Origin of the sequence: Pseudomonas sp. FH1 (assembly GCF_000510895.2) — a bacterium.
Classification (GTDB): Bacteria; Pseudomonadota; Gammaproteobacteria; order Pseudomonadales; family Pseudomonadaceae; genus Aquipseudomonas; species Aquipseudomonas azotoformans_A.
Map to the genome: position 1 here is coordinate 1 of NZ_AOHM01000027.1, position 56,981 is coordinate 56,981.

The 56,981-nt window shown below is 61.5% G+C and carries 51 protein-coding genes (1 of these 51 running past the window's edge); 35 read left to right on the forward strand and 16 right to left on the reverse strand.

Annotated features, from left to right (window positions below; genetic code table 11):
• Positions 1-719, forward strand: a 719-nt coding sequence (locus H096_RS10955; protein WP_033898168.1) for a LysR substrate-binding domain-containing protein, incomplete at its 5' end; no start/stop codon positions are given.
• 1 nt (position 720) lies between these two features.
• On the opposite strand, the gene H096_RS10960 is transcribed toward H096_RS10955, so the two are convergent.
• The gene (locus H096_RS10960) at positions 721-1,584 is read right to left on the reverse strand and encodes a LysR family transcriptional regulator (protein WP_033898170.1); all 864 of its coding nucleotides are present in this window, start codon (positions 1,582-1,584) and stop codon (positions 721-723) included.
• A 101-nt stretch (positions 1,585-1,685) separates the two neighbouring features.
• Here H096_RS10960 and H096_RS10965 point away from each other — a divergent pair, with 101 nt between their 5' ends.
• Complete coding sequence (locus tag H096_RS10965; RefSeq protein ID WP_033898172.1) at positions 1,686-2,690, forward strand: quinone oxidoreductase; 1,005 nt, start codon at positions 1,686-1,688, stop codon at positions 2,688-2,690.
• 61 nt (positions 2,691-2,751) lie between these two features.
• Here H096_RS10965 and H096_RS10970 read toward each other — a convergent pair whose 3' ends face one another.
• Together H096_RS10970 and H096_RS10975 are read right to left on the reverse strand one after the other, a co-directional pair.
• The gene (locus H096_RS10970; RefSeq protein ID WP_033898173.1) at positions 2,752-3,099 is read right to left on the reverse strand and encodes a hypothetical protein; all 348 of its coding nucleotides are present in this window, start codon (positions 3,097-3,099) and stop codon (positions 2,752-2,754) included.
• Between the two features lie 145 nt (positions 3,100-3,244).
• Positions 3,245-3,967 carry a pirin family protein gene (locus tag H096_RS10975; RefSeq protein WP_033898175.1) on the reverse strand — a complete coding sequence of 241 codons (723 nt, stop codon included), beginning with the start codon at positions 3,965-3,967 and terminating at the stop codon, positions 3,245-3,247.
• A 180-nt stretch (positions 3,968-4,147) separates the two neighbouring features.
• Between H096_RS10975 and H096_RS10980 the strand changes: the two genes are divergently transcribed.
• Both H096_RS10980 and H096_RS10985 read left to right on the forward strand, forming a co-directional pair.
• The gene (locus H096_RS10980; RefSeq protein ID WP_033898176.1) at positions 4,148-5,098 is read left to right on the forward strand and encodes a GlxA family transcriptional regulator; all 951 of its coding nucleotides are present in this window, start codon (positions 4,148-4,150) and stop codon (positions 5,096-5,098) included.
• A gap of 148 nt (positions 5,099-5,246) precedes the next feature.
• Positions 5,247-6,716 carry a winged helix-turn-helix domain-containing protein gene (locus tag H096_RS10985; protein WP_033898241.1) on the forward strand — a complete coding sequence of 490 codons (1,470 nt, stop codon included), beginning with the start codon at positions 5,247-5,249 and terminating at the stop codon, positions 6,714-6,716.
• On the opposite strand, the gene H096_RS10990 is transcribed toward H096_RS10985, so the two are convergent.
• Positions 6,663-9,425, reverse strand: a complete 2,763-nt coding sequence (locus tag H096_RS10990) for a winged helix-turn-helix domain-containing protein (RefSeq protein ID WP_033898178.1) — start codon at positions 9,423-9,425, stop codon at positions 6,663-6,665. The genes H096_RS10985 and H096_RS10990 overlap by 54 nt on opposite strands.
• A gap of 58 nt (positions 9,426-9,483) precedes the next feature.
• Complete coding sequence (locus H096_RS10995) at positions 9,484-9,882, reverse strand: AraC family transcriptional regulator (RefSeq protein WP_033898180.1); 399 nt, start codon at positions 9,880-9,882, stop codon at positions 9,484-9,486.
• A 204-nt stretch (positions 9,883-10,086) separates the two neighbouring features.
• Between H096_RS10995 and H096_RS11000 the strand changes: the two genes are divergently transcribed.
• Together H096_RS11000 and H096_RS11005 are read left to right on the forward strand one after the other, a co-directional pair.
• Positions 10,087-10,998 (forward strand): LysR family transcriptional regulator, encoded by a 912-nt coding sequence (locus tag H096_RS11000; RefSeq protein ID WP_033898183.1) that lies wholly within the window; start codon positions 10,087-10,089, stop codon positions 10,996-10,998.
• Between the two features lie 920 nt (positions 10,999-11,918).
• Entirely contained in the window at positions 11,919-12,356 is a 438-nt protein-coding gene (locus H096_RS11005; protein WP_033898184.1) for a carboxymuconolactone decarboxylase family protein, read from the forward strand.
• Between the two features lie 3 nt (positions 12,357-12,359).
• Here the strand turns inward: H096_RS11005 and H096_RS11010 are convergent, their stop codons facing one another.
• Positions 12,360-14,510, reverse strand: coding sequence for a TonB-dependent siderophore receptor (locus tag H096_RS11010; protein ID WP_033898186.1), 2,151 nt, complete (start codon positions 14,508-14,510; stop codon positions 12,360-12,362).
• 88 nt (positions 14,511-14,598) lie between these two features.
• Positions 14,599-15,495, reverse strand: a complete 897-nt coding sequence (locus H096_RS11015; RefSeq protein ID WP_033898187.1) for a helix-turn-helix domain-containing protein — start codon at positions 15,493-15,495, stop codon at positions 14,599-14,601.
• A 139-nt stretch (positions 15,496-15,634) separates the two neighbouring features.
• On the opposite strand from H096_RS11015, the gene H096_RS11020 reads away from it, so the two are divergent.
• Genes H096_RS11020 through H096_RS11030 form a run of 3 tightly spaced genes read left to right on the forward strand, consistent with a single transcriptional unit; the run spans position 15,635 to position 19,398 of the window.
• On the forward strand, positions 15,635-16,993 hold the full coding sequence (locus H096_RS11020; protein ID WP_033898188.1) for a glutamine synthetase family protein: 1,359 nt from the start codon (positions 15,635-15,637) through the stop codon (positions 16,991-16,993).
• A 24-nt stretch (positions 16,994-17,017) separates the two neighbouring features.
• Complete coding sequence (locus H096_RS11025; RefSeq protein WP_033898190.1) at positions 17,018-18,106, forward strand: polyamine ABC transporter substrate-binding protein; 1,089 nt, start codon at positions 17,018-17,020, stop codon at positions 18,104-18,106.
• The gene (locus tag H096_RS11030) at positions 18,103-19,398 is read left to right on the forward strand and encodes an FAD-binding oxidoreductase (RefSeq protein WP_033898191.1); all 1,296 of its coding nucleotides are present in this window, start codon (positions 18,103-18,105) and stop codon (positions 19,396-19,398) included. Before H096_RS11025 ends, H096_RS11030 begins: the two co-directional genes overlap by 4 nt.
• On the opposite strand, the gene H096_RS11035 is transcribed toward H096_RS11030, so the two are convergent.
• On the reverse strand, positions 19,399-20,292 hold the full coding sequence (locus H096_RS11035) for a LysR substrate-binding domain-containing protein (protein WP_033898193.1): 894 nt from the start codon (positions 20,290-20,292) through the stop codon (positions 19,399-19,401).
• Between the two features lie 113 nt (positions 20,293-20,405).
• Here H096_RS11035 and H096_RS11040 point away from each other — a divergent pair, with 113 nt between their 5' ends.
• From H096_RS11040 to H096_RS11050, 3 genes are read left to right on the forward strand one after another with little or no spacing between them, the layout of a single operon-like run.
• A complete protein-coding gene (locus H096_RS11040; protein WP_033898194.1) occupies positions 20,406-21,410 on the forward strand; it encodes an aldo/keto reductase in 1,005 nt (334 codons plus the stop codon).
• Between the two features lie 17 nt (positions 21,411-21,427).
• The gene (locus H096_RS11045) at positions 21,428-22,225 is read left to right on the forward strand and encodes an SDR family oxidoreductase (protein WP_033898195.1); all 798 of its coding nucleotides are present in this window, start codon (positions 21,428-21,430) and stop codon (positions 22,223-22,225) included.
• A 29-nt stretch (positions 22,226-22,254) separates the two neighbouring features.
• Positions 22,255-22,671, forward strand: coding sequence for an SRPBCC family protein (locus H096_RS11050; RefSeq protein WP_033898196.1), 417 nt, complete (start codon positions 22,255-22,257; stop codon positions 22,669-22,671).
• 58 nt (positions 22,672-22,729) lie between these two features.
• Here H096_RS11050 and H096_RS11055 read toward each other — a convergent pair whose 3' ends face one another.
• A complete protein-coding gene (locus tag H096_RS11055; protein WP_033898199.1) occupies positions 22,730-24,121 on the reverse strand; it encodes a HAMP domain-containing sensor histidine kinase in 1,392 nt (463 codons plus the stop codon).
• A complete protein-coding gene (locus H096_RS11060) occupies positions 24,099-24,782 on the reverse strand; it encodes a response regulator transcription factor (protein ID WP_010211030.1) in 684 nt (227 codons plus the stop codon). The genes H096_RS11055 and H096_RS11060 overlap by 23 nt, the downstream gene beginning before the upstream one ends.
• Positions 24,783-25,072: 290 nt before the next feature.
• Between H096_RS11060 and H096_RS11065 the strand changes: the two genes are divergently transcribed.
• The 5 genes from H096_RS11065 to H096_RS11085 all read left to right on the forward strand — a co-directional run bounded on the left by H096_RS11065 (position 25,073) and on the right by H096_RS11085 (position 32,199).
• The gene (locus H096_RS11065; RefSeq protein ID WP_033898203.1) at positions 25,073-25,978 is read left to right on the forward strand and encodes a hypothetical protein; all 906 of its coding nucleotides are present in this window, start codon (positions 25,073-25,075) and stop codon (positions 25,976-25,978) included.
• 230 nt (positions 25,979-26,208) lie between these two features.
• Entirely contained in the window at positions 26,209-26,547 is a 339-nt protein-coding gene (locus H096_RS11070; RefSeq protein WP_033898204.1) for a hypothetical protein, read from the forward strand.
• A gap of 96 nt (positions 26,548-26,643) precedes the next feature.
• Positions 26,644-27,873: a TolC family protein gene (locus H096_RS11075; protein WP_033898205.1), complete on the forward strand. Its 1,230-nt coding sequence runs from the start codon at positions 26,644-26,646 to the stop codon at positions 27,871-27,873.
• On the forward strand, positions 27,866-29,044 hold the full coding sequence (locus H096_RS11080; protein ID WP_033898206.1) for an efflux RND transporter periplasmic adaptor subunit: 1,179 nt from the start codon (positions 27,866-27,868) through the stop codon (positions 29,042-29,044). The genes H096_RS11075 and H096_RS11080 overlap by 8 nt, the downstream gene beginning before the upstream one ends.
• A complete protein-coding gene (locus H096_RS11085; RefSeq protein WP_033898207.1) occupies positions 29,041-32,199 on the forward strand; it encodes an efflux RND transporter permease subunit in 3,159 nt (1,052 codons plus the stop codon). Before H096_RS11080 ends, H096_RS11085 begins: the two co-directional genes overlap by 4 nt.
• On the opposite strand, the gene H096_RS11090 is transcribed toward H096_RS11085, so the two are convergent.
• Positions 32,129-33,037 (reverse strand): MurR/RpiR family transcriptional regulator, encoded by a 909-nt coding sequence (locus tag H096_RS11090; protein ID WP_010211026.1) that lies wholly within the window; start codon positions 33,035-33,037, stop codon positions 32,129-32,131. The genes H096_RS11085 and H096_RS11090 overlap by 71 nt on opposite strands.
• 284 nt (positions 33,038-33,321) lie before the next feature.
• On the opposite strand from H096_RS11090, the gene iolC reads away from it, so the two are divergent.
• From iolC to H096_RS11155, 14 genes are all read left to right on the forward strand, one after another.
• Positions 33,322-35,259 (forward strand): 5-dehydro-2-deoxygluconokinase, encoded by a 1,938-nt coding sequence (iolC, locus tag H096_RS11095; RefSeq protein ID WP_033898209.1) that lies wholly within the window; start codon positions 33,322-33,324, stop codon positions 35,257-35,259.
• A 42-nt stretch (positions 35,260-35,301) separates the two neighbouring features.
• Positions 35,302-36,189: a myo-inosose-2 dehydratase gene (gene iolE / locus H096_RS11100; RefSeq protein WP_033898211.1), complete on the forward strand. Its 888-nt coding sequence runs from the start codon at positions 35,302-35,304 to the stop codon at positions 36,187-36,189.
• A gap of 3 nt (positions 36,190-36,192) precedes the next feature.
• Positions 36,193-36,981: a 5-deoxy-glucuronate isomerase gene (gene iolB, locus H096_RS11105; RefSeq protein WP_033898212.1), complete on the forward strand. Its 789-nt coding sequence runs from the start codon at positions 36,193-36,195 to the stop codon at positions 36,979-36,981.
• Positions 36,982-37,010: 29 nt separating this feature from the next.
• The gene (locus H096_RS11110) at positions 37,011-37,826 is read left to right on the forward strand and encodes a TIM barrel protein (RefSeq protein ID WP_033898213.1); all 816 of its coding nucleotides are present in this window, start codon (positions 37,011-37,013) and stop codon (positions 37,824-37,826) included.
• A gap of 10 nt (positions 37,827-37,836) precedes the next feature.
• A complete protein-coding gene (gene iolD / locus H096_RS11115) occupies positions 37,837-39,768 on the forward strand; it encodes a 3D-(3,5/4)-trihydroxycyclohexane-1,2-dione acylhydrolase (decyclizing) (protein WP_033898218.1) in 1,932 nt (643 codons plus the stop codon).
• A gap of 19 nt (positions 39,769-39,787) precedes the next feature.
• Positions 39,788-40,798: a Gfo/Idh/MocA family oxidoreductase gene (locus tag H096_RS11120; protein WP_033898219.1), complete on the forward strand. Its 1,011-nt coding sequence runs from the start codon at positions 39,788-39,790 to the stop codon at positions 40,796-40,798.
• Between the two features lie 68 nt (positions 40,799-40,866).
• A complete protein-coding gene (locus tag H096_RS11125) occupies positions 40,867-41,895 on the forward strand; it encodes a Gfo/Idh/MocA family oxidoreductase (protein WP_033898220.1) in 1,029 nt (342 codons plus the stop codon).
• Between the two features lie 127 nt (positions 41,896-42,022).
• Positions 42,023-42,199, forward strand: a complete 177-nt coding sequence (locus H096_RS34225; RefSeq protein ID WP_167351258.1) for a hypothetical protein — start codon at positions 42,023-42,025, stop codon at positions 42,197-42,199.
• A 48-nt stretch (positions 42,200-42,247) separates the two neighbouring features.
• Positions 42,248-43,177 (forward strand): sugar ABC transporter substrate-binding protein, encoded by a 930-nt coding sequence (locus tag H096_RS11130; protein WP_033898221.1) that lies wholly within the window; start codon positions 42,248-42,250, stop codon positions 43,175-43,177.
• A gap of 65 nt (positions 43,178-43,242) precedes the next feature.
• On the forward strand, positions 43,243-44,796 hold the full coding sequence (locus H096_RS11135) for a sugar ABC transporter ATP-binding protein (RefSeq protein WP_033898222.1): 1,554 nt from the start codon (positions 43,243-43,245) through the stop codon (positions 44,794-44,796).
• A 26-nt stretch (positions 44,797-44,822) separates the two neighbouring features.
• Positions 44,823-45,845, forward strand: a complete 1,023-nt coding sequence (locus H096_RS11140; protein ID WP_016975559.1) for an ABC transporter permease — start codon at positions 44,823-44,825, stop codon at positions 45,843-45,845.
• 339 nt (positions 45,846-46,184) lie between these two features.
• A complete protein-coding gene (locus tag H096_RS11145) occupies positions 46,185-46,589 on the forward strand; it encodes a TraR/DksA C4-type zinc finger protein (protein WP_010564800.1) in 405 nt (134 codons plus the stop codon).
• A 182-nt stretch (positions 46,590-46,771) separates the two neighbouring features.
• Positions 46,772-48,367 carry a methyl-accepting chemotaxis protein gene (locus tag H096_RS11150; RefSeq protein ID WP_033898224.1) on the forward strand — a complete coding sequence of 532 codons (1,596 nt, stop codon included), beginning with the start codon at positions 46,772-46,774 and terminating at the stop codon, positions 48,365-48,367.
• 115 nt (positions 48,368-48,482) lie between these two features.
• A complete protein-coding gene (locus H096_RS11155) occupies positions 48,483-48,686 on the forward strand; it encodes a hypothetical protein (protein ID WP_033898225.1) in 204 nt (67 codons plus the stop codon).
• Between the two features lie 7 nt (positions 48,687-48,693).
• On the opposite strand, the gene H096_RS11160 is transcribed toward H096_RS11155, so the two are convergent.
• From H096_RS11160 to H096_RS33080, 3 genes are all read right to left on the reverse strand, one after another.
• Positions 48,694-48,930: a DUF2789 domain-containing protein gene (locus tag H096_RS11160; RefSeq protein ID WP_033898226.1), complete on the reverse strand. Its 237-nt coding sequence runs from the start codon at positions 48,928-48,930 to the stop codon at positions 48,694-48,696.
• Between the two features lie 68 nt (positions 48,931-48,998).
• Complete coding sequence (locus H096_RS11165) at positions 48,999-49,229, reverse strand: hypothetical protein (protein ID WP_033898227.1); 231 nt, start codon at positions 49,227-49,229, stop codon at positions 48,999-49,001.
• Between the two features lie 110 nt (positions 49,230-49,339).
• Positions 49,340-49,615: a hypothetical protein gene (locus H096_RS33080; protein ID WP_082461522.1), complete on the reverse strand. Its 276-nt coding sequence runs from the start codon at positions 49,613-49,615 to the stop codon at positions 49,340-49,342.
• 417 nt (positions 49,616-50,032) lie between these two features.
• On the opposite strand from H096_RS33080, the gene H096_RS11175 reads away from it, so the two are divergent.
• The gene (locus tag H096_RS11175; RefSeq protein WP_050554011.1) at positions 50,033-50,482 is read left to right on the forward strand and encodes a hypothetical protein; all 450 of its coding nucleotides are present in this window, start codon (positions 50,033-50,035) and stop codon (positions 50,480-50,482) included.
• A 133-nt stretch (positions 50,483-50,615) separates the two neighbouring features.
• Positions 50,616-51,632: an ABC transporter substrate-binding protein gene (locus H096_RS11180; RefSeq protein WP_033898229.1), complete on the forward strand. Its 1,017-nt coding sequence runs from the start codon at positions 50,616-50,618 to the stop codon at positions 51,630-51,632.
• 52 nt (positions 51,633-51,684) lie between these two features.
• Here H096_RS11180 and H096_RS11185 read toward each other — a convergent pair whose 3' ends face one another.
• Both H096_RS11185 and H096_RS11190 read right to left on the reverse strand, forming a co-directional pair.
• Positions 51,685-53,811 (reverse strand): TonB-dependent receptor, encoded by a 2,127-nt coding sequence (locus tag H096_RS11185; RefSeq protein WP_033898230.1) that lies wholly within the window; start codon positions 53,809-53,811, stop codon positions 51,685-51,687.
• Positions 53,812-53,906: 95 nt separating this feature from the next.
• Entirely contained in the window at positions 53,907-54,296 is a 390-nt protein-coding gene (locus H096_RS11190; RefSeq protein ID WP_016975551.1) for a DUF2946 domain-containing protein, read from the reverse strand.
• Between the two features lie 93 nt (positions 54,297-54,389).
• Between H096_RS11190 and H096_RS11195 the strand changes: the two genes are divergently transcribed.
• Together H096_RS11195 and H096_RS11200 are read left to right on the forward strand one after the other, a co-directional pair.
• Complete coding sequence (locus H096_RS11195; RefSeq protein WP_033898231.1) at positions 54,390-54,827, forward strand: DUF3995 domain-containing protein; 438 nt, start codon at positions 54,390-54,392, stop codon at positions 54,825-54,827.
• A 173-nt stretch (positions 54,828-55,000) separates the two neighbouring features.
• Positions 55,001-56,981, forward strand: partial view of a TonB-dependent siderophore receptor gene (locus H096_RS11200; protein WP_033898232.1) — the 5' portion only. 521 nt of this gene lie beyond the right edge of the window; only the first 1,981 of its 2,502 coding nucleotides appear in the window; its start codon is at positions 55,001-55,003; the stop codon falls past the right edge of the window.

The following is a 56,981-nucleotide window of genomic DNA, read 5'->3' on the forward strand; positions in this document are numbered from 1 at the left end:
TGGCCCGCGAACTGATCGGCCATGTGGAAGCCATGGCCGTTGCCGCCAATGCCTTCAACCGCGCGGCCTCGGCGGACAGCGCGGTGGCCGCTGGTACGGTGCGGCTTACCTGCGGGCAGTTACTCGGCGTTGAAGTGCTGCCGCCGCTGTTGCGCACCCTGCGCCGCAGCCATCCGCAATTGGCCATGGAGTTGAGCGTGTCCAACCGCCTCCAGGCATTGGCCCTGCAAGAGGCCGACGTCGCGGTGCGCATCCGGCGGCCCAACGAGTCCAGCGTGGTCACCCGCAAAGTCGGTGACTTGCACGTCGGGCTCTATGCCACGCCCGAATTGCTGGCAGAGCAGGGAGTGCCGGACTCGATCGTGCACTTGAAGGATTTCCCGTTGATCGGGCCAGACCGCAATCTGGCAGAAATCGAACTGCTCCAGCAGCAGGGTTTCGACTGTGCCAGTGAGCGCACGCTGATTCGTACCGATGACCACCTGGCGCAACTGGCCGCCTTGCGTGCTGGCTTGGGCATTGGGGTATGTTCCAGTCAACTGGCCCAGCGGTATGGACTGGTACGGGTGCTGCCGCAGCAGGTGGGGTTCGACGTGGATGTGTGGGTGGCCATGCACCAGGACATGCGCCGGGTGCCGAGGGTGGCAGTGGTATTCGAGGCGGTGGGGTCGGGGTTGGCGGATTTCCTTACGACGCCGTCCGCCTCTGTCGGGCGCTAGCTCAACGCCGCAACGGCCTTTCACCCTCGATGCAGCCCACCAAAAATTCCATCGCCACCTTCACCAGCGGTGACCTGCGCATATCCGGATAAACCGTGAGCCAGATATCCCGCAGCGGGCCGTCGGTCGCGGTGGGCAGCTTGACCAACAACGGGTCGTGATCGCCCACCAAGGTCGGCAACACCACGGCGCCCACCTGGGCGCGCGCGGCCATTTGTTGTGTGATCAGGTCGCTGGCGGCAAAGGCGATTTCTCGGTGGCCGCGCAGCTGATGCATCCAGGCCTGCTGGGGCAGGTGGTCGCGGCTGCTGTCGTAGGCGATAAATGTCCACTGCTCGGCGGGTTTTTGCAGGAAGCCTGGCGGGCCATAGAGCCCGAAGCGCACCACGCCGACCTTCCGGCGCACCAGGGCGTCTTCATCGGGACGCACGGTGCGCAGGGCGATATCCGCCTCGCCTTTGTCCAGCGCGGCCAATTGCGTGGAGGGCATCAACACCAGATTCAACTGCGGGTATTCGGCACGCAAGCGGGCTAGATGGGGTGCGATGCAGTAATTGGCGATGGACGGCGGGCAACTGACCCGCACAGTGCCGGCCATTTCGATGGACGCCACCCTCGACAGACGCATGACCTGTGTGGCCAGTTCACCCATGCCCGCCGCCAGTTCAGCCAGGGCGATGTCCTGTGCGGTGAGAGGGCGGCTGCGCGGCAGGCGGTCTACCAGTTTGACGCCCAGGGATTTTTCCAGGGCATCCACACGGCGGCCGACCGTGGCATGTTCCACTTGCAACTCACGGGCGGCGGCCGACAGCGACTGAGTCCGCGCCAACACAGTGAAGTAATACAGATCCTGCCAGTCGAACATCGGGTTGTTTCCGCACAGAGGCTGGGATGGTTTGGGGAATTTTCCTACTGATAGCGTCGTTTTACCATGGCGACTTCCCAGTGCAAACGGAGTTGTTCCCGATGAAAGCCATCACCCTGCAAACCTATGGCGGCCCGCAAGTCGCGCAATTACAGCTGGATGCGCCCAAACCGCAATGCGTGGCGGACCATGTGCTGATCAAAGTGGCGTGCGCCGGGATCAACTTCATGGACATTCATACGCGCCAGGGCAAATATGCCCAGTCGACGACCTACCCGGTGCGTCTGCCCTGCACCTTGGGCATGGAGGGCGCGGGCGTGGTGGTGGATGTGGGCGACGGCGTCAACCATTTGGCCGTAGGTGATCGGGTGGCTTGGTGCATCGCTTGGGGCGCCTATGCCGAATATGCGCTGGTACCTGTGGCCAAGGTCGCGCAGATTCCCAATGCCATCGCCTTCGATCAGGCGGCTGCGGCGATGTTCCAGGGCTGCACCGCGCATTATCTGATTAATGATGTGGCCCGCTTGGGCGCAGGCAGCACCTGCCTGGTGCACGCCGCCTCCGGCAGCATCGGTCAGCTGTTGGTGCAGATGGCCCGGCACTTGGGCGCTACGGTGTTCGCCACCGGGAGCACCGTCGAGAAATGCGCGATTGCCCAAGCACGCGGCGCCCATCAAGCCTGGCTGTATGACGACGGCCGCTTTGCCGACCGTGTGTTGCAGGCCACGCACGGGCAGGGCGTGGATGTGGTCTTCGACTCACTGGGCAAAAGCACCTTGCGCGACAGTTTTCGCGCTTGCCGTACACGCGGACTGATCGTCAATTACGGCAATGTCTCGGGTTCGCTGACGGACCTGGATCCTATTGAACTGGGCGAAGCGGGCTCATTGTTTCTGACGCGTCCACGGCTGGCGGACCACATGGCTGATGGTGCCACCGTGCAGCGACGGGCAAATGCGGTGTTTTCGGCAATGCTTGAAGGGGCTTTGACGGTGGAAATCGAAGGGCATTACACGCTGGAGACCGTGCAGCAGGTGCATGCGCGCATCGAAGCGCGGCAACAGATCGGCAAGGCCGTGCTGTGGGTCGACCGCGACCTGCATTAAACGAGGGCGAAAAAAAACCGGCTGATCAGGCCGGTTTGGGGTTCCCGCCAGCAGCGCGGGATTAAACGTTATTGCCTTGCAGACGATCAGCACCGCCTTCAGCCAAGCCACGTTCTTGCAGACGATCAGCACCGCCTTCAGCCAGGCCGCGTTCTTGCAGGCGATCAGCACCGCCTTCAGCCAGGCCACGTTCCTGCAGACGATCAGCGCCACCTTCGGCAACACGACGTTCCAGTAGGCGGTCCGAACCGTTTTCGGCAACGCGGTTACTTTGCAGGCGGTCCGAGCCACCTTCTGCAACACGGCTTTCAATCAGTCGATCCGAGCCGCCTTCAGCGACAACAGGGTGAGCAAATGCGTTGGCAGCGAGTACCGAGAAAGCGAGGCTAAGCAAGATTTGGCGTTTCATGTTGGTGTGCTCCGAGTGTTTTAGTTGGGTTGTTGCGGGTATGGGGTTGATGTTACGCGTTGCATTTTTTAAGAGAACTTCATTGGGCTGATGGTGACTATCGACGCCAGCGATGGCTCGTTTCGGCGAGCCATCGCAAGCCCGGTCATGGCATCTGCGGCAGTTCCTGCGGGCGCAGGTCGAACACCAGTACTTCGGCGTCCTCGCCCTGGCTCAAATGAATCTGCCGTTCATCCCGCACGCGGGCGCCGTCGCCTTCCTGCAAGCGCTGGCCGTTGACTTCAACGCTGCCACGGGCCACATGGATGTACACGTGGCGATCCGGCGCCAGGTCTAGGGTGGCGGTTTCGTCGCCATTGAACAGCCCTGCATAGACCCGTGCGTCTTGGCGCACGCTGAGGGAGCCGTCGTTGCCATCCGGCGAGATAATCAGCTGCAAGCGCCCACGTTTCTGCGCCTCGCTGAAGTGCTCCTGCTGATAACGCGGTTCGGCGCCGGCTTCATTGGGCACGATCCAGATCTGCAGGAAGTGCACGCCACGGGTCTGGCTGTGGTTGAACTCGCTATGGGCCACGCCGCTGCCGGCGCTCATCAGTTGCACATCGCCGGGACGGATCACCGAGCCGGTGCCCAGGGTGTCTTTGTGTTCCAGCGCGCCTTCCAGCACATAGGAGAAGATCTCCATGTCGCGGTGCGGGTGCTGGCCAAAGCCTTTGCCGGCCGCGACGCGGTCATCGTTGATCACCAGCAGGTCGGAAAAACCCTGTTCTTTCGGGTTCCAGTAGTTGCCAAACGAGAAGGTGTGGAACGACTTCAACCAACCGTGATTGGCGGCGCCGCGTTCGGAAGCTTTGCGAAGGGTCAGCATGGTCTTATCCTCAAGTGGGAGCGGGCTGCAACATGCAGGGCTCCGGCGTTGAGAAGAAGGTTAATGGTTATCCTAAGATTCATTAATAAGCTGAAATCTGAATAACTGTCTCATTCAGATTGACAGTGGTGAACGTGTAATAATGGCCGCCGCATTCCTTATCGATGGACCTTTCTTGTTATGAAAACCGTGGCCATGGCGCTGTTTCCGGACTTCCTCCTGCTCGACATGGCCGGGCCGCTCGAAGTGTTTTCCATTGCCAATCGCTACCTGCCAGCGTCGGATCACTATCAGATCCTTACCCTCGGCACCGAGCCTGGCCCGTTGCGCGCCTCCAATGGCGTCGCGGTACAGACCGACCTGCTGCTGGACCAGGCCCAGGATGCCTACGACCTGCTGCTGGTGCCCGGCGGTCCCGGTGCCTACAACGAATGCCACCCCGCGTTATTGCCCTGGCTCAGGGCCGCGGCGCCACGGGCACGGCGCTTTGGTTCGATCTGCACAGGCGCCTTTGTACTCGGGCATGCCGGGCTGTTGGACGGTCATCGCGTGACCACCCACTGGCACTACACCGAGCGGCTGATCAAGGCGTTCCCCAAGGCGATTGTCGAAACCGACCGTATCTATTTGCAGGACGGGCGTCTGATCACCTCGGGTGGCGTCACGGCGGGTATCGACCTCGCGCTGTCAGTGGTAGCTCAGGACCACGGCAAGCAGGTCGCCGTCGAAGTGGCCAAGGTGCTGCTGGTGGTGATGAAACGCCAGGGCGGCCAGGCGCAGTTCAGCCCGATGACGGCGGCGGTGGCGCCCCAGGAAACCGCAATTACCCGCGTGCAGCAGCATGTGCTGGAGCATCTCGACCAAGCCTTCACCATCGAGTCCATGGCTGAGCTGGCCGGCATGAGCGCGCGGCATTTTGCGCGGCTATTCGCCAAGGATGTGCAGATGACGCCGATGGCATTCCTGCAAGGCGCGCGCATCGACCGCGCCCGGCAATTGCTGGAAACCACCGACCTGCCGCTCAAGACCGTGGCTTTTCACGCAGGCTTCGGCAGCGTGCGGCACATGCGTTTTCTGTTCAGTGAAAAACTGGGCCTCAACCCGACCCAATACCGACAGCAGTTCAGTTAACGACAGAATGTCCGTCTCGCGCACCCGAATGTCCGTATCGCTCCCCGCGCCAGCATTGTCCTGTCATCGCCAACTGGCAAGATAGCGGCAAGCCCATGGAAAAGGATGCGCGAACGCCCAAGGCCGGGTGTTTCCGCGCTTTACACAGATGAACAACCCGCAGGCGATTGAGGCTGAAGGCACGGTGCGTTTCGGCGCCTATGTCTTTCACCGGCAACAACGTCTGGTCAGCAAGGCAGGCTGGCCGGTGCCGTTGGGTGGGAGGGCGCTGGATATCCTCACGACGTTGCTCGAAGCGCCTGGGCAGTACATCAGCAAGGCCACCTTGATCGAGCGCGTGTGGTCGAACAGTGTGGTGGAAGAAAACAACCTGCGGGTGCACATCGCTGCACTGCGTCGCGCCCTTGACGGGCAGCGCTTCATTCTCAACGATCCGCAGCGTGGCTACTGTTTTGCAGCCGCTGTGCACGGCGTTGTGCCGGCCACGTTACCCCGGCATAACCTCGCCGTACGCCTTAGTCCGGTGATGGGCTGCGATGAACTGTTGGGTGTGCTGGTGCGGCGCTTGTCCGGCCAACGCCTGATGACGCTCACCGGGTGTGCCGGCGTGGGCAAGAGCAGCCTGGCCCTGGCGTTGGCCGAGCGGGTGCTGCCGCGTTATCGGGACGGCGTGTGGTGGGTCGACCTGGCCACGGTGGAAGCGCCGATGAGCATGTTGCGCCACCTGGCTTTGGTGCTGCATCTTGAACCCTGCGCCAGTGCGGCTGAACTGGGCCGGCAATTGGCGACCCGTCAGTTGCTGCTGGTGCTGGACGGTGCCGACTTGCTGCTCGGCGCCTGCCGTCACCTGGTGCGCGTGCTACGCGAAGCGGCGCCCCAGGTCAGTGTACTGGTCAGCAGCCGTGAAACCCTGCAAGTCCCCGGCGAATGGGTGCAGCGCGTGCCCCGGCTGGCGGTGCCTGCGCCGTCAATGCTGGGCAGTGTCGAGGAGGCGATGGTAAACCCTGCGGTGCAAGTGTTCGTCGCCCGAGTACGTGCGGCTCAGCAAGGCTTTGTGCTGCGGCCTCAGGACCTGGCCCCGCTGCGTGACATCTGCCGGCGCCTGGATGGTATTCCCCTGGCCCTGGAGCTGGCGGCCGCTCAAGTGGACGCCCTGGGTGTGCGGGGATTGCAGCAGCAATTGTGCAAAGGCGTACAGGTACTGAGCCGGGGCCGGCGTACGGCGGTGGAACGTCATCAATCCCTGAGCGCCGCCCTGGACTGGACTTACCAGCGCTTGAGCCTGCCGGAGCGCTGGCTGTTCCTCCAATTGAGCCTGTTCAAGATGGCCGTCACCTTGCCCACCTTGAGCGAATTGGTCACCGGCACCGAGTTGGAACATGCCGACCTGGCCTACCTGCTGGAGCGTCTGGTCAGTACTTCGTTGCTGAGCCTTGAACCGGGCCCTGGCAATGCCCGTTACCGCCTGCTCAACTGCGTGCGCAGCTATGCCCTGACGCAATTGCGCGACCCGATGCAGGTCGCGCGTTTGCAGCAGGGCTATGGGCATTACCTGGGGCCGTTTTCAGGCCGGCCGTTTGTCCTGCAACTCGTCGAGCAGGCGGCGTACGCGGACTAGGTCCTGGGTGGCAAAGCCTTCAGTGAACCGCGCGTAAATCGAACTCAGCAGATCCCGCGCCGGCTGCACGCGGCCTTGCGCCTGCCACAGCCTTGCCAGTGAGGTGGCACAGCGCAACTCCCAGGCAAGCGCGCCTTGCTGGTGTGCCAGGCCCAAGGCTTCCAGCAGCAGCGTTTCGGCCGCACGGCGATCTGTCAGGCTGTCTGCACGCACCCTTAGAATCTCCGGGGTACACCAACCGGCGAGGCCATTTCTGGCGCGTTCAAATAGCCCGTCACTGACCTCGACGGCGTTGAACGTCACCAGGATGTCCTCGACCAGGCCCAGCCCCTGCACATCGGCCATCGGCAACGTGCCTTCGTAGCAGCGCGCCCAGGTCTGGAACAGCTGCACCGAGTGCTTTTGCGATTGTTGCAACAGTTGGTCCAACTGCTCGCGTGCCACCTTGTTGTCGCCGTTGTAGTAGGCGATAACCACCCCGGCCAGGGCCAAGGTGTAGCAGATCGACGTGCCATGATTGATGTTCAAGGCCAGCGCCAACGCCTGGCTGGCGGTGCGCCACGCGCGCTCCGGGTAACCCCGCAGCCACAGGATGCGCGCCAGGATGGTCAACGAGGCGACGCTCTGGTCGTACTGCACGCCAAAACCGTGGGTAAAACGGTTGAGATGACCGCTGTGGGCCATGCGCTGGATCACCTGTTCGGCATTGTGCTGCGCCAGCGCCTGGTTGCCGGCGAAGTGTTGCGCTAATACCCGCAGGCGTTGGGCGCTGAGGGCCAACAGGGGCTCGGCCTCGGGACCCAGGCGGTCGAAGTGCAGGCTTTGCGCCAAGGCCTCACGGTAATTGCCGCAGCACAGGTTCACGGCCATGTATCCCGACACCGCACGCAGTTGGCCTGCCAGGTCCTTGCCGGCTTCCGCCAGGCGCCGGGCGCAACGGAAGGCTTCGATGGTCTGCGGCGTGCCGCCCTGGGTGTGATAGGAAAAACTGCCCAGCGCCAGCTGCAACGCCATGTTCAAGCGCTGGCTCGGTGTCCTTGACTCGCCCAGCCGTGCCAGGGCCTTGCCCACGTACAAACCCTGGTCACGCAGCAGCGACAGCTCCTGCCACAACGGCATCGCACTCACCGTGAGGCGCATGCCCAGCACGTGCACGCCCTGGTCACCCAAGCTCCAGTCGAGGGCGGCGCGGATGTCTTCGCGCAGGGGCGCGTAGCGGTCGATCCAGGGTTGGGTCGCGGTCAGTTCCCAATCGTCCTGGGCCTGGTGCATCAGCGCCAGGCAGCGTTCGGCGTGGCGCTCGCGGGTGGTGTCGAGTTCATCGGCGACGCTGAGTTTCTCCAGGGCGTAGGTGCGGGTGATGTCCAGCAGGCGATAGACCATCTCGTCATCGCCGGCTTCCACATTGAGCAGGGATTTGGCGACCAATTGAGTGATGGAGCCCAACACTTCGGTCGGTGCAATCTTTTCCCCGGCAATCACCGCTGCCGCGCTGGCCAGGCTGAAACCGCCGCGAAACACCGCCAGGCGCCGCAGGCAGATCTGTTCGCAGGCGGTCAGCAGCTCAAAGCTCCAGTCCAGCGTGGCGCGCAAGGTTTGATGGCGGGGCAGGGCGTTGCGCCGGCCACGGGTCAGCAGGCGGAAATTGTCCTCCATCTGCACCAATAGCCCTGGCAAGCCAAAGCGCTCGATCTGCGCCGCCACCAACTCGATCGCCAACGGAATGCCGTCCAGGCGCTGGCAGATATCGATTGCCAGCGGCAGCTCGGCTTCGCTCAGTTCAAAGCTGTCCTGATGGGACATGGCCCGCTCGATCAACAATTGCAGGGCGGGGTAGCCCAGTGCCTGCGCGCGGTTGCCGGTGACGGGCGGGCAGGCCAGCGGTTCCAGGCGCTGCACGGACTCGCCCTCGGCGCGCAATGCCTCCCGGCTGGTGGCCAGGATGTGCAGCCTGGGCGCATGGCGTAGCAGGGTCTCGCTGATCAGGGCGATGTCATCAAGCAGGTGCTCGCAGTTGTCGATCACCAGCAGCAGTTGGCGCTCCTGCACGTTGCGCGCAAAGGTGGTCAAGGGTTCATGCTCGGCGTGGGGGAGATCGAGCAGGGCGGCCAGGTTGGGCAGGATCATCGATGGCGCGCTCAACGGCGCCAGGTCGAGCAGGCGAATGCCGTCGCGGTAATGGCCGATCAGCAATTCCGCCACACGCAGCGCGACGGTGGTCTTGCCGATGCCACCGGCGCCGGTCAGGGTGATAAAGCGTTGTTCCGGCAGTTGCTGCACCAGGCTGTCGATCAAGGCCTGACGGCCGATCATCCGGGTACGCCGCAACGGCAGGTTATGGCAGGAACGTTGTGGGGCACCTTCGGAAGGCGGCGTCATCGGTTCGATGCTCAGTGGCGCAACAAAACTGTAGCCGCGCTGGGCCACGGTCACGATATAGCGCTGCCCGGCCTGGCCATCGCCCAGGGCCTTGCGCAACGCCGCCATATGCACCCGCAGGTTGCCGTCTTCCACCACGCTTTTTGGCCAGACGCGGGCGATCAATTCCTGCTTGCTCACCACATTGCCGGCCTGCTCCAGCAGGATCAGCAGGATCTCCACCGCGCGCCGTCCCAAGCGTAACGGGCGACCCGCCTCCAGCACCAGGCGTTGGCGCGGGTGGATGCGATAGGGGCCGAAATGCACGGCCTGGTCGCCGGGATCGCTCATGGGGGGCCATGCTCGGGAAATGGGGAGCGGCCAGCATATTCCAGGTACGCACCGACCACTAGGCTGCGATCACTTGAGGCTTGTGGCGCGAGTGGTGATTTCGCCAGGTCATCGGGTTGACACCTTCGCTGCGGGTGAACATATGGCAGAAGTGCGCCTGGTCGCAAAAACCGCATTCCAGGCTGATTTGCGTCAGGCTCAGGGACGAGCTGGTGATCAGTTCCTTGGCGCGCTGGATACGTTGTTGACGGATCCACTCCTGTGGCGACAACCCGGTGGTGCACTTGAACGCCCGGGAAAAATGGCTGCGCGACAACGCGCAGGCCTGGGCCAGGTCGGCAATGGCCAGGCTTTCGCCGAGGTTGGCCAGGATCAGTTGCTTGGCGATGCGCTCGCGCCGAGGGCACAGGCCTCCGGTGGCGGACAAACGAGGGGCATATTGCTCGAGTCGGGCCATGACAAATATCCGCAGTCGATGGGAGCGTTCCCGGTGAATGGATGCAGTGTAGACGCCACTAATCTTGTTGCCGGACCGTCCGGCTGACGAGTTAATCGTTGTTAATTTCGCCAGGTGCGCAGGTGGAAAAGACAGCACAGGCATGCAATGCAAGTCGGGTTTTGCGTGCTTATCTGTGGGCTTGCCAACCGTTTGGATAGCCCCATGAACCGCAACGACCTGCGCCGCGTCGACATGAACCTGCTGGTTATTTTCGAAGCACTGATGTTCGAGAAGAACCTGACCCGTGTCGCCGAAAAACTCTTTATGGGCCAACCGGCAGTGAGTGCGGCATTGGGGCGTCTGCGCGATTTGTTCGACGACCCGTTGCTGTTGCGTAACGGGCGGGGCATGGAGCCCACGCCACGCGCCGTGGCGATACTCAAGGAGTTGCAACCGGCCATGGACACCATCTCCGGCGCGGTCAGCCGTGCCAAGGATTTCGACCCGTCCAGCAGTTGTGCAGTGTTTCGCATTGGTCTCTCGGACGATGCTGAGTTTGGCCTGTTTCCGCCTTTGCTCAGTCAACTGCGCGAGGAGGCGCCGGGGATCATCGTGGTGGTGCGCCGGGCCAATTACCTGTTGATGTCGTCGCTGCTGGCCAGTGGTGAGATTTCGGTGGGGGTGAGTTACACCACTGACTTGCCGGCGAATGCCAAGCGCAAGAAGCTGCGGGATATTCCGTGCAAGGTCTTGCGTGGGGATGGGGGGACTGAGCCGCTGACCCTGGATGACTACTGTGAACGCCCTCATGCGATGGTGTCGTTTTCGGGGGATTTGAGCGGCAATATCGATCTGGATTTGGCGAGGATCGGCCGGGCGCGGCGGGTGGTGTTGGCGGTGCCGCAGTTCAGTGGGTTACGGGCGTTGTTGGCGGGCACGCAAATTATTGCGACGGTACCGGATTATGCGGCGTGTGCGTTGACCGAGGGGACGTCGTTACGGGCGGAGGATCCGCCGTTTGCGATTGATGCCGCGGAGTTGTCGATGGTGTGGAGCGGGGTGCATGACAATGATCCGGCGGAGCGGTGGTTGAGGGGGAGGATTGGGGAGCATATGGCTCGGGGTTTTGACTGAGTACATATCCGTTATTAGGTTGATGGCTGAAATAGGTTCCGCCCTTACGGCGGCTCACTTTGGAAAAGCCCCAAAGTAAGCAAAGGGCTCTTGCCCCAACACTCGGCACCTCGCCTAGGCTCGGTGTGCCCGAACGAAGGCTTGAATCCGTGGGCCGCCGCGATGGGCCATCCTTGGCCCAGCGCGGCTAACCCGGCGTCCTGCCGGGTTACCCACGGATTCAAGCCTGCGTTCGGCCAGCGTGTTTAACGGGGCGCCTTAGATCAAGATCAAGATCAAGATCAAGATCAAGATCAAGATCAAGATCAAGATCGAAAGCAAGAGCACGGCGGCCTAGTAGCCGACCTGAGTGGTTAGATCAAGAGCAGATACGTGTAGGAGCCGGTGTGCCTGCGAAAAATGTGAGAGCGTGGCGTACATCCTGGTTTATCGCGTCATCGTCGAAGACCATCGTGGACTGCGTTTGCCGTTGCCTTTGCTCCACACCACTCAAGCCGGCTGTCAGGCCGCTGTGCTTTTGTTTTTGATCTTGATTTTGATCTTAGGCGCCCCGTCAAACACGCTGGCCGGAATCTGACAGGGATTTGGGGGGTAAACCGGCAGGGATGCCGGTTTAGCCGCCCCGCGCCATGGATGGCGCGTGGCGGCGGCCCCCCAAATCCCTGTCGGATTACGGGCACACCGAGCCTAGGCGAGGTGCCGAGTGTTGGGGCAAGAGCGTTTTGCTTACTTTTGCGCTCTATCAAAAGTGAGCCGCTGTAAGAGCGGAACCATAGGTAGCCGCTACCCTAATAACGGATATGCCCCCATACCCCCCGCCCAAACAATTGGTCACCCATTCTTCCCCAAAATTGGATATTCCTCCCCCAAGGCCCGATGACTAACCTAGCCACCAATCCCCACTGCCTTGGAGCACCCTCATGCAAACCCGTACCGATTTCTACACCGCCTCCCCAGACGCCATGAAAGCCATGCTCGCCCTGGAAGCCGCCGTCGGCAAACTGTCCATCGAGCTGCCCCTGCTGGAGCTGGTCCGCCTGCGCGTCTCGCAGATCAACGGCTGCGCCTTCTGCCTCGACATGCACACCGCCGACGCCCGTAAAGGCGGCGAAACCGAACGCCGCCTATACACCGTCTCCGCCTGGCGCGAAACGCCGTTCTTTACCCCGCGTGAACGCGCCGCACTGGCCTGGGCCGAAAGCCTGACCCTGATCAGTCACACCCACGCCCCGGACGAAGACTTCAACGCCCTGGCCGCCGAGTTCAGCCCTCAGGAGCAGATCGACCTGAGCGTGGCTATCGCCACCATCAACAGCTGGAATCGCCTGGCCGTGGGTTTCCGCAAGATGCCGAAGTAAGCGTCAGAAGTTGACCGAAGCACTCAGGCGCGCCGTCAACGGCGCGCCCTGGAACAGATAGTCATCGCCCATGTACTCGCCCGCGTCGCGCCAGTAGCGCTTGTCGAACAGGTTGTCGACGCTCAGGCGGAACACCGTTTCATAGCCGCTCACCTTGGTGGTGTAGCGGCTGCCTACGTTCACCACTGCGTAATCCCCCACCTCCACATTGCCGCTACGGTTGGCGTACTTCTTGGCGCTGTATTGCACGCCGCCCAGCACCGCCAGGCCGTTCACCCAAGGCAACGCGTAATCGGCATACACACTGGCGCGCAGCTTGGGCACGTTGATCGCTTGGTGGCCCTCATAGTCGGCAGTACCGCTGCCGCTCACCCGCGCGCGAATCGCCGCCACGCTGGTTGCGATCTGCAGGCGCTCGGTGGCCCAGCCGTTGGCCGACAGTTCCAGTCCGGTGTTTTTTTGCTCGCCCTGTTGCACATAGTCGAATTGGCCAGTGCCGTCCGGCTTGGCGTACTGGTAGGCCTGGCGGGTCTGGAATACAGCGGCGGTAAAGCTCATGCGGCGCCAGTCGTATTTAACGCCGGCTTCGATTTGACGTGAGGTGGTGGGGGCCAGGGTTTCGCCGTCGTTGCGGGTCGTCCAAGGTGCCTCACCGCCCAGGGACAGGCCTTTGCTGTAGCTGGTGTACAACGACACGTTTTCCACCGGTTTGTAGATCAACGATGCCTGGGGCAGGAACTCGTATCGCTGGGTGTGGCGTTGTTGATTGCCGTTTTCGTCGAAGGCTTTTTCATCCAGACGCACTTCACGGCCCCCGAGGATGGTTTGCCATTGCTCGTTGAAGCGGATGCGGTCGGTGACGAACAGGCCGTACTGGCGGCTGTCGAGGCGCTTGTGCTTGTCGTTGAGCGGCACGTCGGTGGAGGTGTAGGTTGGGGCGTCGACGTTGATGTTGGAACTGCCGATGTATTCGTTGACCGACTTGCGCTTGTCGACCACCCGGCGGAACGCGCTGGTGCCAAAGGTCAGTTCATGGCCGAGGCTACCGGTGTCGAACAGCCCGGTCATGGCTGCCTGCACTTCGTCGTCACGGCGGGTGTCGTCGGGGCTGCGGTAGTCGTAGATGTCGTAGTCGCCGGTAGGGCTGAAAAAGGCGGTGCCGCAATCGGTGACGTAGAAGCAACCATAGGCAAACGAACTGTAGTCATCGATCACCACCTTGCTGCGGGCGGCGCTGACACTGCCTTTCCACTGATCGCTGAAGCGGTACTCGAACTTGCCGTTAAGGTTCAGTGAATCAATGCCCACTTGCTTCGAACCGCTCTGGTGCCCCAGCAGTTTTTTTGGCGAGGCGTCGTGGGGCACTTCGGTGCCGCCCAACAACTGGTAGCCCGGCACCGAGCGCTGTTGTTTGTTCTGGTACTCGGCATCTAGTTGCAACACCGCGTCAGGGCTGATGTTCCAGTCGAACGCCAGGGACACAAAATCACGCTGGCCGTCGGCGTGTTTCACATAGGAATTGAGGTCTTCATGGGCCACGTTGGCGCGTAGGCCGAATTGCTGCTCGCTGCCAAACCAGCCGCCGACGTCGGTGGCAATGTAGCCGCTGCCACGGTCGTCAGTGGAGACGGTTACCGAGCGCACATCTTCCGGGCGCTTGGTCACGTAGTTGATCACACCACTGGGCTCGGAAATCCCGCTTTGCAGGCCCGCCAGGCCCTTGAGCACTTCCACCTGTTGTTTGTTTTCCAGGGCGACGTTCTGCTCGCCCGTGATGGTGCGCCCGTTGATCTTGTAGCTGCTCGCCGCGTTCAGCGAGAAGCCGCGCACCACAAAATTCTCGTAGTAGCCGATGGGCGCGTAGCTGTCGCCCACGGATGCATCGTTGCGCAGTACTTCACTGAGCAGGCGCGCCTGCTGGTCCTTGATCATTGTGGCGTTGATCACCGTGATCGAAGCGGGCGTGTCGAGCAGCGGCGCGTTATCGAAGCCGCCCACCGAGGCGGTTTCACTGCGGTAGCCGGATTCATCCTGGCCCTGGACGTTCAACGCCGGCAGCTCGATTTCAGCCGCCAGGCTGTTGCCGATACCGCCGCTGAGCAGCAGGCCGAGGGCGAAACGTGAGGTAACGACGGGACGAAAACGCAAAACCATGGGGGCAGGGCCTTAAAGCGCGGGGCGGGAGGGCGCATAAGCTAGGCATATCGGCCAGGTTTTACAAGGTATTGAGAAGGTTTCTCCGTTAGTGACGATGCTTTAGCGTTTCACTCGGCAGTTCCTTGAACAATGCCCGGTAACTGTTGGAAAACCGCCCCAGGTGCCAGAACGACCAATTCATCGCCACCTCGGCCACGGTGGCGTTCGGTGAGCCCCGCAACTCCCGCCGCGCCCCATTCAACCGGCGCAACCGCAACCACTGCGCTGGGCTCATCCCCGTATAGGTCTTGAAGCCCTGTTGCAACTGACGCAACGGCACGCCGGCAATGTGCGCCAGTTCCAGCAGGTTCACGGTCTCATCCGGTGCATCCGCCGCCCATTCGCCGATGCGCGCCATCAGCCGACGCTCGTCGCTGCGTCGCTGCAACGAGTGGCGGTCCAGGCAAACGCAGGCGTTATCGAGGATGAACAGGCAATCGTCCAGCAACTGCTGGGTGAGGGCGTCACGGCTGGCGGGGTCGATTTCGGTGGACAAGCGGGTGAGGGTGCCACTCAGCCAGCGGCTGAACAGCCCATTCTGTTGGCAGCTCAGCGGCGCCATGAACAGGCCTTCCAGCTTGGCCACATCCAGCCCATGGCGCTGCACGAATTGCGGCCCGAACACCACCGCCACTTCACGGTAGTTTTCCGGGGTGATCCAGGTGTTGTGGCTTTCGCCATTGAGCATGTACAGCGCGTTATCACTGCCGTCGAAACAGAACGCCAATGAGCCTGGCGGTGCATTGAAATGCTGCTCTACGCGGGTGTTCATGCACTCCTCGTACACCTCCACGCCTTGCAGGTCGAGGTAGCGGATCTGCCCGGCAAAATGCCCTGGGGACATCTGCTGGTACTGCTGCACCCAACCGGGTGTCGCATTACATTGAGCGGCCACATCACCGGTGGTGAAGGCCTGTACGCGCAAAGCTGTTGCCTGTGTCATGGGTAACCTGGGCGCACTCTATTGGTGCGTTGTGGTTCGTGCAAAGTGGATAGATGCCGCAGGGGCGGCGCATCAAGATAGACCTCAATGCGCCAGGAGTACAAGCCGGCGCATGCACCCAACCCATGACGAGGTCCTTATGAACGCCCCCTTCGATCAGCTGTCCGCCTGGCTGAAAGAACACAAGATTACCGAAGTCGAATGCGTGATCAGTGATTTGACTGGCATCGCACGCGGCAAGATTGCACCCACCAACAAGTTCCTGCATGAGCGAGGCATGCGCCTGCCGGAAAGTGTACTGCTGCAAACGGTAACCGGGGACTTTGTCGACGACGACATCTACTACGACCTGCTCGACCCGGCCGATATCGACATGGTCTGCCGCCCGGTGTCCAACGCCACCTACGTGGTGCCGTGGGCCATCGAGCCGACGGCGATTGTGATCCACGACACCTTCGACAAGCAGGGCAACCCCATCGAACTGTCGCCGCGCAACGTGCTGAAGAAGGTCCTGCAGTTGTACACCGACCAGGGCTGGCAGCCGATCGTCGCGCCGGAAATGGAGTTCTACCTGACCCAGCGCTGCGAAGACCCGGACCTGCCGCTGAAAACCCCAGTAGGCCGCTCGGGCCGCGCCGAAACCGGTCGCCAGTCGTTTTCCATTGATGCGGCCAACGAATTCGACCCACTCTTCGAAGACGTCTACGACTGGTGCGAAGCCCAGGGCCTGGACCTCGACACGTTGATCCACGAAGACGGCCCGGCGCAGATGGAAATCAACTTCCGCCACGGCGATGCCCTCGACCTCGCTGACCAGATCACTGTGTTCAAGCGCACCCTGCGCGAGGCAGCGCTAAAGCACAACGTCGCCGCCACGTTCATGGCCAAGCCGGTGGCCGACGAGCCGGGCAGCGCCATGCACCTGCATCAGAGCGTGGTCGACATCGCCACCGGCAAGCCGGTGTTCGTCGACGCTGACGGCAACAAGAGTCCGCTGTTCCTGCACCACATCGGCGGCTTGCAGAAATACATCCCCAAGCTGCTGCCGATGTTTGCGCCCAACGTGAACTCGTTCCGTCGCTTCCTGCCGGACACTTCGGCACCGGTCAACGTCGAGTGGGGCGAAGAGAACCGCACCGTTGGCCTGCGCGTGCCCACCTCCAGCCCCGACGCCATGCGCGTGGAGAACCGTTTGCCCGGCGCCGACGCCAATCCCTACCTGGCGATTGCGGCTAGTCTGCTGTGTGGCTACCTCGGGATGATCGAGCAGATCGAACCCAGCGCGCCAGTGGAAGGACGTGCCTATGAGCGCCGCAACCTGCGCCTGCCGTTCACCCTCGAAGATGCGCTGGCACGCATGGAGGATTGCGATACGGTCAAGCAGTACCTGGGCGACAAATTCGTGCGGGGCTACGTCGCGGTCAAGCGCGCCGAGCACGAGAATTTCAAGCGGGTGATTAGTTCCTGGGAGCGTGAGTTCCTGCTGTTGAGCGTCTAAAAAAACCAAAAAAGGGGTGTCGATATGCGTCTTGTGAAACAGCTTCTCCCGCTGGCCCTGGTGGCCGCATTCAGCAGCGCCAGCCAGGCGGCGCCGACGGTCAGCGTCTACAACTGGACCGACTATATCGGCGAGACCACCCTGGCCGACTTCCAGGCCAAGACCGGGATCAAGCCGATCTACGACGTGTTCGACTCCAATGAAACCCTGGAGGGCAAGTTGCTCGCCGGGCGCACCGGTTATGACGTGGTGGTGCCGTCCAACCACTTCCTGGCACGCCAGGTGAAGGCCGGTGCGTTCCTCAAGCTCGACCGCGCGCAACTGCCCAACTTCAAGAACCTCGACCCCAAGCTGCTCAAGCTGCTGGAAAAAAATGACCCGGGCAATGCGCACTCGGTGCCCTACCTGTGGGGCACCAATGGCATCGGCTATAACGTCGACAAGGTCAAGCAGGTGCTGGGCATCGACCATATCGATTCGTGGGCGGTGCTGTTCGAGCCCGAGAACATCAAGAAACTCAACCAATGCGGCGTGGCCTTCCTCGACTCGGCGGACGAGCTGTTCCCGGCGATCCTCAACTACATGGGCAAGGACCCGCGCAGCGAGAACCCCGAGGACTACAAGCAGGCCGAGGCCAAATTGCTGACGTTGCGGCCGTACATCACCTACTTCCATTCTTCCAAGTACATCTCGGATTTGGCCAACGGTGATATCTGCGTGGCCTTCGGTTATTCCGGCGACGTGTTCCAGGCCGCCAACCGCGCCAAGGAAGCCAAGAATGGGGTGAACATCGCCTATTCGATTCCCAAGGAAGGCTCCAACCTGTGGTTCGACCTGCTGGCGATTCCCGCCGACGCCAGCAACCCGAAAGAAGCCCACGCGTTCATCAACTACCTGCTCGACCCTGAAGTGATCGCCAAGGTCAGCGCCTCGGTGGGGTATGCCAACGCCAACCCGGCCGCCAAGGCGTTCATGGACCCGGAACTGGTGAACAACCCTGAGGTGTACCCGTCTCAGGAAGTGCTCGACAAACTCTATATTTCCACCACGCCGACCCCGGCGACCATGCGCCTGATGACCCGCGCCTGGAGCAAAGTGAAGACCAACAAATGATGCCGTCGACTGACCACGCCCGGTCTTACTACCGGGCCACGGCCAACGCCCTGACGGAGCGCCCCGCATTGGGCGCCGACCTGACCGCCGATGTGTGTGTGATCGGCGGCGGCTTCACCGGTGTGAATACCGCCATCGAGCTGGCCCAGCGTGGGCTCTCGGTGATCCTGCTGGAAGCCCGGCGCATCGGCTGGGGCGCCAGCGGGCGCAATGGCGGCCAGTTGATTCGCGGTATCGGCCATGACGTGTCGGGCTTCGCCAAATACGTGGGCGAGGAGGGCGTGCGTTACCTGGAGCGTGCCGGCATCGACTCGGTGGCGTTGGTGGGCGAGCGTATTCGTGAGCACAACATCGACTGCGACCTGCGTTGGGGCTTTTGCGAATTAGCCAATACGCCCGCGCAGTTCGCTGCGTTCAAAGGCGAGCAGGCGCACCTGGCGGCGCTGGGGTATACCCACGAAACGCGCCTGGTCGGTCCGCAGGATATGCCGCAAGTGGTGGGCTCGTCGGTGTATGCCGGCGGCTTGGTAGACATGGGCTCCGGGCATCTGCACCCGTTGAATCTGGTGCTGGGTGAGGCGCAGTTGGCCGAATCCCTCGGGGTGCGGATTTTCGAACACACCGAAGTGCTGGAGCTGATCCACGGCGACAGGGTGCAGGTGCGCTGCGCTGGCGGCAGCGTGCGTGCCGACCACCTGGTGCTGGCGTGCAATGCCCATCTGGAGGAACTGGAGCCGCGCTTGAGCGGCAAGGTGCTCCCGGCGGGCAGTTATATCATCGCCACCGAGCCTTTATCCGAGGCGATGGCCAACCAGTTGATCCCACAGAACCTCGCGCTGTGCGACCAGAAAGTCGGCCTGGATTATTACCGGTTGTCCGCTGACCGCCGTCTGTTATTCGGCGGCGCTTGCCATTACTCCGGCCGCGATCCGGCGGACATCGCCGCCTATATGCAACCGAAAATGCTCAAGGTGTTCCCGCAACTGGCCCATACCGCCATTGAGTTCCAGTGGGGCGGCAAGATCGGCATTACTGCCAACCGCTTTCCGCAGGTGGGCCGGTTGAAGCAGTACCCGAATGTGTTTTATGCCCAGGGCTATTCCGGGCATGGGCTGAACGTGACCCACTGGTGCGCCAGGCTGCTGGCCGAAGGTATCCACGCCGGCCACAGCACGGGCCTGGATATTTTCAGCCAAGTGCCACACATGACGTTTCCGGGTGGCAAGGCGTTGCGCTCGCCGCTGTTGGCGTTGGGGATGTTGTGGTATCGGTTAAAGGAGCTGATGGGTTGATCAACCGACGGGTTCGGTCAGTACTTTCCTGAAGGTTTCCACCAGAGGCCGCAGGTTGATCCGATGCCACGCCGCCCACAGCGGCGTGGTGTAGCTCAGCCACGGCAACTCCCGCAACACCACGCCGGGCGGGGCATTGCGGCTCAAGCCCTTTTGCACCATCGCCACGCCCAGGCCTGAAGCAACCAGGCCCAAGGCGGTAAACGGTTCACCGGCTTCCATGGGGATCTGCGGGGTGAAACCGGCGCGGATGCAGGCGGCGATAAAGTCGTCAGTTGGATGCGCGCCGGGTTTGCGCTGTACGCCGATCCATTCCTGATCGGCCAGGTGCTCGGGCAGCAGCTCGCTTTGGCGTGCCAATGGGTGGTGTTCAGGCAGGGCCAGCAGCATCGGGTCATCCAATACTTGCAGTGCGATCAGGTCGGGATCATCGTCGGCCGGCGGCTCGTTCACCAGCGCGATATCCAGGCTGCGCTGACGCAGGCCTTCCAGTTGTTCGAGAGAGGGCAGGTTGTACAGCTTGATATGCACGGTGGGGCGGTCGTCGCGCAGAATGCGCAGGGCATTGGGCAACACACCGGCATGCATGGCGTTTTCGATGTAGCCGATGCACAGCCCACCTTCTTCGCCACGGCCCAGGCGCTTGCCCAGGGACTCCAGGCGATTGGCATGGGTCAGCAGCGCTTTGGTTTCAGCCAGGAAGGTCTGGCCGTCACGGGTCAGGCGGATGCGTTGCTGGCTGCGTTCGAACAGGGTCAGGCCCAGGCGCTCTTCCAGCTGGGCTATCTGTCGGCTCAGCGGCGACTGGGAGATGTGCAGGCGTTCGGCAGCACGGCCGACGTGTTCTTCTTCGGCGACCACTTCGAAGTAGCGCAGTTGGCGGAGATCGATCATGTTAGACCTACAAGGACTCAAGTTGGTCGCAGTATGTCTTGGACGGTCCGATCTCTGCAATCTAGGATCTGCTCAACGGTCACAGCGACCCCTGAACCCATTGAGGATCCACCATGAGCTTGAAAGACAAACTCCCAGGCCAGCTCGGCTTTGGCACCGCACCGCTGGGCAACATGTTCCGCGCCATTCCTGAAGACGAGGCCCTGGCCACCGTGGAGGCCGCCTGGAACGCCGGCGTGCGTTACTTCGACACCGCGCCGTTCTACGGCTCGGGACTCTCGGAAATCCGCCTGGGCCAAGCGCTGTCGCAGTACAACCGCGACGACTTCGTACTCAGCACCAAGGTCGGCCGGGTGATCCTCGACGAAGTCGAAGACAGCGCCCGTGATCTCGGCGAAAAAAGCGGCGTGTTCGAACACGGCCGCCCGAACAAGATGCTCAACGACTACAGCGCCGATGCCACCTTGCGCTCCATCGAAGACAGCCTGACCCGCCTGAACACCGATCGCCTGGACATCGTATGGATTCACGACATCGCCCAGGACTTCTACGGCGACCAGTGGCTGGAGTACTTCAACCAGGCCCGCACCGGCGCTTTCAAAGTGCTGACCCGCCTGCGCGAAGAGGGCGTGATCAAGGCCTGGGGCCTGGGTGTGAACCGCGTCGAGCCGTGCGAATTGACCTTGGACCTGACGGACGCGCAGCCCGACGGCTTTTTGCTGGCTGGCCGCTACACTCTGCTGGACCACGATCGCGCCCTGCAACGCTTGATGGACGCGGCCCTGGCGCAGAACGTCGAAATCGTCGTCGGTGGCCCCTACAGCTCCGGCATCCTTGCCGGTGGCGCGCACTTCGAGTACCAGAAAGCCAGCCCGGCGATCATCAGCAAGGTCGAGCAGATCAAGGCGATCGCCCAGGCATTCGGCGTGAGTGTGAAAGCCGCCGCGCTGCAATTCTCCCTGGCCCATCCGGCCGTGGCAGCGGTAATTCCGGGTGCCAGCCGTCCGGGCAGGATTGCCGAAGACGTTGCAGCGTTGTCAGAAAAGATCCCGGCAGCCTTCTGGCAGGCCCTGCGCAATGCCCGATTGATTTCGGATCGCGCACCACTGCCGCTTTAACCTCAGGAGTTTCAACCATGAAAATTGATGTAAGCGGCAAAGTAGCGATTGTCAGCGGCAGCACCGCTGGAATTGGCCTGGGCATCAGCCAGGCGCTGGCGCAGTCCGGCGCCACGGTGGTGGTGATCGGGCGCGACGCGGGCAAGGTGGATGACGCCTTGGCGAGCATCCGCCAGACCGTTCCCGGCGCGGACCTGCGTGGTTTGGTGGCGGACCTCGGGACGGCCGACGGTGCAGAAAAACTCTTCGCCGCCGAACCGCGTGCCGACATCCTGGTCAACAACCTGGGCATCTTCAACGATGTGGATTTCTTTGAGGCCCCGGACAGCGAATGGACACGCTTTTATGAGGTCAATGTGATCTCCGGCGTGCGCCTGGCGCGGCATTACACACCGGGCATGGTCGAGCAGGGCTGGGGGCGGGTGATTTTCCTGTCGTCGGAGTCCGGCGTGGCGACCCCGGCGGACATGATCAACTACGGCGTGACCAAGAGCGCCAACCTGGCGGTGTCCCATGGTTTGGCCAAGCGCTTGGCGGGCACCGGCGTGACGGTAAACGCGGTGTTGCCTGGGCCGACCTTCACCGACGGCCTTGAGCAGATGCTCAAGGACGCCACCGCACAATCCGGGCGCAGTGCGCGGGACGAGGCGGATGTGTTTGTGCGTAACGCACGGCCGACCTCGATCATCCAGCGCGCGGCAAATGTGGATGAAGTCGCCAACCTGGTGGCGTACATTGCTTCACCCCTGTCATCTGCCACCACCGGTGCCGCGTTGCGGGTCGACGGTGGTGTGGTCGACAGCATGGCCATCTGAATTGTTTTTCATTTTCTGGAGTAATTAACGTGGCAACAGCGTCTTCTGTAATTGAAATCCCGGTGTCGGCCGATCAGGTCTGGCAATTGGTCGGCGGCTTCAACAGCCTGCCGGACTGGCTGCCGTTCATTGTCAAAAGCGAGCCAAGCGACGGCGGCCGCGTGCGTCACCTGCAAACTGCCGACGGCGGTGTGGTGGTGGAGCGGTTGCAGAGTTTTGACAACGTCGGGCGTACCTACAGCTACACCATCGAGCAGTCTCCGTTCCCGGTGAGTGCGTACCTGGCGACGTTGCAGGTTGAGGCCTTGACCGAATCGTCGGCGAAAGTGACCTGGTCGGGTGTGTTCACACCGGCGGCGGGGACTTCGGATGCGGCGGTGGAGGAGTTGTTTACCGGGGTCTACAGCGGAGGGTTGGAGGCGTTGCGCGCCAATTTTCCAGGCTGATCCGCGTCCCCTGTAGGAGCCGGCTTGCCGGCTATTACAGGGTTTTGTGGTGCTTGTGTTATTCAGGCATAAGCTGCTGGCGGCATTCCAGGACTAATCTGGCACCGCCTTGCTCGCTGGTACCGACCTCCAACTTGAACCCGTGCAAGTTGATGATCGCCGCCACGATCGACAAGCCCAACCCGAACCCGCCTTGCTGGTCGCTTTCATCCACGCGATAGAAGCGCTGGAACACCGCGTCACGTTCCGCCGCGGGTATGCCGGGGCCGGAGTCGTGCACTTCAATGCGCGTGCTACCCCCATCATTGACCCCGCGCAAGATCACTTCGCCGCCCGGCGGGGAGAACTTGATCGAGTTGCTCAACAGGTTGGCCAGGGCCTCGAACAGCAGGGCACGGTCGCCGGTGATCCACGGCAGGGATTCCGGGGTTTCGAGGCGCAATTGCAGTTCGCCTTCTTCAGCCAGGGGCAGGTAGAAGTCGTGCAGCTCGCGCAACAGCGGCAACGGGTCCATGACCAAAAAGCCGGAGCGACGCTGGTGGTCTTCCAGTTCGGAGATACGCAACAGCCCGCGAAAGCGCGCCATCAGGGTGTCGGTTTCGGCAATCGCGTCATCCAGTTTCACCGCGTAGTCCGATTCCGCCTCGGCCTCCTGCTTGATCCGGTACAGCTGCGCACGCAGGCGTGTCAGCGGGGTGCGCAGGTCGTGGGCGATGTTGTCGCACACGCCCTTGACCTCGTTCATCAGCTTCTCGATGCGATCCAGCATGGCGTTGACGATGGCTGCGAGCATGTCCAGTTCGTCGCGTCGGTTCGACAGCGGCAGACGGTGAGTCAGGTCGCCGGCGACGATGGCTTCGGCGCTGGCCTGGATCCCGCGAATTCGCCGCAACGGGCGTCGACGCAATAAGTGCCAGCCGGCAGCGCCGGGGATAATCGTCAACGAAAGCGCCCACAGCAGGGCATGCCAGATGATCCGGGTCACGCCAAACAGCGAACCGTTGGCGCGCACCAGCACCAGCCAGCGGCCGTCTTCGGTATGGGTGGCGACAGCGTCGCAGCTGTCCTTGGGCAACTTGGGGTCGTCGGAGTCGACGCAATTGGCCAGGGCGTGGATCTTGCCGTCCAGCGGCAGGTCGGGCGGCACTGCGCGGATCGGCCCGCTCAACGGGCGGAATTGCTCGTCGAACAAACCGTAGGCGTCCACGCCCTTCATGTCGAAGGTCATGCTGGTGGTCAGGGCCTCCACCAGTTCCTCACCGTCAAAGCGCTGGAACAAGTGCTGGCGCTGCATCAGGGAATGGCGCGACAGGTCGCCCAGGTAACCCGACACCTCGTAATACAGCACCCCCATGAGGATGCAGCTCCACGCCACGAACAACGAACTGTACAGCGCCAGCAAACGGCTGCTGGAAGAGCGCCAGCCCTTAGAGGGGTTCAGCAATGACATAACCGGAACCTCGTACCGTGCGGATCAGCGGCGTGAGGCCCGGTGGATCGATCTTCTTGCGCAGACGGCCGATGTGCACGTCGATCAGGTTGGTGCCGGGGTCGAAGTGATAGCCCCAGACTTCCTCGAAGATCATCATCCGCGACAGGATCTGCCCGGTGTTGCGCATCAGGAACTCCAGCAATTTGTATTCAGTGGGCAGCAGGCTCAGGGGCTGATCGGCGCGGCTGGCTTCGCGGCTGATCAGGTTCAGCTCCAGGTCGGCCACGCGCAGGGCGGTTTCGAATTCCTGGACCGTGCTTTTGCGCCGCAGCAGCACTTCGACGCGGGCGGCCATTTCATCCGAAGCGAACGGCTTGGTGAGGTAATCATCACCGCCGGCACGCAGGCCGCGTACACGCTCATCTACGTCGGAGAGGGCGCTGATCATCAGGATCGGCGTCGACACACCAATCGTGCGCAGCGTGGTGACGATGGCCAACCCATCGAGTTCCGGCAGCATGCGGTCGAGGGTGATCAGGTCGTAATCGCCACTCACGGCGCGGACCAGGCCTTCGCGGCCGTTGTCTACCCAATCTACATCCAGTCCATGGCTACTCAGCTCGGCGACGATTTCGCGGGCCGTTACGGCGTCATCCTCGATGGTCAAAATACGGGTCATAGGATTACCTGGTGAGCGATTCACACTAGAAGTACGGGCATTTTGCCAAGAAATGGCTGAACGCTTCCTAAATAAAACTTCATGTTGGCAAAACCGCCACATTGGCCTTCGGGAATGCATAACGCCCGCCTGCCACTGGCCTTTCTTGCAACTTGCATGGTCCTAGGAAGTTCAAGTTATTTAACCTGTTGAAATATATGGATATTTATTTTTGTGGCGACTGGCATGGTGCCTGCACTGTCCCTTTTGAGACTTGTAACACTATTTTTCTGCCTTGGAGCACAACAACAATGATCACATCCTCATCCACGCTGCAAGAGTCGAGCGCGCTCTCCGGGGTTTCCTGGGGGGCGATTTTTGCCGGGGCGGCCGCTGCGGCCGCATTGTCACTGATCCTAGTATTGCTGGGCTTCGGCCTGGGCTTTTCGGCGGTGTCGCCGTGGGCTGACAGCGGTATCAGTGCCAAGGGGCTTGGCATTTCCACGATTGTCTGGCTGGCATTCATCCAGATTGTCGCGTCCGGGCTGGGCGGTTACATCGCCGGCCGGTTGCGGGTGAAGTGGGCGAATATGCACGGCGATGAGGTGTACTTCCGCGACACCGCCCATGGTTTCCTGGCCTGGGCTGTGGCCACCTTGATCACTGCGGTACTGGTGGTCGGTTCGGTCAGCAGTGTCGTCAGCGGCGGCGTGAAAGCCGGTGCCAGCGTTGCAGCCGGTGCGGCCAGCGGCATCACCCAAGCCGCCGGCAGTGCTGCCAAGGGCGTCAACGGTGGCGACTTCGACTACTACGTCGACAGCCTGTTCCGCGACGACCGCCCGGTCGCCGTCAGCGATGACGCCGCCCATGGTGTAGTTGCCCGCATCTTCACCCGCACCCTGAGCAACGACGGCCAACTGGCCCCTGAAGACCGTGCCTACCTGGCCCAGTTGATCAGCCAGCGCACCAACCTCAGCCAGGCGGATGCCGAAGCGCGTATCGATAAAGTCTACGGCGATGCCCGCAAAGCAGTGGAAGACGCCAAGCTCAAAGCCAAGCAAGCCGCTGATACCGCCGCCAAGGTCGCTGCCTATACCTCGCTGTGGACCTTTGTTGCCCTGTTGATCGGCGCGTTCTTCGCCAGCTTCGCAGCCACCTTTGGCGGTCGCCGTCGCGATGCCGTGGTGTATGTCGAAACCGAACACTTCGTACGTTAATTCAAGGAGAACATCATGCGCTCATTACTGCTTTGGTTCCTCGGTGTGCCTATTCCGGTGATCATCCTGATCGCGATCTTCATGCACTGATAGCCGCCCCAACCAAGCCGCGCCTAACCAACAGGCGCGGCTTTTGGCTGTAAGGTCCTGGCCCAGATCCGCTATCACGGCCGAGTTCTCACGCAATTGTTAATAGCGGCTTAACCCGCGCTTGGCTAGACTCGCGCCCCATGAGCCGCCTTCTACGCGTCATCCTCGTCATGCTTTTAAGCCTCACGCTTCCCCTGACCGGGATGGCGGGTGTGCCGTCGAGCACCGAACCCTGCCCGATGAAGATGTCGGACATGCAGGTGATGACCGACATGAACCCGGACTGCTGCCAGGACGGCGTCGATCATGGCAAGGCCTGCAAACCCGGCCAGGAATGCAAGACCGGCGGCCTGTTGCAACTGTCCCTGCCGGTGCTCAAGGCGCCGTTGACCCTGGCCCATCCGCTGCTCGTCAGCGCCGCTTCGGACTTCATCCCCGACCGCACGCCGTCCGGCGTCTGGCGCCCACCCCGTTCCTGATTCCTGTTGCACCTCAAGACGCATCCCCTGATCGGGATGGCTTTGCTGTGGGCCGCGTAATGCGGCGCGCAGCGCAACGGAACAGGAATCTTCAACATGAATCCCCTCTACATGCGCGCCCTGGTGGTGGGCGTGCTGGCGTGGCCGGCGTGGGCGAGTGCGCTGACCCTGGACGACGCCCTGCGCCTGGCGCAGAACAACGCACCGTCGCTCGCTGCTGAGTCGGCCAAGTTGCAGGCCGCGACCCAGGCGGCGATCCCGGCGGGTGAATTGCCCGACCCGAAGCTGGTGGTTGGCCTGCAGAACTTCCCCATCGGTGGGCCCAATCGCGGCACGTTGTATGGCGATGACATGACCGAACAAATGATCGGTATCCAACAGCAGGTGCCCAGCCGCGACAAGCGCAAGGCGCGTATCGAACTGGCCGATGCCACGGTGGAACGCACCGCGGCTGAAGGTCGGATCGAACGCCTGAACGTGCGCCAGGCCACGGCCCAGGCCTGGATCCGTGCCTATGCGGTGGAACGCAAAGAGGCCTTGTTCAAGGATTTCTACCAGCAGAACCGCCTGCTGCAAGACAGCGTGCTTGCGCAACTGGCCGGTGGTCGCGGTCAGCCTTCGGATGCGGTGATACCGCGACAGGAAGCCGCCGAACTGGCCGGGCGTGAAGACGAGCTGACCCAGCAACGCGCCCAGGCCCGAGCGGCGCTCAAGCGCTGGATCGGCCCGGCCGCCAATGAAGCACCCAGCGGCCAGTTGCCCAACTGGCCCATCGACGGGCGTTATAACCTGCATCAACACCCCGAGCTACAAGCCTTTGCACCGCGCACCCGCGAAGCCGAAGCGCGGTTGCGCGAAGCCAAGGCGCAAAAGACGTCGGACTGGAGTTGGGAAGTGGATTACCAGCACCGTGGCCGTGAATACGGCGATATGGTCAGCCTGCAATTGAGTTTTGACCTGCCGATCTTCCCCGGTCGCCGGCAAAACCCAGGGATCGCCGCCAAGCAAGCCGAACTGGATCAACTGGACGCCGAGCGCGAAGCGGTCACCCGCGAACACACCCAGCAACTGGATGATGACCTGGCGCAATACCAACGCCTGGACCGCGCCGTGCAGCGCAGCCAGGACAGCCTGGTGCCCTTGGCCGAAGAGAAGGTCGCACTGAGCCTGGCCGGCTATCGCGCTGGCAAGGGTGACTTGCTCAACCTGGTCAGTACCCGCCGTGAGCTGGTCGAAGCCCGTTTCAAACAGATCGATGCCCTTGAGCAACGTGCCTTGGTTGGCGCGCAGCTGTATTTCGCCTACGGAGAAGCTTCCCATGATTAATCGACTCCTCGCAGTGGCGTTGTTGGGCGGCGGCCTGGGCGCTGGTTACTGGCTGGCGCAGGCACCGGCTCCGGTCGCGGCCATGGCCGACAACAAACCGGCGCTGTACTGGTATGACCCGATGTACCCACAGCAGAAATTCGACAAGCCCGGCAAATCGCCTTTCATGGACATGCAATTGGTGCCGCGTTACGCCGAAGGCGCCGCAGACAGCGCCGCCGTGCAGATTGACCCCCGTGTGGCGCAAAACCTCGGTGTGCGCCTGGCAACGGTCACCCGTGGCGTGTTGGCGTCCACACTGGACCTCTCCGGCATCCTCGCCTTCAATGAGCGCGACGTCGCCGTAGTACAGACGCGGGCCAGTGGTTTTGTCGAGCGCGTGTATGACCGCGCGCCGGGGGACGTGCTCAAGGCCGGCGCGCCTCTGGCTGACCTGTTGATACCCGAATGGGCGGCGGCTCAGGAAGAATTCCTGGCCTTGCGCCGCAGCGCGGATGCGAGCTTGTTGGCGGCAGCGCGTCAGCGTTTGCGCCTTAGCGGCATGCCCGCCGGATTGATCGCGCAAATGGAACGCAGCGGCCGTGCGCAATCAGTAATGACCGTCACCAGCCCCATCGGCGGTGTGGTGCAAACCCTGGACGTGCGCGAAGGCATGACGATGGCGGCGGGGCAAACCCTGGCGCGCATCAATGGCCTGGATCGCCTGTGGTTGCAGGTCGCCGTGCCGCAATCTCAAGGTGCGGACCTGGCTGTGGGGCAGGCGGTGGAAAGCCGCTTTGTCGGGATGCCGGGTCAAGTCGTCAAAGGTGCGGTCAGTGCCATTCTGCCGGCGATTGCCGGCGACAGCCGCACCGTGCAGGTTCGCGTTGAACTGCCCAATACAGACGGCACCTTGCGCCCCGGCATGACCGCCCAGGTGCGTCTGGCGCAATCCTCCCCGCAATCCGTGCTGCAAGTGCCCAGCGAAGCGTTGATCCGTACCGGTAAACGCACGTTGGTGATGCTGGCTGAGGAGGGCGGGCATTACCGTCCGGTGGACGTCGAGGTCGGCGCGCAAAGCCAGGAGATGACGGTGATCCGCAGCGGTTTGCAGGAAGGCCAGCAGGTGGTCGCGTCCGGTCAATTCCTGCTGGATTCTGAAGCCAGTTTGCGCGGGATTATCCAACCATGATCGCCTTATTGATTCGTTGGTCAGTCGCCAACCGTTTTCTGGTAGTGCTCGCAACGTTGTTTGTCACGGCCTGGGGCGTCTGGGCGGTGCAAAACACGCCGGTAGACGCATTGCCGGACCTCTCCGATGTGCAGGTGATCATCCGCACGCCCTATCCCGGCCAGGCGCCGCAGATCGTGGAAAACCAGGTCACCTACCCGATGACCACCACCATGCTTTCGGTGCCGGGCGCCAAGACCGTGCGCGGGTTTTCCTTTTTCGGCGACAGCTACGTCTATGTGCTGTTCGACGAAGGCACCGACTTGTATTGGGCGCGCTCGCGGGTACTGGAATACCTCAGCCAGTTGCAGGCGCGCTTGCCCGCATCGGCTAAACCGGCGTTGGGGCCGGACGCCACTGGCGTTGGCTGGATCTACCAGTACGCATTGGTTGACCGCAGCGGCCAGCATGACCTGGCGCAGTTGCGTGCCTTGCAGGACTGGTTCCTCAAGTTCGAACTCAAGACCCTGCCCAATGTGGCCGAAGTCGCGACCATCGGTGGCCAGGTCAAGCAGTATCAGGTGCAGCTCGACCCGCTGGCCCTGGCCAATCGCGGCATCACCCAGGCACAGGTGGTGGAGGCCATCGGCAAAGCCAACCAGGAAACCGGCGGCTCGGTGCTGAACATGGGCGAATCCGAGTACATGGTGCGGGCGTCCGGCTACCTCAAGTCGCTGCAGGATTTTCGCGGGATTCCTTTGCGCCTGGACGCGAATAATGTGCCCGTGACGCTTGGCGACGTGGCAAGCATTCAGCTGGGCCCGGACCTGCGCCGGGGCGTGAGCGAGCTGGACGGTGAGGGCGAAGCCGTGGGCGGGGTGGTGATCCTGCGCAGTGGCAAGAACGCGCGGGAGGCCATCGCCGCCGTCAAGACCAAGCTTGAGCAACTGAAGAGCAGCCTGCCGCCCGGCGTGGAGATCGTCACCACTTACGACCGCAGCAAACTCATCGACCGCGCCGTGGACAACCTCAGCCACAAGTTGCTGGAAGAGTTAGTGGTGGTGGCGCTGGTCTGCGGGATATTCCTGTGGCACCTGCGTTCGTCCCTGGTGGCGATCATCTCGCTGCCGGTGGGGGTGTTGATCGCGTTTATCGTCATGCGCTTCCAGGGCATCAACGCCAACATCATGTCCCTGGGCGGCATCGCGATTGCCATCGGCGCGATGGTCGACGCGGCGGTGGTGATGATCGAAAACGCCCACAAGAAAATCGAAGCCTGGCACCACGCCAATCCGGGTCGTGAACTCAAGGGCGAAGACCACTGGAAGGTCATGACCGACGCGGCGGTGGAGGTCGGCCCGGCGCTGTTTTTCTGCCTGTTGATCATCACTTTGTCGTTCATTCCGGTGTTCACCTTGCAGGCCCAGGAAGGTCGGCTGTTCGGTCCGCTGGCCTACACCAAGACCTACGCCATGGCGGCGGCCGCCGGTTTGTCGGTGACCTTGATCCCGGTGCTGATGGGCTACTGGATTCGTGGGCGCATCCCGGATGAGCAGCGTAACCCGCTCAATCGTGGCCTGATCAAGCTCTACCAGCCTGCGCTGGAGGCGGTGCTGCGTCGGCCGCGTTTGACCCTGGTGGTGGCGTTGCTGGTGGTCGCCAGTGCGCTGTGGCCGATCTCGAAACTGGGTGGTGAATTCTTGCCGCCGCTGGACGAAGGGGACTTGCTGTACATGCCCTCGGCACTGCCGGGGCTGTCGACGCAAACCGCGGGTGAGTTGCTGCAACGCACCGACCGGCTGATCAAGACGGTGCCGGAAGTCGCCCATGTGTTTGGCAAGGCCGGTCGCGCCGAAACCGCGACCGACCCGGCGCCGCTGGAAATGTTCGAGACCACCATCGAGTTAAAACCCCGTGACCAATGGCGCCCGGGTATGACCCCGGACAAACTGGTGAAGGAACTCGACCGCGTGGTGCAGGTGCCGGGCTTGACCAACATCTGGATTCCACCGATCCGCAACCGCATCGACATGCTTGCCACTGGCGTTAAAAGCCCGGTCGGCGTGAAGGTCGCCGGTACCAGCCTGATGCAGATCGACGCAGTGACCCAGGCGGTGGAAAAGGTCGCCAAGGGCGTACCGGGCGTCAGTTCAGCCTTGGCCGAACGCTTCACCGGCGGGCGCTACATCGACGTGGATATCGACCGGGCAGCGGCCGCGCAATACGGACTGAACATCGCCGATGTGCAGTCGATTGTGTCGGGTGCCATCGGCGGGGAAACCATTGGCGAAACCGTGGAAGGCCTTGCGCGCTTCCCGATCAGCCTGCGTTACCCGAAGGAATGGCGCGACTCGGTGACAGCCTTGGCAAACTTGCCGATCTACACGCCGTCCGGCAGCCAGATCACCCTGGGCACGGTGGCCAAGGTCAAGGTGAGCGACGGCCCACCGATGCTCAAGAGCGAAAACGCACGGCCTTCCGGCTGGGTCTACATCGACGTGCGTGATCGCGACCTGGCGTCGGTGGTGAAGGACCTGCGTGCAGCGATCAACCAGCAGGTGCAATTGCAACCGGGCATGAGCCTCAGCTATTCGGGGCAGTTCGAATTCCTGGAACGGGCCAATCAACGCCTGAAATTGGTGGTGCCGGCGACCTTGCTGATCATCTTCGTGCTGCTGTACCTGACCTTTCGCCGGGCGGATGAAGCGCTGCTGATCCTGGCGACTTTGCCGTTCGCACTGACGGGCGGGGTGTGGTTGCTTTACGGGCTGGGCTTCAACTTGTCGGTGGCCACGGGCGTAGGGTTTATCGCGCTGGCCGGCGTGTCGGCGGAGTTCGGCGTGATCATGCTGCTCTACCTGAAAAACGCCTGGGCCGATCGCAAGGATGGGAACTTGCTGGCCGCCATCACCGAGGGCGCGGTGCTGCGGGTACGGCCCAAGGCAATGACGGTGGCGGTGATCATCGCGGGCTTGTTGCCGATCCTGCTGGACGGCGGCACCGGCAGCGAGGTGATGAGCCGCATCGCCGCGCCGATGATCGGCGGGATGCTCACCGCACCGTTGTTGTCGCTGTTTGTGATCCCGGCGGCCTATCGGTTGATGCTCAGTCGTCGAAGCCAACCTGCTCATGAATCTCATCCACCTTCAACTCCAGCCGGTACGCCACCGCAATAAACAACGCCTGGCACAGGCACAGGGTGGCGCTCAACGAGCGGAAGGCAAACGACGAACCTTCATTCACCAACAGCACCGCGTTCGCCCGCTTGGCCAGGGGCGACAGGTTGCTGTCGGTGATGATCAACGTCTTGGCCTGATGATGCTGGGCAATCCGCAAACAGTGCTGGGTCTCTTTGCCGTAGGGCGTAAAGCTGATGGCAATCACCAAGTCGTTGGCGCGCACGCTGCGCATCTGTTCGCGATAACTGCCGCCCAGTCCTGAGATCAGGTGAATACGCTTGTTGGTGTGCTGCAGGTTGTAGACCAGGTAATCGGCCACCGCAAAAGAGCGGCGCACGCCGACCACGTAGATATTGTCGGCGTTGACCACCAGGTCCACGGCTTTGTCGAAGGCGACATCATCCAACTCCAACCCCAGGCGCTCGATACCGGACAAGGTGGCGTTGACGCACTCACGCGCCAGGTCGCCGCCGCTGGCCTTCTGCGACTTGTTGGCGATCATGCTGCGGATGCGCTGCTGGTAGTTCTGCACCGGCGTGGTCTTGTGGGTGTAGGCCTCGCGGAACAACGCCTGCATCTCACTGAAGCCACTGAACCCGAAGCGTTGCGAGAAGCGCACGATGGCCGACGGGTGCACTTCGCACTCGCGGGCTATGTCGCTGATGCGGTCGACCATGATCCGGTCGCTCTGCTGGCTCATGTAGCTGGCGATGCGCTTGAGCTGGCGTGGCAGGCTCTCGTATTCGTCGGTGATCAGCTGCAACAGGCGCTCGGCATTGATCGGAGGGCTGGCGATAGTGTCTTCCAGGGTGGTCTCGGGATCGGTGCGGGACATGGGCAATCCTTCTGGCGTTTTTGTCTGTTGCGCTGATGGGTGGCGCAAGTCTACAGGGTAGGCGCAAAAAAATACCCCGGCATCACGGCCGGCGTGGCCTGCTGAAACGATGCACTGTCGTGGGATGGCCCCTGTACAAGCTTAATGGAAAAAATATTCCAATGAAAAAATATATGGAATAAATATTGATTGGCGTCGCCGGACGTTCTAGTCTGCTCCCACCAAGAGCGTTTGCCGTCGCCACGTCGGTGCAACGCAGGCTGATAAAAATAACAGGAGCCAGCATGGGCCAGACTCGTTTTGCCAGTGGGCGTCAATTGGATCTGATTTGCCTCGGGCGCCTGGGCGTCGACCTCTATGCGCAGCAAGTGGGTGCGCGGCTTGAGGACGTGTCCAGCTTCGCCAAGTACCTCGGCGGTTCTTCCGCCAACATTGCCTTCGGCACCGCCAGGCTGGGGCTCAAGTCGGCGATGCTGAGCCGGGTCGGTGACGACCATATGGGGCGCTTCCTGGTGGAGTCCCTGGCCCGTGAAGGCTGTGACGTCAGCGGCATCAAGGTCGACCCGGAACGCCTCACCGCCCTGGTGTTGCTCGGCCTCAAGGACCGCGAAACCTTTCCCCTGGTGTTCTACCGCGAAAACTGCGCCGACATGGCCCTGCGCGCCGAAGACATCAGCGAAGCCTTTATCGCCTCCAGCAAGGCGTTACTGATCACCGGCACGCATTTCTCCACCGACGGCGTGTACAAGGCCAGCATCCAGGCCCTGGACTACGCGGCCAAGCACAACGTCAAGCGTGTGCTGGATATCGACTACCGCCCCGTGCTGTGGGGCCTGGCGGGCAAGGCCGATGGTGAAACCCGGTTTGTCGCTGACCAGAATGTCAGCCAGCACGTGCAGACCATCCTGCCGCGTTTTGATTTGATCGTCGGCACCGAAGAAGAATTCCTCATCGCGGGCGGCAGTGAAGATTTACTCGCCGCGTTGCGCAGAGTGCGTGAACTGACCCCGGCGACCCTGGTGGTCAAGCTCGGCCCGCAGGGTTGCACGGTCATCCACGGCGCCATCCCGGCGCGCCTGGAAGACGGCGCCATCTACCCCGGTGTGCGGGTTGAAGTGCTCAACGTATTGGGCGCCGGCGATGCGTTCATGTCGGGTTTCCTCAGCGGCTGGATCAACGACGCGAGTGACGAGCGTTGCAGCCAGTTGGCCAATGCCTGCGGCGGCCTGGTCGTCTCCCGCCACGCCTGCGCGCCGGCCATGCCGACGCCGGCGGAGCTGGAATACCTGTTCAACAGCCCCGTGCCGATTACCCGCCCGGACCAGGACGTGACCCTGCAACGCCTGCACCGCGTGACGGTGCCGCGCAAGGCTTGGAAACAACTGTTTGTGTTTGCCTTCGATCACCGCTGGCAACTGGTTGACCTGGCGCAAAAGGGCGGCCAGGACCCGGCGCGCATCAGCGATGCCAAGCAACTGTTTATCCAGGCCATCGAACGCGTCGAGAAAAAACTCGCCGAGCAAGGGGTGGAAGCCGACGTCGGCCTGCTCGCCGACCAACGCTTCGGCCAGGACGCGCTCAACGCCGCCAGTGGCCGTGGTTGGTGGATCGCGCGCCCGGTAGAAGTGCAAAACTCGCGCCCCCTGGCGTTCGAACACGGGCGTTCAGTGGGCAGCAACCTGATCGCCTGGCCCCAGGAACAGATCATCAAGTGCCTGGTGCAATTCCACCCGGACGACGAACCGATGCTGCGCCTGGAACAGGAAGCACAACTCAAGGCGGTGTACGAGGCGTCGATTGTCAGTGGCCATGAACTGCTGCTGGAAGTCATTCCGCCCAAGGATCACCCGTCCACCTACCCGGACGTGCTCTACCGCAGCCTCAAGCGCCTGTACAACCTGGGTATCTACCCGGCGTGGTGGAAGATCGAGGCGCAGTCGGCCGAGGACTGGAAGAAGCTCGACGAACTGATCCAGGAGCGCGACCCGTATTGCCGTGGCGTGGTGTTGTTGGGCCTGAATGCGTCGGCCGAATTTCTCGCCGACGGCTTCCAGCAGGCCAGCCAGAGCACCACCTGCCGTGGCTTTGCCGTGGGCCGCACGATCTTCCAGGAACCGAGCCGCGCGTGGATGGCGGGCGAGATCGATGACGAGACCTTGATCCAGCAGGTGCAAGCCACCTTCGAACAACTCATTAACGCCTGGCGCACTGCGCGTCGCTGAACCGCTTTCCGGCAACTTTGAAAAACAATAAAAGGTGCAGCCATGCCCGCAATCCGAATTGGCATCAACCCGATCTCCTGGAGCAACGACGACCTGCCGGCCCTGGGCGGTGAAACGCCCTTGAGCACCGCCCTGAGCGAAGGCAAGGAAATCGGCTACGAAGGTTTTGAACTCAACGGCAAATTCCCCAAGGACGCCAAGGGCGTCGGCGATGTGTTGCGCCCCTATGACCTGGCGCTGGTTTCCGGCTGGTACTCCAGCCGCCTGGCCCGGCGCTCGGTGGCCGAAGAAATCGAGGCCATCGCCGGGCATGTCGAGTTGCTCAAGCACAATGGCGCCAAGGTCTTGGTCTACGGCGAGGTGGCCGATTCGATCCAGGGCTCGCGCATCCGCCTGATCGAACGCCCACGTTTTCACAGCGAACAGGCCTGGCAGGACTACGCCGACAAGCTCACTGAACTGGCGCGCTTCACCCTGTCCCAGGGCGTGCGCCTGGCGTACCACCACCACATGGGCGCTTATGTTGAATCCCCGGAAGACATCGACCAACTGATGCGCCGCACCGGTCCTGAAGTCGGCCTTCTGTTCGATTCGGGCCACTGCTACATGGGCGGCGGTGAGCCTATCGAGGTGCTGCGCAAACACATCGACCGCATCTGCCATGTGCATTTCAAGGACGTGCGCAAACCTGTGGTGCAGTTGGCGCGCAACCAGATGTGGAGTTTTCCCGACTGCATCGTCAACGGCACCTTCACCGTGCCCGGCGATGGCGATATCGACTTCGCGCAATTGCTTGATGTGCTACTGGCCGCGCAGTACGAGGGCTGGCTGGTGGTGGAAGCCGAGCAGGATCCGGCGGTGGCACCCAGCTATATCTATGCGAAAAAAGGCTACGACACCCTGCGTGCGCTTCTCAACGAGAGGACTTGAGTGATGAGCTTGTTGGTCAAAAGCAGTAAACGCGGCCAGACCATGGTCGCCCTGGAAGCCGGGCGCCTGGAGTACGTGGGTTTTTGCGCCTACCGCCTGAGCCTGGGGGAAACCCTGCCGGTCAGCGCCGGTGATAAAGAACTGTGCCTGGTGCTGCTCAGCGGCCGGGTGAACATCGAAGGCGAAGGCTTCAACTGGCAGAACCTGGGTGATCGCCAATCGGTGTTTGAAGACAAATCGCCGTTCGCCGCCTACCTGCCGCCGGGCACCGATGCCCAGGTCACCGCGTTGAGCGACGTACAGATTGCCGTGTGCGCCGCGCCGGGCGCAGAGGGCTACGAACCTCGCCTGATCCGCCCCGAAAACTGCAAGCGCAGCGTTCGCGGCAAGGGCGCCAACACCCGCTACGTGTGCGACATCCTGCCCGACAGCGAGCCGGCCCACTCGCTGCTGGTGGTGGAAGTGCGTACGCCGTCCGGGCATTCATCGAGCTACCCGCCGCACAAGCACGACACCGACGACCTGCCGCACCAGAGCTTCCTGGAAGAAACCTACTACCACCAGATCAACCCGCCCCAGGGCTTCGTGTTCCAGCGCGTCTACACCGACGACCGCAGCATCGACCAGGCCATGGCCGTGGAAAACAGCGACCTGGTGGTGGTGCCCAAGGGGTATCACCCAGTCAGCGTGCCCTATGGCTACGAATCCTATTACCTGAACGTGATGGCCGGCCCCAAGCGTGCCTGGCATTTCCACAACGACCCGCAGCACAGCTGGCTGCTGGACCTCTAATCAGCGGTTTGGACGGAGAACAACAATAAATGAAGTCGCCTCTACGTTTCGCCCTTAACCGCATGGTTGCTCCCCATCTGTCCCTGCCGGATTTCATCCAGTTGGCTGCAACGCTCAAGTGCGATGCCATCGAGATCCGCAATGACCTGGCCGACAAGCAGATCGAATTCGGCACCCCGGCCAGCCGCGTGCGCGAACTGTGCGCGGTGCAGGGCATCACCGTGCTGTCGATCAACGCGCTGTACCCCTTTGATGTGTGGAACGACGAACGCCGGGCCCAGGCGATCAAACTGGCGACCTACGCCCGTGAATGCGGGGCCCAGGGCCTGGTGATGTGCCCGCTCAATGAACCGGGCGACACGCGCAACGAAGCCCAGCGTGCCGCCGGTTTGCGCACGGCCTTGAGCGAGCTGGCGCCGATCCTGCGCGACTACGGGATTCTCGGCTTTATCGAGCCCCTGGGTTTTGAAGAATGCGCCCTGCGACGCAAGCGTGTGGCGGTGGAGGCGATCAAATCCATTGGCGGCCTGGATGTGTTCCGCCTGGTGCATGACACCTTCCATCATCACCTGGCCAGCGAACACGAGTTCTTCCCGGAACTGACCGGGCTGGTGCATATCTCCGGTGTGGACGATAGCGAGGCGCCGCTCAGCTCGATTCGTGACGGCCATCGCGTGCTGGTGGGCGAGGGCGACATCCTGGGCAACGCCGCGCAGATCGACACCTTGCTCAGCACCGGCTACAGCGGCTACCTGTCGTTCGAACCGTTTGCCGAGAGCGTGCATGCATTGGCGGATATCCAGCAGGCGTTGGGGGCAAGCATCGCCCACCTGCAGAAACGATAAGGGGCGCGAGATGACCACCACACGATTGACCATGGCCCAGGCCCTGGTGAAGTTCCTGGATAACCAATACATCGAAGTCGACGGCGTGCAGAGCAAGTTCGTCGCCGGGGTGTTCACGATTTTCGGCCACGGCAACGTGCTGGGGCTGGGGCAGGCCCTGGAGCAGGATGCCGGCGACCTGGTGGTGCACCAGGGCCGCAACGAGCAGGGCATGGCCCACGCTGCCATCGGTTTCGCCAAGCAGCACCTGCGCCGCAAGATCTACGCGTGCACGGCTTCAGTAGGCCCTGGTGCTGCCAATATGCTCACCGCCGCCGCGACCGCCACGGCCAACCGCATCCCGTTGTTGCTGCTGCCCGGCGATGTGTACGCCAGCCGCCAGCCTGACCCGGTGCTGCAACAGATCGAGCAGTTCCACGACTTGAGCATCAGCACCAACGATGCCTTTCGCTCGGTGAGCAAGTACTGGGACCGCATCAACCGCCCCGAGCAGTTGATGACCGCCGCCATCCACGCCATGCGCGTGTTGACCGACCCGGCCGAGACCGGCGCGGTGACCCTGGCGTTGCCCCAGGACGTGCAGGCCGAGGCCTGGGATTATCCGGATTACTTCCTACAGAAACGCGTGCACCGCATCGACCGTCGCCCGGCCACGGCTGCGATGATCAGTGATGCACTGGCGGCGTTTCGCGGCAAGCGCAAGCCGCTGATCATCTGCGGTGGCGGGGTGAAGTACTCCGGCGCCAATGCCGCGCTGCAAGCCTTTGCCGAACGCTTTGAGATTCCCTTCGCGGAAACCCAGGCGGGCAAGAGCGCCGTGGTGTCCAGCCATCCGCTGAATGTCGGCGGGATTGGTGAAACCGGCTGCCTGGCGGCGAACCTGCTGGCGCCCGAGGCTGACCTGATCATTGGTATCGGCACGCGCTACACCGATTTCACCACCTCATCCAAGTCGTTGTTCAAGCATGCCGACGTCAAGTTTCTCAACCTCAATATCAGCCCCTGCGACGCGCTGAAACTGGACGGCGTGCAGGTGTTGGCCGACGCCCAAGTCGCCCTGGAAGCACTGGCGGATGCCCTGGGCGATTACCGTTCCGGCTGGGGCGGGCAGATCAGCGAGGCCAAGGCGCAGTTGGAGGCCGAAGTGGATCGGGTGCATCAGGTCGAATATGCCGGCGACGTTTTTGTGCCTGAGGTCGACGACCTCCTGGACCGCGCGGTGCTGCGTGAATTTATCGAGCTGACCGGCTCGTGCCTGACCCAAAGCCGCGTGCTGGGCGTGCTGAATGAAACCCTGGCCGACGACGCCATCATCGTCGCCGCCGCCGGCAGCCTGCCCGGTGATTTGCAACGCGCCTGGCGCAGCAAGGGCGTGAACACCTACCACGTCGAGTACGGTTATTCGTGCATGGGCTACGAGATCAACGCCGCCTTGGGCGTGAAACTCGCCGAACCGAGCAAAGAGGTCTACGCCCTGGTCGGTGACGGCTCCTACATGATGCTGCACTCGGAGCTGGCTACCTCGATCCAGGAGCGCCGCAAGATCAACGTGGTGCTGCTCGACAACATGGCCTTCGGCTGCATCAACAACCTGCAGATCGGCAACGGCATGGACAGCTTTGGCACCGAGTTCCGCTACCGCAACCCCGAGAGCGGCAAGCTCGACGGTGGCCTGGTGCCGGTGGACTTCGCCATGAGCGCAGCGGCCTATGGCTGCAAGACCTACAAGGTCAGCAACGTGGAACAGTTGCGCGCCGCGCTGGCCGATGCGCGTACGCAGACGGTGTCGACGCTGATCGACATCAAGGTGCTGCCTAAAACCATGATCCACGGCTACCTGTCGTGGTGGCGGGTGGGCGTGGCGCAGGTCTCCACCAGCGAGCGCACAAATGCCGCCGCAAAAAAACTCAATGAACACCTGGCGAAGGCCCGGCAGTACTAATAAAAAGAGGAGTGTTTGTATGTCTTTGAAGCTCGGTGTCATCGGTACAGGCGCTATCGGCCGGGACCATATCCGTCGTTGCAGCCAGACCTTGCTCAACAGCCAGGTAGTAGCGGTGACCGACATCAACCTGGAGCAGGCCGCCAAGGTGGTGGCTGACTTGAATATCAGTGCCGAGGTATACGCCGACGGCCATGCGCTGATCAATTGCCCGGAAGTCGAAGCGGTACTCGTCACCTCCTGGGGGCCGAGCCACGAAGAGTTCGTGCTCGCCGCCATCGCCGCCGGCAAACCGGTGTTCTGCGAAAAACCCCTGGCGGTCACCGCCGAAGGCTGCCGCAAGATCGTCGATGCCGAAGTGGCGTTCGGCAAGCGCCTGGTGCAAGTCGGCTTCATGCGCCCGTACGACGAAGGCTATCGCGCCCTTAAAGCCGTGATCGACAGCGGCCAGATCGGCGAGCCGCTGATGCTGCACTGCGCGCACCGCAACCCGACGGTGGGCGAGAACTACAAGACCGACATGGCGATCACCGACACCCTGATCCACGAGCTGGATGTGTTGCGCTGGCTGCTCAACGACGACTACGTGTCGGTGCAGGTGGTATTCCCGCGCAAATCCAGCAAGGCCCTGGCCCACCTGCGCGACCCACAGATCGTGCTGCTGGAAACCGCCAAGGGCACGCGCATTGATGTGGAAGTGTTCGTGAACTGTCAGTACGGCTACGACATCCAGTGCGAAGTGGTGGGGGAGACCGGCATCGCCAAGCTGCCGGAGCCGTCCCAGGTGCAACTGCGCAGTGGCGCGAAGCTGTCCAACGCGATCCTGATGGATTGGAAGGACCGGTTTATCGGGGCCTATGACGTGGAGTTGCAGGCGTTTATCGACAGCGTACGTGCCGGCCAGGTCGGTGGGCCCTCGGCCTGGGATGGCTTTGCCGCGGCGGTGGCGGCGGATGCGTGCATCGAGGCGCAGAACAGTGAGCAGATTGTGAAGGTGAGCCTGCCGGATCGTCCGCACTTCTACGGCTGATCACCATCGCACAGGTGGAATGCAATCAGTGTGGGAGCGGGCTTCCACTTCAATTGAGGAGTATATGTATGCGAATTGGATTGGTCGGCTACGGCCACGGAGGGCGCTTCTTTCATGCGCCGCTGATTGCAACACTGCCCGGCGCTACGTTTGTTGGCGTGGTGACACGCTCGCCGGAGCGCCGACAGCAATTGAACACGGACCTTCCCGGTGTAAAGGCCTTCGACTCCATCGGCCAGATCGTCGAGGCCGGTGTCGACGCCCTGGTCATCTCCACCACCCTCAAAGGCCGCCCGGCCCTGGTGCTGGAGGCCATCGAACACGGTGTCACCGTGGTCAGCGACAAACCCTTCGCCGCCAACGCCGAACAGGCCCAGGCGCTGATCACTGCCGCCGAGCGCCAGGGCACGCTGCTCAGCGTGTATCAGAACCGGCGTTGGGATTCGGACTACCTGACCCTGCGCAAGCTCATCGATGCCGGCGCCCTGGGCAAGATCACCCGTTTTGAATCCCGTGTGGAACGCTACAGCCCGCAGGCCGTGGGCAACGCCAGCGGTGGCGGCTGGCTGCGCGACCTGGGCAGCCATTTGGTCGACCAGGCGTTGCAACTGTTCGGCCCGGTGGATCGGGTGTTTGCCCAGCTGCATTACACCGCCGAACACCCCACGGTGGATCACGGTTTCTTTGTCTCTCTGACCCATGCCAATGGTGTGATCTCACACCTGTGGGGCAACGCCTTGCAAAACAGCCAGGCGCCGCGTTTTCGCGTCAGTGGCAGCGCAGGTTGCTACACCGTCGAAGGCCTGGACGGTCAGGAAGAGGCGCTAATGGCCGGCAAATCGCCTAAAACCGAAGGCGAACACTGGGGCGCCGAAGAGCATCGACGCTGGGGCTGGTTCGAGCAAAGTGCGGAGCGTGAGCGAGTCCCTTCGGAAAAGGGCTGCTGGACGCAGTTCTATCGGCAGTTGCAGTTGGCGGTACAAGGGCAGGGACCCTTGCCGGTGGACGCCTATGACGCCCTGGAAACCACCCGTATATTGGACGCCGCACGGCTCAGCGCCGAGCGCCAGCAGGTGGTTTCAACAAAAATAGAATAAAATTCTAAAACAGGTTGATATGGAAATTATTTTCCAATAAAGTCTTTTCCAGGTTGCATAAAGTACGTTCGGGCTCGATCCGGGCGACTCAACAAAAACAAGATCAAAAACAACCAGGTACCGTCAGATGAAAATCTTCAACGCTGTACTGCGAGTTTTACGCCCTGCCAAAGCGCCACGCGGTCTGCCCCGCGCCCGGCCGTTCTACTTCTCCTTCCTTAATGTGCTGTGCGTCGAAAACAAAGGCGCGCTGCTGTGCTGCATTCCCGGTGCACCCGTCGTCCGGCTGCCTGCCGAGCTCTGATAAACGCAACGTCCAAAAAACCAACAAGAAAGTGGAGACAGACCGTTCATGAAGACCCCGATCCGTTTTACCGCCCTGGCCTTGTCCATGCTGCTCGCCAGCGGTGTTGCCTCGGCTGCTGATCTGAAGATAGGCGTGAGCATGTCCGCCTTCGATGACACCTTCCTGACCTACCTGCGCGAAGACATGGACAAGCAGGCCAAGTCCTATCCCAAGGGCGATGGCGTGCAATTGCAGTTCGAAGACGCGCGTGCCGACGTGGTCAAGCAACTGAGTCAGGTCGAGAACTTTATCAGTCAGAAAGTCGACGCGATCATCGTCAACCCGGTAGACACCGCGTCGACGGCCAACATCATCAAGGCCGCCACCGCAGCAAAAATCCCGCTGGTGTTTGTCAACCGTCGTCCTGACAGCCCGACATTGGCCCCAGGCGTCGCGGCAGTGACGTCCGACGACGTCGAGGCCGGCAAGTTGCAGATGCAGTACATCGCTGAAAAGCTCGGCGGCAAAGGCAACATCGTGATCCTGCTGGGCGACCTGGCGAACAACTCCACCACCAACCGCACCAAGGGCGTGAAGGAAGTCCTGACCCAGTACCCCGGCATCAAGATCGAACAGGAACAGACCGGTATCTGGCTGCGTGACAAGGGCATGACCCTGGTCAACGACTGGCTGACCCAGGGCCGTGAGTTCAACGCGGTGTTGGCTAACAACGATGAAATGGCCATCGGCGCGTCCATGGCCCTGAAGTCTGCGGGGAAGAAGGGCGTGTTGATCGCCGGTGTCGATGGCACGCCGGATGGACTGAACGCGATCACCAAGGGTGACATGACCGTGTCGGCCTTCCAGGACGCCAAGGGTCAGGCCGACAAGTCGGTGGAGACGGCGCGCAAGATGGCCAAGAACGAGCCTATCGAGCAGAACGTGGTGATCCCGTTCCAGCTGATCACTCCGGACAACGTCAAAGACTTCAAATAGTCCCTACATAACAACAATAAGCCGGCAGGGCGGTCGTGCCCGCCCTGCCGATGGAGTACCTCCCTATGCTCGCTCAAGCGACTGTCTCGCAGCCTCCCGGTATCCAGCCCCAGCCGCTGGAAGAACCCTACCTGCTGGAAATCGTCAATATCAGCAAAGGCTTTCCCGGCGTCGTGGCCCTGGCCGACGTGCAATTGCGGGTGCGCCCTGGCACCGTGCTGGCGCTGATGGGCGAGAACGGTGCGGGCAAGTCGACGCTGATGAAAATCATCGCCGGCATCTACCAGCCCGACGCCGGGGAAATCCGCCTGCGTGGCAAGCCGATCGTGTTTGAAACACCCCTGGCGGCCCAGAAGGCCGGGATCGCGATGATCCACCAGGAACTCAACCTGATGCCGCACATGAGCATCGCCGAGAACATCTGGATCGGCCGCGAGCAGCTCAACAGCCTGCACATGGTCAACCACCGCGAAATGCACCGCTGCACTGCCGAATTGCTGGCGCGCCTGCGCATCAACCTGGACCCCGAGGAACACGTGGGCAACCTGAGCATCGCCGAGCGGCAGATGGTCGAGATTGCCAAGGCGGTGTCCTACGACTCCGACATCCTGATCATGGATGAGCCGACATCGGCCATTACCGAGAAGGAAGTGGCCCACCTGTTTTCGATCATTGCCGACCTCAAGTCCCAGGGCAAAGGCATCGTCTACATCACCCACAAAATGAACGAAGTGTTTGCCATCGCCGATGAAGTGGCGGTGTTCCGAGACGGCCACTACATCGGCCTGCAGCGCGCCGACAGCATGAACAGCGACAGCCTGATCTCGATGATGGTCGGCCGTGAACTGAGCCAGTTGTTCCCGGTGCGCGAGACGCCCATCGGCGACCTGTTGCTGACGGTGCGCGACCTGACGCTGGACGGCGTGTTCAAGGACGTGTCGTTCGACCTGCACGCCGGCGAAATCCTCGGTATCGCCGGCCTGATGGGCTCGGGCCGTACCAACGTGGCAGAAACCATTTTTGGCATCACCCCCAGCAGCAGCGGCCAGATCACCCTGGATGGCAAGGCGGTGCGCATCACCGACCCGCACATGGCCATCGAAAAAGGCTTCGCGCTGTTGACCGAGGATCGCAAGCTCAGTGGCCTCTTCCCGTGCCTGTCGGTCCTGGAAAACATGGAAATGGCGGTGTTGCCGCACTACACCGGCAACGGCTTTATCCAGCAGAAGGCCCTGCGCGCGCTGTGCGAAGACATGTGCAAGAAGCTGCGGGTGAAAACCCCGTCCCTTGAGCAGTGCATCGACACCTTGTCCGGCGGTAATCAGCAGAAGGCCTTGCTGGCGCGTTGGCTGATGACCAACCCGCGCCTGCTGATCCTCGATGAACCCACCCGTGGCATCGACGTGGGCGCCAAGGCGGAGATCTACCGATTGATCTCATTCCTCGCCAGCGAAGGCATGGCGGTGATCATGATTTCCTCCGAATTGCCCGAAGTGCTGGGCATGAGCGACCGGGTCATGGTGATGCACGAAGGCGAATTGATGGGCACCCTGGACCGTAGCGAAGCGACCCAGGAAAAAGTCATGCAGTTGGCCTCCGGGATGACGGCAGTCCACTGACGTACAGAATAAGAAGGTGATTGGCTATGAATGCAATAACGGACAACAAACCTGCGACGGTGCCCACTAAAAGTCGTCGACGCATGCCCACCGAGCTGAGCATCTTCCTGGTGCTGATCGGTATCGGCCTGGTCTTCGAGCTGTTTGGCTGGATCGTGCGGGACCAGAGTTTCCTGATGAACTCCCAGCGCTTGGTGCTGATGATCCTGCAAGTATCGATCATCGGCCTGCTGGCGATCGGCGTGACCCAGGTCATCATCACCACGGGGATTGATCTGTCCTCCGGCTCGGTGCTGGCGCTGTCGGCGATGATCGCCGCGAGTCTTGCCCAGACTTCCGACTTTTCCCGTGCGGTGTTCCCGAGCCTGACCGACTTGCCGGTATGGATCCCGGTGGCGATGGGGTTGGGCGTGGGGCTGCTGGCGGGGGCGATCAACGGCAGCATCATCGCCGTCACCGGCATCCCGCCGTTCATTGCGACCCTGGGCATGATGGTCTCGGCCCGTGGCCTGGCGCGTTACTACACCGAAGGCCAGCCGGTGAGCATGCTCTCTGACTCGTACACGGCCATCGGCCATGGTGCGATGCCGGTGATCATCTTCCTGGTGGTAGCGGTGATCTTCCATATCGCCCTGCGCTACACCAAGTACGGCAAGTACACCTACGCCATCGGCGGCAACATGCAGGCGGCGCGTACCTCGGGCATCAACGTCAAACGCCACTTGATCATCGTGTACAGCATCGCCGGCCTGCTGGCAGGTCTTGCTGGCGTGGTGGCCTCGGCACGTGCCGCCACCGGCCAGGCCGGCATGGGCATGTCCTATGAGCTGGATGCGATTGCGGCGGCGGTGATCGGCGGCACCAGCCTGGCGGGCGGAGTAGGGCGCATCACCGGCACTGTGATCGGCGCGCTGATCCTTGGGGTGATGGCCAGCGGGTTTACCTTTGTCGGGGTGGACGCGTATATCCAGGACATCATCAAGGGCCTGATCATCGTGGTGGCGGTGGTAATCGACCAGTATCGCAACAAGCGCAAGCTAAAGCGCTGAAGCGCAGCGGCAAGCTTTAAGCCTCAAGCTGCAAGCAGGGCGAGTGTTTGCAGCTTGTCGCTTGCAGCTTGCGGCTTATAGCTGCTTCACGAACTTTCCTGCTATAAACGCACTCCGATGACCATTCGCCGAGCCCGTCCTGGTGCTTTTGGGGGTTATCTCGGAAAAATTGCCTGTCTTTTCAGTTGCTGCGCCCTCAAGTCGGCCTTAGACTGCCGCCCCTCGTAAATTGAGTGCCGGGTGGCGCTTGAAATGGATGGCGCCCTTCCGAGACCTGCAGAGGTCGGCCGGAACGCTCCCTTATTCGCCTTAATGCACGTATTTTTTATAGAGAAATCAATGACAAAGGAAAAGTTGCTGGCCATGCCGGCGGATGACTACATGAATGCCGAACAGCACGCTTTTTTCGAGCAGTTGCTGCAAGACATGAAAGTGGAACACCACGAGCGCATTGAACAGAACCGTATCGCCATTGAAAGCCTGGACACCCCGGCTGACCCGGCTGACGCTGCTTCCGTTGAAGAAGAGCGCACCTGGCTGGTCAACGCCATTGACCGCGACCAGCGCATGCTGCCGCAGCTGGAGCGTGCACTGGAGCGCATCAAGGAAGATTCCTTCGGCTGGTGCGATGACAGCGGCGAACCTATTGGCCTCAAGCGCCTGCTGATCAGCCCGACCACCAAGTACTGCATCGAAGCGCAAGAGCGCCACGAGCAGATCGACAAGCATCAGCGCCAAGCCTGATGCGGTGAAGCTGGGGTACCGTCCTGCGGTTTCCCAGGGAAAGACCCGTTACACCCGGTCTATTGATCTGTTGCAAGCTACCCCACTAAAGGCCCATGGATAATGGCCCGATAGTGGCGTTTAATGCAGCGACAATAATGACAAGCAGTGGGGTAACGAAGATGGCTGGAGACGGATCTCTGATGGGCGCAGCAGTGTCACCGCAAACGGTGGCGCGCGGGCTGCCCGGCTGGCTGACGCCACTGTTGCAGAGCACCGCCCTGGTGTTGGTCCTGCTTGGGTTGGCGCTCGCCAGCCTGCCGCTCTACCTTTGCCTGCCACTGGTTCTGCTGGTGATCTGGCTGCCTCGATTGAAAAGTCGCACACCTGTTATCGCATCTTCCGATGCCGTCGATGCCATCGGCGAATTGACGCGCGACCTGTCCTACACCACCAGTCATAACGCGTTGTCCGCCGCCGGTGTGGCCTATTCGGTCAAGCAACTGGCCGCGCGCGTGCAGTCGCAGCTGGGCGCGGCCAAGCAGATTGTCAGCAGTGCCGAGGTGATGATCGGCACCGAAAAGGTCACCTCCCAACTCAGCCGCGAAGCACTGGGTGCCGCCAGCCAGGCCCATCAACGCAGCACCGAAGGCCGCGAAGTGCTGGCCCAGTCGATCACCCGCATGCACCAGCTCAGCCAGCGTGCGAATGCCAGCCGTGAACTGATCGAAGCCTTGAGCCTGCGCAGCGAGGAAATCCAGCGGGTGACCCTGGTGATCCAATCCATTGCCAGCCAGACCAATCTGCTGGCACTCAACGCGGCCATTGAAGCGGCGCGGGCCGGTGAGCATGGGCGTGGGTTTGCGGTAGTTGCGGATGAAGTGCGTGGGTTGGCGGGGCGTACGGCCACGGCTACCGATGAAGTCGGGGTGATGGTCGCGGATATCCAGCAACGCACGGCCCAAGTGGTGGAGCAGATTCGCCAGCTCTCGGCGGACCTGCATACCGGCGTGGAGCAGGTGGAGCACGCCGGTGAGCAGTTGCAGAGTATCGCCAGCCTGGCGGCGGATGTGGAAGGCCAGGTCAATGAGATCGCCCAGGGCACCGACACCAACCGCACCCAGCTCGACAGCTTGTTCCATGCCGTGGAACAGATGCGCAGCGATCTGGCTGTCAGTGATCAGCAAACCCGCCAACTGGCCGACGCCGCGGTGCAGATGGAGGGGCAGGCCGAAACCATCAGCGAGCGCTTGGCGGAAGTTGGGCTGGATGACTATCACCAGCGCATCTACGACCTGGCGCGCGAGGGGGCGAGCCGGATTGCTGCGCAATTCGAAGCCGACGTGCAGCAGAATCGGATCAGCCTGGATGACCTGTTCGACCGCAGCTATACGCCGATTGCCAACACCCGCCCGAGTAAGTACCACACCCGCTTTGACGGCTACACCGACCAGGTGTTGCCGGCGATCCAAGAAGCGCTGCTGCCACGCCATGAAGGCTTGGTCTTTGCCATTGCCTGTACGCCCCAGGGCTACGTGCCGACGCATAACAAGGCGTTTTCCCACGCGCTGACCGGCGATGCGCAGGTGGATGCGGTGCAGAACCGCACCAAACGCAAATTCGAAGACCGCACCGGAATCCGATGTGGCAGCCACCAGCAGGCCGTCTTGCTGCAAACCTATACCCGCGACACCGGAGAGCTGATGCACGACTTGTCGGTGCCGATCATGGTCAAGGGCCGGCATTGGGGCGGCTTGCGCCTGGGCTATAAACCCGAAGCGGTAAAGGGCGGACGCTAGGGATTATTGCTGTTTATGCAATGGAGCTATTCCGGGGATAGCTTTTTCCAACTGGAAGAAAACCGTAGCATGGCCAACATTGTTAGCCAGCTAACTAATGCTGCGGAGAAGCTCCATGCAAAACAAAGTCGATGTCGCCGTGATGATTGGCAGTGGCGTACCCCAAACCCTGCGTGCGCTGGGCCAGAGGGCCTGCTGGGTGGTGTTGCTCAACGGTGAGCAACGCGGTACGGCGTTCGCCAGTCGCGATGAAGCGGAGGAGTGCAGGGCTGCCTGGCAGGCGCTGTTGCGCCTGGAACAGTCGGACAGCCTGCATTGAGACGGGTTTATTGCGATTGATGCAGGCGTTGATTCAGCTCATCCACGGGAATCGCCCATTCAGCGTCCTCGCGCAGCTCTTCTTTCAGAAAGGCTGCTTGCTGTTTAGACCAGAACGGCGCATCGATCAGCTTTACATCTTCAGGCAAGGGATGCGCGACGATAAAGGCGTCGATGGCGTCCGGAGTTGAATCCAGGCCCAATTGTTCGAACAGGGTTTCAAGGGTAGGAATTGGCGCGTCCATATCGTTCTCCATGCAGGGTGGTGGTTGTACATGGGAGGGTGACGGAGCAACAGAGTTCTATCGGATTGTCAGGAATTCAAGGCTCCGGCATCCACAGCAGCTTTCAGGGCCTTGGCGGATTCCTTGGCTGCGAGGGCAGCAGCGTCGACGGTTTTGAACCAGCGGTCCTTTTCCACTTGATGGGTGGTGACAGTGGTCAGCGGTGGCTTGGCCCGCATGATGATCACTGCTTGAAATTCACCGTCTACTTCCCTTGCGTCGCCATGGATGAAAAATTCGCCGATATCAAATTCCGTCACGTAGAGCCTTCCCTTGGAGATAACTGCACTGGTGAAGCCTGGCCCGCAGGGCACACACTTCAGTGGACGGGCCAGTATGGCAGTTGTTGCAGGTCGGCGGCGCAGTTAAGTTATAGGGCGGATGAAACGACCGCTCCGTGAGGTGCCTGCAACTGGGCTTCAAGTGTCTTGGCCAGTTCACACGCCTTGACATGGCCGCTGCGAAAGCCTTTGATTCGGCCGCTGAGCACTTCACGGATATGGAAAAAGTTTTTGCCGGCAGGTACGACTTGGTAAAGAACCGAATCCGGGTACCCGTCGAAGCCGCCCAAGCGGTAGTATTGAGCCTCGCCCTGGCATGATGAACGGGTGTGCGAAGACATTGCATTGTAGGTTGATCGTTGCATGGCCTGCTCCTTTCGATCGATCCGGTTGACTTGATTGCAACGTTTTGGGTGGTTTTGATCGGTGCTGCTGTTTTAGTATTGTCGTCGGCGGCCAGCGCCCGGTTCCATGACAGCGTGTTTATTTGTGTTTGCATGTCGGAAAACCGCATTTTTAATTAGGTTATTTTCTGAAGTTGGTCGGCCCGTATTCTCGGGCTGTTGAACCTGTGATCTCCTGTGATGCCTGATGACCTTGCACAAGGTCCATCGCGTACGTCTGTACTAGTCTTATGGCGCGACAGCGGGATCTTCTTCAGTTTTTTTCACAGAATGAGTGATGTAACCGAGCCGTAATGGCCGTTTTTTTGTGCTGCCCGCTCTGGCGGACGGCGCTCTTTTCGATGTGGGGGCGTTTCCTTGGCAGTCAGTAATCTGGATATGCACGCGTTGTTCGTGCTGGGTGATTTGCGCGCAAAGTTGGTCAAGCAGTTTCAATCCCGTTTTGTTTACATCACGGAGCAGACGCCGGAAGGCATCTACATCGCCGAGATCGACACCGAGGCGGCGATGGTTGTAGATGACAAGCCGCGTCTGGAACTCAAAGTCGGCGATCACTTTCGCGCAGCGGTATTGCCCAGCCGTGAAGGTGGCAAGTTCGAGCTAAAGTTTCGCGACATCAAGTTGACCGTCTATGGCCTCGGTGACTACGCCTTTGTGTCCTCGGCCGAAGGCCAAGGCATCGTGTTCAAGGAAGGTCACAGCGTGATGCTGGTATTTGCCGCCAACGAACAACTGCAGGAAGGCCTGACCAAGACCCTGAAGGCCGTGACCGGCAAGGCCGCCAAATGGCGCAAGGGTGAATTGGTCACGTTCAAGGCCAGCGAATAAGCATCAAATTCCTCGAACACCCGCTATCTCCCGGAACCTCTACTACAGTTGAGTTGACTTAACTATTCAGAGGCTTCGCGCTTATGTAGCAAAGCCGTCCGCTGTCTGCTGCGATATCGCGAGGTGCAAGGGCATGAAAGGATTGAGAACACTGTTGGCGGCGTCCGTGGCGACCTTGAGTTTGTCAATGACCGCACTGCCGGTTTCGGCCGCCGAGAAGCCAGTGCACTTTGCCGATTTGAACTGGGAAAGCGGCAGCCTGATTACCGAAGTGCTGCGAGTGATCGTCGAGAAGGGCTATGACTTGCCCACCGACACCTTGCCTGGCACCACCATCACCCTGGAAACCGCCCTGGCGAAGAATGACATCCAGGTGATTGGCGAAGAATGGGCGGGCCGCAGCCCGGTGTGGGTCAAGGCCGAAGCCGAAGGCAAAGTGGTTGGGTTGGGCGACACGGTCAAAGGCGCGACCGAAGGCTGGTGGGTGCCGGAATACGTGGTGAAGGGCGACCCCGCCAAAGGCATCAAGCCCCTGGCGCCTGAACTCAAGAGCGTGAAGGACCTGGCGCGCTACAAAGACGTGTTCAAGGACCCGGAATCCCCCGGCAAGGGACGCTTTCTCAACAGTCCCATCGGCTGGACCTCGGAAGTGGTCAATAAACAGAAGCTCAAGGCCTATGGGTTGGACGACAGCTATGTGAATTTCCGCAGTGGCTCGGGCGCGGCACTGGATGCCGAGATTGCCTCATCGATCCGCCGGGGCAAACCGGTGCTGTTCTATTACTGGTCGCCAACGCCGTTGATGGGGCGCTACAAGTTGATCCAACTGGAAGAGCCGCCGTTTGATGCCGAGGCGTGGAAGACGCTGACGGATGCGGATAATCCTGATCCGAAGCCCACGCGCTCGTTGGCCTCTAAGTTGAGCATCGGGGTGTCGACGCCGTTCCAGAAGGAGCATCCGCAGATTGCGCAGTTCTTCGAGAAAGTCGAGTTTCCGATTGAGCCGCTGAACAAAGCCTTGGCGACCATGAGTGAGAATCATACGGCGCCACGGGACGTGGCCCAGGCGTTTTTAAAGGAACACCCAGAAGTTTGGAAAGCCTGGTTGACTGAAGAGGTGGCGCAGAAAGTTGAGGCGAGTCTGAAGTAAGAATGCGCATACATTGTAAGAGCCCGGCAAGCCGGGCTCTTACATTCAGGTGTTAGAACTTGGTTTGCACCGCCAGCTCAAATGTCCTCGGCGAGCCCAGGTAATACGCCGGCGACACATGCGCAAACTCGGCATATACCTCATTCGTCAAATTGCGCACCCGGCCCGTCACCGAGGTGTGTGAGTCGACCTTGTATCGCAGGAACGTGCCGAACAGCGTGTAGGCCGGCACCGTCTGGGTGTTGGCGTTATCGGCGTACACCTCGGCCACATAACGCGCATCCACGCCCCCTTGCCAATCTTCGGCAAAATCATAGGTCAGCCACAGGTTACCCACGCGCTTGGGCACGTTGGTTGGCGTATTACCTTTACGCGAGACCACCGCGCCACTGGCTATTTTTTCGTTGAAATCATCGTATTCCGCGTCGACCCAGGCGAAGTTACCCTCCGCCAGCAACCTTGGCGTGATGCGTAACGAACTGGCCAACTCGATACCCTTGGATGACTGCGCCCCGACCGGAATGCTGTTGGTCGGGTCCTGCGGATCGGTCACGGCAAAATCCTTACGCTCGATCTTGTACGCGGCCACGGTGGCCGAGCCACGGCCGTCCAGGTAATCGAACTTGCTGCCCACTTCCCACTGCTTGCCCGTCGAGACATCAAACACTTGCGTGGTAGTGTTCGGCTGCTCGGCGGCGGTGCTGTATTGCACGTACACGTTGGCCGACGGGATGAACTGGTAGGTCAGGCCGACGCGGCCGGTTACCGGTTCCCAGCTGCGCTTGAAGTGGCGGGGATTGGTGGCGGTGATCGCGCGATGGTTGGTGACGTCCAGGTCGATGGCGTCGTAACGCAGGCCGGTGAGCAGCGAAAGTTTATCGGTGAGCCCCAGGCGGTTCTCCACGAACAGCGCCTTGGTGGTGACCTCGTTGGTCTTGTCCTTGCCGAACTTCTCACGGGTTCGCGGGATGTCGTAGAAGTGTCCAGGGTTGTAGTTGTTCGGGTCCACGCTGCTGTTGCCCGGCACATTCAGTGGGGTGTTGGTGGTGCTGTTGACCTTGTATTCGAAGCCCCCGGACCAAGTGGTCGACAAACCGAAAATACTGTCATCGTGGCGCAGCTCGAACTGGTTGCCGTTCTGTTCGCCCTGGTGGCGTACCTGATAGGCCGTCGAGCGGTTCACCGCGCTGTTATCGGCGTTGTATTGGTAGGTTTCCAGGTTGCGATAATCACGCTGGCTGTCCAGGTGATAGAGGGTGTTTTTCAGGGTGGTGTTGTCGTTGAGGCGGTAGTCGATGATCGAGCGCGCCCAGATCGTGCGCTGTTCATAGCGGCCGTCAGCAACGTTGTAGTTGTTGAAGCGGTTGTGCTTGTCGATCTTCAGCTCGCCCACCTTGGGATTGAGCACCGGCGTACCCCAGTAAGGGTTGTCTTCATGCTCATCCTGGTATTCCAGCGCCAGGGTGTGAGACAGGTTGGGCGTGAGGTCGCTGAGCAGGGAAAACGCCAGGCTCCAGGCCTCGCGCTGGTCGCGGTCGATGTAGCTGTGATTGGTGTTGCGGCTTACATCCAGGCGCGCGTAGTGCTGCACCTCGGCGCCGGGTTCGGTCAGGGCGTGATTGACGCCAAACGCCATGCCGGCGGTGTCATAGCTGCCATAGGTGAGCTGGCCTTCGGCGGCCTGTTCCTCGCGGGTGGCCAGCTTGGTCACGTAGTTGAGCGAACCGCCCACGGAGCCGGCGCCGTTGATCAAGGAGGAGGGGCCACCTACCAGCTCCACCCGGTCATATATCCAGGCATCTACCGGCCGGGCCAGGCCGGTCGCCACATTGATCCCGTTGAACATCTGGGTGATCTGGCTGCTGGTAAAGCCACGGTAGGAGACAAACCCGCCAAATCCTGGCGGGGCGCTGGCATTCACGCCAGGCAAGGTGTTGGCAGCGTCGCGGAAGGTCTTGGCGCCATGGCGCTCGATGTCATTGCGGTTGGCGATAGCCACCGACGCCGGGGTTTCGCGCACACTCAAACCCAAGCGCGAGGCCATGCCGCTGGATTGATCCAGGGCCAGGCCAGGCTCGGCGGTTTGTTCGCCATCAATGGTGGTCGGGGCCAACTCAAGGGCCCAGGCGCAGACAGGCAGGCAGCCGAACAGGCCCGCCAACAGGGGAAGATGTTTCATGGTTGAATCCTGAAAAACTTGGCTTGAAAACAACGCACAGCCGCCCGTACGTCCTCGCGGAAACGGTGGTCAGTGCAGATCGGAAAGCGAAGGGATCAGGCGAAAGCAGGCGGTGCGCGCGGATTAGCCGCAGGCCAGGTGAAGCGGGCAGGAATGTCGGCAGCCAGGACAATGGCCGGCGGCGGTGCATGGGGCTGTGGCAGTACTGCCACATTCAAGCTGGAACTCAGCGCCGGGCCCATGCCACCGGTGGAGCACAGCGGGCAACCAAACGCCTTGGACAGCGTTGGCAGGTTCTCTTCAGTGGAGTTGGACGGCTTGGGCGCCTGGGTTCGCGGGTCTACCGTACAAAACTGACCACCGATGCCATTGAGCTGCATCCCGACCATCTGCCCATGACCGATACTGCAGGCGAACACATTGAACAGGACGCAGCAATAGAGCATCCAGGCAATGAGCGAGCGGTCGGCACGAGCGATTTTCATGGGGCGGCACTTTACCATCAGCTGCCGACGAAATGCCTGCAAAAAATCTCCAGGCGACTATCCTCTTTCGCACCTTTTAAGGGAGAGCCAGCCATGAGCTTTGTTGTCGCACGATGGATTGTCGGCATTTTCACCTTCATCAGCATGGTGCATTTGTACTGGGCTGCCGGAGGCAAACTCGGCTTCCAGGCCGCCATTCCCCAATTGCCCGGCGAATTCGCTCGCGGGCCGAAACCAGCGTTCAAACCCTCCGCGCTGGCTACGTTTCTGGTTGCCATGGGGTTGGTGGGGATTGCACTGATGGTGTGCTTGCGGGCTGGGCTGTATTTCTCGGCAGTGTCTCATGGGGCGTTGCAGTGGGGGATCAGTGCGATTGCGGTGGTGATGTTTGCCAGGGCGATTGGGGATTCGGAGTTGGTGGGGTTTTTCAAGAAGGTCGGTGGGTCGCGGTTTGCGCGGTTGGATACGTATTTTTATTCGCCGTTGTGCCTGGTGTTGGGGGTGGGGTTGTTGGTGGTGGCGTGGGGGTAAGAAAGGGCCGACTGAACACAGGAGAACACCGCAAAGATCCAACTCAACAGCCTGCGAAAAAGCGATAAACCTGATTGCAGCGCATCAACTCAAATAAAAATCGCTCTCATCCTTGCCCGATCTTCCGACATGGCCGTCATGGTTTATAGAACCTCCCTTACCCAGGATTTCCCATGTCGCGCCTTGCTCGTCCCTTGCACCCACTGGCCTTGTCAGTGGCGATGGCTTTTGCCGCCGTGCCGTTGCTGACCGTCCAGTCCTCCTTTGCCGAAGAAAGCAGCAGCGCCGTGCGCAGTTTCTCGATTCCCGCTGGTGATTTGAGCCAGGCGCTCAATAGCCTGGCCGAGCAGGCGGGCCTGGTGCTGGCGTTTGATGCAAGCCTGACCCGTGGCAAGCGCAGCAAGGCCCTGAGTGGGCAGTACGACACCGATGTGGCGCTGAACCAGTTGCTCGCCGGCAGCGGCTTGCAAGCCTTGAAGCTCTCCGCCGACCGCTACCGCCTGGAAGCCATCCCGGATAACGGCGGGGCCATGGAGTTGCAGGCCACTACCATCAGCGGCGCGTACCAGAGCGAGAGCCCGACCGGGCCAGCGTCCGGTTATGTGGCCATGCGCAGTTTGTCGGGCACCAAGACCGACACTGCGCTGATCGAAACCCCGCAGTCGATCTCCATCGTCACCAAAGACCAGATGCGCGCGCAAAACGCCGAGAGCCTCAACCAGATCCTGCGCTACAGCGCCGCCGTCATTCCGGAAACCCGTGGCGCCACTGCATCACGTCTCGACCAATTGACCATCCGGGGTTTCTCGCCGGCCACTTACCTTGACGGCCTGCGCATGCCCTCGAGTCGTGACGCCTTGCCGCAAAAGGACGCTTTCGACTTGGAACGCGTCGAAGTGCTACGCGGCCCGGCCTCGGTCCTTTACGGCCAGGGCACGCCGAGCGGCGTGATCAACATGGTCAGCAAGCGCCCGCTGGATACGCCGTTTCACGAAGTGGGCGTGGAATACGGCACCTTCAACAAGAAGCGTACGACCTTCGACTTGAGTGGCCCATTGGATGATCAGGGCGTGTATTCCTACCGCGTGGCCGGGCTTTTCGACGATGCCGATGGCCAGGTAGAACACACCGAGACGCGCCGCCAGTCATTGTCCAGCGCCTTCACCTGGCGCCCGGACGACGCCACCTCACTGACCCTGCTCGGGCATTTCCAGAAGGACCCCAAAGGCGCGTCCTACGGTTCGGTGCCGGCCTGGGGCTCGGTGCTGCACAGCCCGACCGGGCGCAGTATCGATGTGGACTTCTACGACGGCGAAAAGAATTTCGAGAAAAGTGACCGCGAGTACTACAGCATCGGCTGGGCATTCGAGCATCACTTCGATGACGTGTGGACCGTGCGTCAGAATGCGCGCTACCTGCGCAGCGAAGGCCAGTACCGCAGCCTCTACAGCAACTACCTGATGGCGGATTACCGCACCATCCGCCGCTCGACCATCGCCAGCGATGTCGACCTGGACGCCTACACCCTCGACAACCAGGTGCAGGCCAAATTCGACACCGGCCCGTTGCAGCACACCTTGTTGATGGGGCTCGACTACCAGAACACCAGCACCGACACCAAGTCCGGCTCGGGCGTGTACACCGCCGGCCCGACCCTGGATATTTTCAATCCGGTCTACGGCGCGGCCGTTCCGGTGCCGGCCTACACCACCGACGGCACCTCGCGCAGCGAGCAGACCGGTGTGTACCTGCAAGAACAGATGAAGTGGGACAAATGGGTCCTGTTGTTGGGCGGCCGCTATGACTGGGCCAGCACTGACAGCAGCACCAAGACGATTCGCACCGGCTCTAAATCCGAGTCGTCCCTGGACAGCAAGGCGTTTACCGGCCGTATCGGCCTGGTCTATCTGTTTGATAATGGCCTGGCGCCGTATGCCAGCTATGCGGAGTCGTTCAACCCGCAGTCGGGTACGGGCTACGGCGGTTCGGTGTTCAAGCCGACTGAAGGCAAGCAGTATGAAATCGGCATCAAGTACCAGCCGCCGGGCAGCAACAGCTTTATCACCGCGGCGATCTTCGACCTGCGCCAGACCAACGTGCTGACCACCGACCCGGACCCGACTCATCTGTGCGGCACCGGGCGCTGCCAGAGCC

What these genes read in the sequence shown, in the direction of transcription:
- H096_RS10965 (WP_033898172.1), top strand. Translation starts at nt 1,686, where the DNA reads ATGAAAGCCATCACCCTGCAAACCTATGGCGGCCCGCAAGTCGCGCAA.
- H096_RS11130 (WP_033898221.1), top strand. Translation starts at nt 42,248, where the DNA reads ATGAAGACCCCGATCCGTTTTACCGCCCTGGCCTTGTCCATGCTGCTC.
- H096_RS11155 (WP_033898225.1), top strand. Translation starts at nt 48,483, where the DNA reads ATGCAAAACAAAGTCGATGTCGCCGTGATGATTGGCAGTGGCGTACCC.
- H096_RS11150 (WP_033898224.1), top strand. Translation starts at nt 46,772, where the DNA reads ATGGGCGCAGCAGTGTCACCGCAAACGGTGGCGCGCGGGCTGCCCGGC.
- H096_RS11020 (WP_033898188.1), top strand. Translation starts at nt 15,635, where the DNA reads ATGAACGCCCCCTTCGATCAGCTGTCCGCCTGGCTGAAAGAACACAAG.
- iolC (WP_033898209.1), top strand. Translation starts at nt 33,322, where the DNA reads ATGGGCCAGACTCGTTTTGCCAGTGGGCGTCAATTGGATCTGATTTGC.
- H096_RS33080 (WP_082461522.1), bottom strand. Translation starts at nt 49,615, where the DNA reads ATGCAACGATCAACCTACAATGCAATGTCTTCGCACACCCGTTCATCA.
- H096_RS11065 (WP_033898203.1), top strand. Translation starts at nt 25,073, where the DNA reads ATGATCACATCCTCATCCACGCTGCAAGAGTCGAGCGCGCTCTCCGGG.
- H096_RS10990 (WP_033898178.1), bottom strand. Translation starts at nt 9,425, where the DNA reads ATGAGCGATCCCGGCGACCAGGCCGTGCATTTCGGCCCCTATCGCATC.
- H096_RS11040 (WP_033898194.1), top strand. Translation starts at nt 20,406, where the DNA reads ATGAGCTTGAAAGACAAACTCCCAGGCCAGCTCGGCTTTGGCACCGCA.
- H096_RS11075 (WP_033898205.1), top strand. Translation starts at nt 26,644, where the DNA reads ATGAATCCCCTCTACATGCGCGCCCTGGTGGTGGGCGTGCTGGCGTGG.
- H096_RS11045 (WP_033898195.1), top strand. Translation starts at nt 21,428, where the DNA reads ATGAAAATTGATGTAAGCGGCAAAGTAGCGATTGTCAGCGGCAGCACC.
- H096_RS11035 (WP_033898193.1), bottom strand. Translation starts at nt 20,292, where the DNA reads ATGATCGATCTCCGCCAACTGCGCTACTTCGAAGTGGTCGCCGAAGAA.
- H096_RS11110 (WP_033898213.1), top strand. Translation starts at nt 37,011, where the DNA reads ATGAAGTCGCCTCTACGTTTCGCCCTTAACCGCATGGTTGCTCCCCAT.
- H096_RS11080 (WP_033898206.1), top strand. Translation starts at nt 27,866, where the DNA reads ATGATTAATCGACTCCTCGCAGTGGCGTTGTTGGGCGGCGGCCTGGGC.
- H096_RS11090 (WP_010211026.1), bottom strand. Translation starts at nt 33,037, where the DNA reads ATGTCCCGCACCGATCCCGAGACCACCCTGGAAGACACTATCGCCAGC.
- H096_RS11185 (WP_033898230.1), bottom strand. Translation starts at nt 53,811, where the DNA reads ATGAAACATCTTCCCCTGTTGGCGGGCCTGTTCGGCTGCCTGCCTGTC.
- H096_RS11195 (WP_033898231.1), top strand. Translation starts at nt 54,390, where the DNA reads ATGAGCTTTGTTGTCGCACGATGGATTGTCGGCATTTTCACCTTCATC.
- H096_RS11135 (WP_033898222.1), top strand. Translation starts at nt 43,243, where the DNA reads ATGCTCGCTCAAGCGACTGTCTCGCAGCCTCCCGGTATCCAGCCCCAG.
- H096_RS11015 (WP_033898187.1), bottom strand. Translation starts at nt 15,495, where the DNA reads ATGACACAGGCAACAGCTTTGCGCGTACAGGCCTTCACCACCGGTGAT.
- H096_RS10975 (WP_033898175.1), bottom strand. Translation starts at nt 3,967, where the DNA reads ATGCTGACCCTTCGCAAAGCTTCCGAACGCGGCGCCGCCAATCACGGT.
- H096_RS11180 (WP_033898229.1), top strand. Translation starts at nt 50,616, where the DNA reads ATGAAAGGATTGAGAACACTGTTGGCGGCGTCCGTGGCGACCTTGAGT.
- H096_RS11190 (WP_016975551.1), bottom strand. Translation starts at nt 54,296, where the DNA reads ATGAAAATCGCTCGTGCCGACCGCTCGCTCATTGCCTGGATGCTCTAT.
- H096_RS11145 (WP_010564800.1), top strand. Translation starts at nt 46,185, where the DNA reads ATGACAAAGGAAAAGTTGCTGGCCATGCCGGCGGATGACTACATGAAT.
- H096_RS11030 (WP_033898191.1), top strand. Translation starts at nt 18,103, where the DNA reads ATGATGCCGTCGACTGACCACGCCCGGTCTTACTACCGGGCCACGGCC.
- H096_RS11055 (WP_033898199.1), bottom strand. Translation starts at nt 24,121, where the DNA reads ATGTCATTGCTGAACCCCTCTAAGGGCTGGCGCTCTTCCAGCAGCCGT.
- H096_RS10985 (WP_033898241.1), top strand. Translation starts at nt 5,247, where the DNA reads ATGAACAACCCGCAGGCGATTGAGGCTGAAGGCACGGTGCGTTTCGGC.
- H096_RS11005 (WP_033898184.1), top strand. Translation starts at nt 11,919, where the DNA reads ATGCAAACCCGTACCGATTTCTACACCGCCTCCCCAGACGCCATGAAA.
- H096_RS10980 (WP_033898176.1), top strand. Translation starts at nt 4,148, where the DNA reads ATGAAAACCGTGGCCATGGCGCTGTTTCCGGACTTCCTCCTGCTCGAC.
- H096_RS34225 (WP_167351258.1), top strand. Translation starts at nt 42,023, where the DNA reads ATGAAAATCTTCAACGCTGTACTGCGAGTTTTACGCCCTGCCAAAGCG.
- H096_RS10995 (WP_033898180.1), bottom strand. Translation starts at nt 9,882, where the DNA reads ATGGCCCGACTCGAGCAATATGCCCCTCGTTTGTCCGCCACCGGAGGC.
- H096_RS11000 (WP_033898183.1), top strand. Translation starts at nt 10,087, where the DNA reads ATGAACCGCAACGACCTGCGCCGCGTCGACATGAACCTGCTGGTTATT.
- H096_RS11060 (WP_010211030.1), bottom strand. Translation starts at nt 24,782, where the DNA reads ATGACCCGTATTTTGACCATCGAGGATGACGCCGTAACGGCCCGCGAA.
- H096_RS11010 (WP_033898186.1), bottom strand. Translation starts at nt 14,510, where the DNA reads ATGGTTTTGCGTTTTCGTCCCGTCGTTACCTCACGTTTCGCCCTCGGC.
- H096_RS11120 (WP_033898219.1), top strand. Translation starts at nt 39,788, where the DNA reads ATGTCTTTGAAGCTCGGTGTCATCGGTACAGGCGCTATCGGCCGGGAC.
- H096_RS11125 (WP_033898220.1), top strand. Translation starts at nt 40,867, where the DNA reads ATGCGAATTGGATTGGTCGGCTACGGCCACGGAGGGCGCTTCTTTCAT.
- H096_RS11025 (WP_033898190.1), top strand. Translation starts at nt 17,018, where the DNA reads ATGCGTCTTGTGAAACAGCTTCTCCCGCTGGCCCTGGTGGCCGCATTC.
- iolD (WP_033898218.1), top strand. Translation starts at nt 37,837, where the DNA reads ATGACCACCACACGATTGACCATGGCCCAGGCCCTGGTGAAGTTCCTG.
- iolE (WP_033898211.1), top strand. Translation starts at nt 35,302, where the DNA reads ATGCCCGCAATCCGAATTGGCATCAACCCGATCTCCTGGAGCAACGAC.
- H096_RS10970 (WP_033898173.1), bottom strand. Translation starts at nt 3,099, where the DNA reads ATGAAACGCCAAATCTTGCTTAGCCTCGCTTTCTCGGTACTCGCTGCC.
- H096_RS11140 (WP_016975559.1), top strand. Translation starts at nt 44,823, where the DNA reads ATGAATGCAATAACGGACAACAAACCTGCGACGGTGCCCACTAAAAGT.
- H096_RS10960 (WP_033898170.1), bottom strand. Translation starts at nt 1,584, where the DNA reads ATGTTCGACTGGCAGGATCTGTATTACTTCACTGTGTTGGCGCGGACT.
- H096_RS11175 (WP_050554011.1), top strand. Translation starts at nt 50,033, where the DNA reads ATGCACGCGTTGTTCGTGCTGGGTGATTTGCGCGCAAAGTTGGTCAAG.
- H096_RS11160 (WP_033898226.1), bottom strand. Translation starts at nt 48,930, where the DNA reads ATGGACGCGCCAATTCCTACCCTTGAAACCCTGTTCGAACAATTGGGC.
- iolB (WP_033898212.1), top strand. Translation starts at nt 36,193, where the DNA reads ATGAGCTTGTTGGTCAAAAGCAGTAAACGCGGCCAGACCATGGTCGCC.
- H096_RS11085 (WP_033898207.1), top strand. Translation starts at nt 29,041, where the DNA reads ATGATCGCCTTATTGATTCGTTGGTCAGTCGCCAACCGTTTTCTGGTA.
- H096_RS11070 (WP_033898204.1), top strand. Translation starts at nt 26,209, where the DNA reads ATGAGCCGCCTTCTACGCGTCATCCTCGTCATGCTTTTAAGCCTCACG.